The organism is Myxococcus sp. AS-1-15 (genome assembly GCF_020037055.1).
Classification (GTDB): Bacteria; Myxococcota; Myxococcia; order Myxococcales; family Myxococcaceae; genus Myxococcus; species Myxococcus fulvus.
In genome coordinates this window covers 345043-402713 of the sequence record NZ_JAIQDF010000005.1, presented here as the reverse complement: position 1 = coordinate 402713, position 57671 = coordinate 345043, and the positions used below count along the sequence as shown (strand labels likewise).

Genomic DNA, 57671 nt, shown 5'->3' with positions numbered 1-57671 from the left:
GCTTCGCGTTCCGCACGTTCCGTCGCGCGCCCGGCTTCGCCGCGGCAGCCATCCTCTGCCTCGCCCTGGGCATTGGCGCGAACGCCGTCATCTTCAGTGCCGTCCACGGCGTCCTCCTCCGCCCGCTGCCGTACGCCGAACCCGAGCGAATCGTCTCGCTCGTCGAGTTCCGTGCCCAAGGCAGCGGCGGCCCGGTGTCCTGGCTCACATTCTGGGACTGGCGCGATCAAGCCAAGGCCTTCGAGCACATCACCGCCTTCACCGTCGGCGGCTCCATCCTCCGCACCGATGACGACTCCGAGCGCCTCGAGGCCACCCGTGGCACCTCCGGCTACTTCGCCGTCCACGGCGTGCCCCCGTTGCTCGGCCGCACCTTCGTCCCCGGCGACGACCAGCCCGGCCATGAGCCCGTCGCCGTCCTCAACGAGGCCCTGTGGCGTCGCCGGTTCGGCGCCAATCCCGCCGTCCTCGGCCGCACGGTGCTCCTCGATGACATTCCCCACACCGTGATTGGCGTCGTCCCCGAGTCCTTCGACCCGAAGACGGACGTCTGGCTCCCGTTGGTCGCTCCCGCCGATGCCCGTGGCCGCTTCTCCACGCTGCTCTCGGTCCGCGGCCGGCTGGCCCCGGGCTTCACCGTCGAGTCCGCCCACCAGGAACTCGCGGCCGTCACCGCCGCCATCGCCGCCGCGAGCCCGGACGCCCTCAAGGAGCGCACCTCCCGCGTCGAATCGCTCGCCGACGCCCGGACCCGCCTCTGGAGCGGCCCCTTGAAGCTCCTGCTCGGCGCCGTGGCCCTGGTCCTCCTCATCGCCTGCGCCAACGTCGCGAACATCCTGCTCGCGCGAGCCGGCGCCCGGCATCAGGAGCTCGCCGTTCGCGTGGCCCTCGGGGCCAGCCGCGCCCGCGTCATCCAGCAGCTCCTCGTCGAGAGCCTCCTGCTCGCGCTCATGGGCGGCGCGCTCGGCGGATTGCTCGCGCGCTGGGGGCTGGACGGCCTGCTCGCCGTGGCCCCCGAGTCGATGCCTCACCGGGCGGCCATCGCCCTCGACGGGGCCTCATTCCTGTTCCTCGCCGCCATCTCCATCACCAGTGGCTTGGTCTTCGGTCTGCTTCCCGCGCTCCATCTGTCCCGGCTCGACCTCCGAGGCGCCGTGCCGTCCTCGGGCCGCCGGCTCCGCTCCACGCTGGTCGTCCTGGAGCTGGCCCTCTGTCTGGTCCTGCTCGTCGGCGCGGGCCTGCTGGGCCGAGGCTTCCTCCAGCTCCTGGGGACCTCGCCCGGGCTGGCCTCCGAGCAGCTCCTCACGCTGCACATCGCCATCCCCGACAGCCGGTTCTTCAACGACCAGGGCCTGGATACCCACGTCCCACAGACTCTCCTGGAGCCCATCCTCGAAGAGGTCCGAGCCCTCCCGGGCGTGAGCGCCGCGGCGATGACCTCGCTCCTGCCCATCCAGCGCGCCTGGAACAACGCCCGCTACGTCATCGAGGGCGAGCCCCCGCCGGAGCCCGGCACCGAGCCCCGCGCCGAGCGACGCTCCACCAGCCCCGGGTTCTTCGCCACCGTCGGAATCCCGCTGCGCCAGGGCCGGGACTTCACCGCCTCCGACGCCGCCCCCGGCCAGCCCGCCACCGTCATCATCAACGAGACGCTTGTGCGCCGGCACTTCCCGGACGGCCAGGCACTGGGGCGCCAGCTCCGCCTGGGTACCGGGCCGCACACCATCATCGGCGTGGTCGGCGACGTGCGGCAGGCCGGGCTCGACAAGACGCCGCTCGCGGAGCTCCACGTCCCATACGGACGCCCCTGGGGCGATGACAGCCTGGTCCTCGTCGCCCGGACGTCGGTGCCCCCCGAAACCCTCCTGCCTTCTGTCCGCGAGGCCGTGCGCCGAGTCGACTCGGGACTGCCCGTCTTCCGCGCCCTCACCATGGACCAGGTCATCACCGAATCGCTCGGCTTCCGCCGGCTCGTGCTCGGCCTGCTCGGAGGCTTCGCGGCGCTGGCCCTGGTGCTCTCCACCTACGGGCTCTACGGCGTCATCTCGCTGCTCGTCTCCCAGCGCACCCGTGAGCTGGGCATCCGCATGGCCCTGGGCGCCCGGCCGAGCGATGTCCTGAGGCTGGTCCTGGGCCAGGGCGCGAGGCTCGCGGGCGTAGGCATCGCCCTGGGGCTCGTGGGCGCCCTGGCGCTGACCCGCATGCTCGAAAGCCAGCTCTACGGCGTCACGGCGACAGATCCGCTGACCTTCATCGCCGTGGCCACCCTCTTCGCGCTCGTCGCCCTGCTGGCCTGCTGGCTCCCCGCGCGACGGGCCACCCGCGTGGACCCGCTCGTCGCCATGCGGACCTGAGTCGCCCCGAGGCCGCCCTCGACGCACCGCGACGGGCGGCCCGGGGAGCGACCTCATCCCAGGAACGGGCGCGAACACCCTGGAAATCACAGCCCAAGCCCCCACGTATGGCCCCAGCGCGAGGAATCCTCCGGCCGCTCGGATGTTCAGGGTGGTTGGGAATTCTTCCCGGCTTTTTTCCCGGTTGACCCACGCAATGGGTTACCGCAGAACCGCGACACCCCCGGCCCTGGAAAGGACCTGTCCATGAAACGGTTGTTCCTGATTGCCACCCTCGTCGGCGCCGCTCCGGCCCTGGCCGACGAAGGCATGTGGACGTACAACAACTTCCCGTCCGCGAAGGTGAAGGAGAAGTACGGCTTCGAGCCCACCCAGCAGTGGCTCGACAAGGCCCGGCTGTCGTCCGCGCGGCTCGCGGGCGGCTGTTCGGCCAGCTTCGTGTCCCCCAACGGCCTGGTGATGACCAATCACCACTGTGCCCGCGGCTGTATCGAGCAGCTCTCCGGCGCGAAGAAGGACTACATCGCCAACGGCTTCTACGCGAAGACCGAAGCCGAGGAGACGCAGTGCCCGGCGATGGAGATCAACCAGCTCGAGCAGATCACCGACATCACCGAGACGCTGAACAAGGCGACGCAGGGCCTGTCCGGCAAGCAGTACGCCGACACCCTGAAGGCGAAGATGTCCGAGCTGGAGCAGGCGTGCTCCGCGGGCGACGCCAAGGTGCGCTGTGACGCCGTCACCCTGTACCAGGGCGGCAAGTACAACCTGTACAAGTACCGCCGCTTCCAGGACGTGCGCCTGGTCATGGCGCCCGAGCACGCCATCGCCTTCTTCGGCGGCGACCCGGACAACTTCGAGTTCCCCCGGTGGGATCTGGACGTGACGTTCCTGCGCGTCTACCAGGACGGCAAGCCGGCCAAGACGGACAACTACTTCAAGTGGTCCGAGAAGAGCGCCAAGGAGGGTGACATCACCTTCGTGTCCGGCCACCCCGGCCGCACCTCGCGCGGGCTGACCATCGCGGAGCTGGAGTACCAGCGCGACGTGGCCATGCCGAAGATGCTGTTCATGATGTCCGAGCTGCGCGGCATGGTGTCCGAGTTCCAGAAGCGCGGCCCCGAGCAGAAGCGCATCTCCAACAACCTGCTGTTCGGCGTGGAGAACGGCCTGAAGGCGACCAAGGGCCGCCTGGAGGCGCTGCAGGACAAGAAGTTCTTCGGCCAGAAGGTCGCCGCCGAGCAGGACCTGCGCAAGAAGGTCGAAGCCAACCCGGAGATGAAGAAGAAGTACGGCGCCGCGTGGGATGAGATCGCCAAGGCCCAGGCGCAGATGGTCAACATCCGCAAGGACCTGTCCTTCGTCGAGCAGGGCGCGGGCCTGTCCTCCAGCCTGTACAGCATCGCCAAGACGCTGGTGCGCGCCTCCGAGGAGCTCCCCAAGGAGAACGGTCAGCGCCTGCGCGAGTTCAACCAGGCCAACCTGCCCGCGCTCCAGGCTCAGCTGTTGAGCCCCGCTCCCATCTACCCGGAGCTGGAGATCCTCCGCCTGAGCTTCGGCCTGACGAAGATGCGCGAGGAGCTGGGCTCCAACCACCCGTTCGTCAAGAAGGTCCTGGGCAACGAGTCCCCCGACAAGCTGGCGGCCCGCCTGGTGAAGGGCTCCAAGCTGTGCGTCCTCAAGGACGTCAAGGGCTCCAAGGTGTGTGACGTGTCCGCCCGCAAGAGCCTGTTCGACGGCGGCAAGGCGGCCATCGCGGCCTCCAAGGATCCGATGATCCAGCTGGCGCTGGCGCTCGACGCGGATGGCCGCGCGGTCCGCAAGAACTACGAGGAGAACGTCGACGCCGTCATCAAGAAGAACGCGGAGCTGGTGGCCAAGGCGAAGTTCGAGGTCTACGGCACCAACCAGTACCCGGACGCCACCTTCACGCTGCGCCTGTCGTACGGCTCGGTGAAGGGCTACATGGAGGACGGCAAGAAGGTGGAGCCCATCACCCAGATGGCGGGCACCTTCGAGCACGCCACGGGCGAGGAGCCCTTCGCGCTGCCGCCGTCCTGGCTGAAGAACCAGAAGAACCTCGATGGCGCCACGGCGATGAACTTCGTCACCACCAACGACATCATCGGCGGCAACTCCGGCTCCCCCGTCATCAACAAGGACGCGGAGATCATCGGCCTGGTGTTCGACGGCAACATCCAGTCGCTGGGCGGTGAGTACGGCTTCGACGAGAGCGTCAACCGCACGGTGGCCGTGCACAGCGACGCCATCATCGAGTCGCTGAAGAAGATCTACGGCGCCACCCGCGTCCTCGAGGAGCTGCGTCCGGGCAGCACCCAGGTGCCCACCGTCCCCACCAAGCCGGCGGGGTGATGCACCCTCCAGCGGACCGGGTCTTCAGACGGAGACCCGGTCCCTGAAGCACGAAGAGGCTGCCTGGGCATCCCCGCCAGGCAGCCTCTTTCGTTTTCCTCAGCCGGTGACGGGGACCGCGGCTCTCACGCCCCGCCCTGCCCCGCTCACTCCCACTCGATGGTGGCGGGGGGCTTGGAGGACACGTCGTAGGCGACGCGGTTGATGCCGCGCACCTCGTTGGTGATGCGCGTGGAGATGCGCTCGATGACCGGGTACGGCAGCCGCGCCCAGTCCGCCGTCATGCCGTCCACGCTGGTGACGGCGCGCAGCACGCAGGTGGACTCGTAGGTGCGCTCGTCGCCCATGACGCCCACGCTCTGCACCGGCAGCAGCACGGCGAAGGCCTGCCACACCTCCTTGTAGAGCCCCGCGGCGCGAATCTCCTCCTGGACGATGGCGTCCGCGCGGCGCACCAGCTCCAGGCGGGCCTCCGTCACTTCGCCCAGCACGCGGATGGCCAGGCCCGGACCGGGGAACGGCTGACGGGACACCATCTCCTCGGGCAGCCCCAGCTCGCGACCCAGCGCGCGGACCTCGTCCTTGAACAGCTCGCGCAGCGGCTCCACCAGCTTGAGCTTCATCGTCTCCGGCAGGCCGCCCACGTTGTGGTGGCTCTTGATGGTGACGGACGGGCCCTTGTACGAGACGGACTCGATGACGTCCGGGTACAGCGTGCCCTGGGCCAGGAACTCCGCGTCCTGGATGTCGCGCGAGGCCTCCTCGAACACGGCGATGAACTCGCGGCCGATGATCTTCCGCTTCTTCTCCGGGTCCGTCACCCCGGCCAGCGCGTCCAGGAACCGGGCCCGCGCGTCCACCGTCTTCAGCGGGACGTGGAAGCGGTCCACGAAGAGCGCCTCCACCTGGGCCCGCTCGCCCTGCCGGAGCACCCCGTTGTCCACGAAGATGCACTGCAGCCGGGGGCCGATGGCGCGGTGCAGGAGCAGCGCCGCCACGGAGCTGTCCACGCCACCCGACAGGGCGCAGATGACCCGGCCGTGCTCACCCACCTGCTTGCGGATGGTGGCCACCGCCTCGTCGATGAAGCCCTTCATCGTCCACGAGCCGGACACCTTGCAGTCGTTGAAGAGGAAGGCGCGCAGCATGGCCTTGCCCTGCGGGGTGTGCACCACCTCGGGGTGGAACTGGAGGCCGTAGAAGGGCTTGCTCTGGTGGGCCGCCGCCGCGAAGGGCGAGTTGCCGCTGCGACCGATCGCCTCGAAGCCCGGGGGCAGATCCTCCACCCGGTCTCCGTGGCTCATCCACACCTGGACGCGGTCTCCCGGACGGAACTCCGAGAAGGGGCCGCGGGGGGCCAGCACCTCCACCTCCGCGTTGCCGAACTCGCGGTGGGCGCCCCGGTCCACGCGGCCGCCCAGCAGCTTGGCCGTGAGCTGCAGGCCGTAGCAGATGCCGAGCACGGGCACGCCCGCCTCGAAGACGAACGGATCGCACCGCGGGGAGCCGGGCGCCTCCACGGACGCCGGGCCTCCCGAGAGGATGATGCCCCGGGGGGCGAAGCGGCGGATGTCCTCGGCCGGCAGGTCCGGGCGGTGGATTTCACAATAAACGCCCAGCTCACGGACCCGGCGGGCGATGAGCTGGGTGTACTGACTCCCGAAATCGAGGATCAGGATCTTCTCGGCGTGCAGGTCCACCGGAGTTTCTCCAAGGGGGCGTCGTTGACGGCTGGGGGCCCTTATCGCTACAAACTTCCGGAAAGCAACGCCCAAGTCCCCTCAAGTGTTCGAGGTCCGGATGCTCCGCCGCCTGTCCGCTTCCACTGCTGCGACCCTCTTGTTCCTCTCCGCCACTGGATGCGTGAAGGAAATCTCCTCTGACGAGCGGCTCGACCGCGAGACCCAGAACATGGCGGTGAAGGACACGCCAGGGGTCGCCGAGCTCCAGAAGCTCACCTGTGACGACACCAACGACGCGCTGGTCAAGGCCCGCAACGTCAACCGGCCCGAGACGGACCGGCTGGTGGACTACATCGAGCTGTACGGCTCGCTGCGCAAGCGCACCGCCACCTTCGAGGAGGCGATGAACCGCAACCCGGACCTGAGCTACCGCGAGGGCAGCCAGCAGTTCGTCAACGCCAAGGACAACTGCATCCAGCAGACGGCCGACATCCGCATCGAGTTCGAGACCTACGTGCGGGAGCTGGTCGAGGTGCCCACCGTGCAGGAGATCAAGGGCGGCAACGCCGTCACCATCGCCCGCCTGGACTTCGGCACCCTGCGCCAGGCCATCGAGGCGCTGGAGCCGGATGACAAGGACTCGCTGCTGGGCCGGGTGGCCAACGCGGAGAAGAAGATCTCCGCCGCGTCGCCCGCCGAGGAGCCCAGCGGCGGTGGCCGCAAGGGCCGCAAGTAGCCAGGCCGTCCGAGCCGGCCCCTGAGGGGCTGGCTCCCTTCGAGGGTCCGTGCCTCCTGGCGCGGGCCCTCTTTTCGTTTCCCCGCGGGGAGGCCTACTCCACGCGGTAGTTGGGCGCTTCCTCGGTGATGATGACGTCGTGCACGTGGCTCTCCTTGAGCCCGGCCGAGGTGATCCGCACGAAGGTGGCGTTCTTGCGCAGCTCCTCGATGGTGCCGCAGCCCACGTAGCCCATGCCGCTGCGGATGCCGCCCAGCATCTGGTGCACGTTCATGGCGAGCGTGCCCTTGTACGGCACGCGGCCCTCGATGCCCTCGGGGACCAGCTTCACCGCGTCCACGTCCGACTGGAAGTAGCGGTCCTTGGCGCCCTGCTTCATCGCGCCCAGGCTGCCCATGCCGCGGTAGCTCTTGTAGCTGCGGCCCTGGTACAGGATGACGTCGCCCGGGGCCTCCTCGGTGCCCGCGAAGAGCGAGCCGATCATCACCGTGCTCGCTCCGGCCGCCAGCGCCTTCACGATGTCGCCCGAGTACTTGATGCCGCCATCGGAGATGATGGGGATGTCGTGCTTGTCCGCCTCGCGGCAGCAGTCATCCACCGCCGTCACCTGCGGCACGCCCACGCCGGCCACCACGCGCGTGGTGCAGATGGAGCCGGGGCCGATGCCCACCTTCACCGCGTCCACGCCCGCCTGGATGAGCGCGCGCGTGGCCTCGGCCGTCGCGACGTTGCCGGCGATGAGCTCGAAGCCCTTGAAGTTCTTGCGCGTGTCGCGCACGCCATCCACCACGCCCTTGGAGTGCCCGTGCGCGGTGTCCACCACGATGACGTCCACGCCCGCCTTCACCAGCGCGTCGATGCGCGCCTCGCGGTCCGGGGACACGCCCACGGCGGCGGCGCAGAGCAGCCGGCCCTTGGCGTCCTTGGCCGCGTTGGGGTGCGTGCGGCGCTTCTCGATGTCCTTGATGGTGATGAGGCCGCGCAGCTCGAAGTCGTCGTTGACGACGAGCAGCTTCTCGATGCGGTGCTCGTGCAGGAGCTTCTGAGCGTCACCCTGGCTGATGCCCTCGCGGCCGGTGACGAGCTTGCGCGTCATCATGGCCTCGACCTTCTGGGTGAGGTTGGTCTCGAAGCGCACGTCGCGGCTGGTGACGATGCCCACCAGGCGCTTGCCCTTCACCACGGGGATGCCGGACACGCCGTGCTGGCGCATCAGCTCCAGGGCGCGGCCCAGCGGGGCCTCTGGGTCGATGGTGACGGGGTCCACCACCATGCCGCTCTCGAACTTCTTGACCTTGAGCACCTCGAGCGCCTGCTGCTCGGGCGTCATGTTCTTGTGGATGACCCCGATGCCGCCCTCCTGCGCCATCGCGATGGCGGTCCGGGCCTCCGTCACGGTGTCCATCGCCGCCGACAACAGCGGGATGTTCAGCCGGAGGTTGCGGGTGAGGCGGGTCGTCAGGTCCGTGTCCTTGGGGACAACCGAACTTTCGGCGGGCACCAGGAGGACATCATCGAAGGTGAGTGCGAGCCGGATCTCGGGGTTCAACATGGGCGGCGCTCCCGGGGCATGGGGCCCGCGAGGCACCAGCGCCCTGCGGGTGCGGTTCCATACGAGGTACGTTGCCGCCACGCAACCTGGAAGGGCGGACTTTTTGACGCCCGTTCACTCGCACTTCAAGCGATAATCCGACCGGACTTTCCACTCACGTCTCAGGAACCGGGCTTTGACGGAATCGAATCAGGCGGCGGTCGGGTTGGTCGTGAAGCTGCCATTCGCGACGCCAGAGGAGTTCCTGGCGAAGTACGGCGGCAACGTCACGCGCGGTGGCATCTATCTGCGCGCCCGCGCGGTGAAGCCGCCCGGCACGGCCGTCACCCTGGACCTGCGGTTGGCCAGCGGCGAGCGGTTGATCCACGCCCAGGCCGTGGTCCACTTCGTCACCGGACAGGGAGGCCAGGGCGTGGCCGGCATGGGCCTGCGCTTCCTGTCGCTGGACCCGCAGACGCGCCGCTTCCTCGACTCCGCGGTCGCCGCCCTGCCCCACGCCCAGTCGGACGTCCCCCCCGTCCCCTCGGGTGTCGGGGCCCCGGACTACACCGTCCCACCTCCCGCGGAGCAGGCCAACCCGCAGGTGGTGACCCAGCAGCAGGCCGCCAGCGCTCCGGTGGCCTCCGCGCCCGTGACGATGATGTCGGACGAGGCGCTGGACCTGAGCACGCAGGAGCCCAAGCGCGCGGGCGTGGTCATCGGCATCGACCTGGGGACGACGAACTCCTGCGCCGCGTATGTGCGCAACGGCAAGCCGGGCGTGCTCAACAGTCGTGAGGGGCACAACACGGTGCCCTCCATCATCGCCGTCAACACGCGCGGCAAGCTGGTGGTGGGCCACCCCGCGAAGGGGCAGATGCTCACCAACCCTCGACAGACGGTGTACGGCGCCAAGCGACTGGTGGGCCGCGCGTACGACTCGGCCATCGTCGAGAACATCAAGGACAAGTTCCACTACGAGATCACCGCCGGCGCCAACGGCGATGCGGGCGTGAAGCTGTCCGACAAGGTCTACTCGCTGCAGCAGATCTCCGCGCTCATCCTGCGCGAGGTGCGCGAGGTGGCGCAGAACCAGTTGGGCCAGCCCGTCTCGCGCGCCGTCGTCACGGTGCCCGCGTACTACAACGACAACCAGCGCCACGCGGTGCGGGAGGCCGGCAAGCTCGCGGGCCTCTACGTCGAGCGCATCCTGAACGAGCCCACCGCGGCGGCGCTCGCGTACGGGTACGGGCGCAAGCTCAACCAGCGCGTGCTGGTCTACGACCTGGGCGGCGGCACCTTCGACGCGTCCGTGCTGGAGCTGGCCGACAACGTCTACGAGGTCATCTCCACCGGCGGCGACACGTTCCTGGGCGGCATCGACTTCGACAACGCCATCGTCACGTACCTGCTGGAGGAGTTCCAGAAGAAGACGGGCCGCACGTTCCAGGGAGACCGCGTGGCGCTCCAGCGCATCAACGACGCGGCGGAGCGGGCCAAGTGCGCGCTGTCCGAGCGTTCGGAGATGCGGGTTCATGTGGCCTTCGTCACGATGATCGACGACAAGCCCTACGACCTGGACGTCACGCTCACCCGGCAGAAGCTGGTGGAGCTGACGGAGGGGCTCGTCGACCGGACGGTGAAGGTCTGCGACGAGGTGCTCAAGGCGAAGAACCTGGGGCCCAAGGACATCGACGAGGTCATCCTCGTGGGAGGCCAGAGCCGCTTCCCGCTGGTGCACGAGAAGATCACCCGCTTCTTCGGCAAGGCTCCGAGCAAGGGCGTCCACCCGGACGAGGCCGTGGCGCTGGGCGCGGCGCTCCTGGCGCACAGCCTGGGACAGCTCGAGGGCGTGGTGCTCATCGACGTGCTGCCCATGGCCATCGGCGTGGGGCTGCCCGGCGGGCGCTTCAAGCCCGTGCTGGAGCGCAACACGTCGCTGCCCTCCACCAAGAGCTACACGCTGTCCACGCACCGTGACGGCCAGACGGAGCTGGAGCTCACCGTGTTCCAGGGCGACTCTGAACGAGCGTCCGACAATGAGTACCTGGGCACGCTCAAGCTCGCCGGCCTGCCCAAGCTGCCTCGCGGCGCGGTGCAGGTGACGGTGACCTTCGAGGTCAACAACGAGTCGCTCCTCAAGGTGACCGCGCGCGAGTCCTCGAGTGGGCGCGAGGTCACGAGCACGTTCTCCACGAAGGACACACCGGAGGCGGTGAAGGCCCGCCTCGCACAGCTCGACACGGAGAGTGCGGCGGCGAATGTACCGCCTCAACCCACCGCACCCTCCGCGCGCACCACGAGCACGTCCGGTGCGCGCGTCGTCAATCCGGTGCCGATGAAACCCGCGGCATCCACGCCTCCGGTGAATCGCACGCCTGCGGCGCGTCCGACAGCCGCGCAGCAAACCGCCGCTCCAGCGGTACCTGCGCTCGTCAGCCCGCCGCGGCAGCGTGGCTTCATGAAGTGGCTGAAGGGCTTGTTCGGTCGCGCCTGAAGCGCGATTTCATGCTGAGAGTGGATCAGCCCGTGCTCCACTTTCACACCGCTAATGAAGCTGCATGTGGGTAGTCGTTGTGGGCCGCGATTGTCGGGCTCGCCTGTTATTAAGCCGCCGGCCGAAAACAGCCCCGACGAGCCCCACACCCCATGCACGCTCCTTATCGAATCCTGAATGACGCTCTCCGTGTGCGCGCAGTTGGAGAGTCGTCGCGCCAGCCGCTCTACACGTTCCTGGGAGAGTCGGACGGCGACGAAGCCGCGCTGACGGCGTACGAGCTGGATCGCCAGGCGCGGCGGATTGCCGCGGTGTTGCAGTCCCGTGGCGCGGTGGGGCAGCGCGTGCTGCTGCTCTATCCGCCAGGGCTCGACTACCTCGCGGGTTTCTTCGGGTGTCTGTACGCGGGGGCGGTGGCGGTGCCCGCCTATCCCCCGGACCCGACGCGCCTGGAGCGCACCCTCCCCCGCCTGCGCGCCATCATCGACGACGCGCAGGCCACGGTGGTGCTCACGACCTCGGGCATCCTGGGGCTCGCGGACTTCGTGTTCGAGCAGGCGCCGGACTTCCGGGCGCTCCAGTGGTTGTCCACCGACGACCTGCCCGAGGGCCCGGAGGACACGTGGAAGGAGCCCGACGTGGGCCCCGACGCGCTGGCGTTCCTCCAGTACACGTCCGGCTCCACGGGGACGCCCAAGGGCGTGATGTTGTCCCACGCGAACCTGCTTCACAACCTGGGGCTCATCTCCGGGGCGTTCCAGGTGCGCCGCGACAGCGTGGGCGTCATCTGGCTGCCGCCGTACCACGACATGGGGTTGATCGGCGGCATCCTCCAGCCGCTGTACGGCGGCTTCACCGTGACGCTGATGTCACCGATGTCGTTCCTCCAGCGCCCCATGCGGTGGCTGGAGGCGGTGTCCCGGTTCCGCGGGACGGTGAGCGGCGGACCGAACTTCGCGTTCGAGTTGTGCGCGCGACGGGCGACGCCGGATGAGGTGAAGGCGCTCGACCTGAGCGCGTGGGAGGTGGCCTTCTGTGGCGCGGAGCCGATTCGCGCCGCCACGCTGGAGCGCTTCGCGGAGGTGTTCGCGCCCGCGGGCTTCCGTCGCGAGGCGTTCTATCCCTGCTACGGCCTGGCGGAAGGCACGCTCATCGTCACCGGTGAGGAGAAGGGCCGCGTGCCGCGCGTGCATCATCTGGAGGATGCGGCGCTGTCGCGTGGGAGCGCGGTGCGGGTGGCCCCGGATGCGGCGGGGGTGCGTGCGCACGTGAGCTGCGGCGCGACGCTGGCCGAGCAGCGCCTGCTCATCGTGGACCCGGAGACGCGGGTGCCGCGGGCTCGGGGCGAGGTGGGTGAGATCTGGGTGTCCGGTGGGAGTGTCGCGCAGGGGTACTGGCGCAAGCCGGAGCAGTCCCGGGAGACGTTCCAGGCGCGGCCCGTGGGTGCCGAGGATGGGCCCGCGTTCCTGCGGACGGGGGACCTGGGGTTGCTGCTCGAGGACGAGCAGCTCGTCGTCACGGGGCGCCGCAAGGACCTCATCATCCTGAGGGGGCGCAACCTGTACCCGCAGGACGTGGAGGCGGTCATCGAGCGCGCGCATCGACGCGTGCGGCCCGGGGGCGTGGCGGCGTTCGGGGTGGAGACGTCGGAGGGCGAGGCGCTCGCGGTGGTGGCCGAGGTGGCGCGCGAGCTGGCCGAGTCGAAGGACGCCGAGGCGCTGACGGCCGTGGCGGATGCCGTTCGCCAGGCGATCGCGCGGGAGCTGGAGGTCCAGCCGAGGACCGTGGCGCTGCTGCCGCCGGGGGCTGTTCCGAAGACGTCGAGCGGGAAGATCCAGCGTTACGCGTGCCGCGCGGGGCTCGCCTCGGGCGAGCTGACTGTGTTGTGGCGCTCGGACCTGGGGGCTCCGTCGACTCCGGCACGCGATGCGCCCTCTGCGCCGACGCGCGACGACGTGCCTTCCGCGTCCGGTGTGCCCTCGACTGGAGACGCCGCGTCGTCCGCTATCGTGGCTTCGGGCTCCGTGGAGTCCTCCGCGTCCGGTGTGCCCTCGGCCGGAGGCGCCGCTTCGTCCACCATCGCAGCGTCGGGCGCCACGGGGAGAGCGGATGCGAGCGCCTCGACCGTGCCTTCGCACGGCGGACCCTCCCTCAATGAATCGGGTTCTGTCAGCCGCACGGACGCGGGCTCTTCGCTGGCGCGGGCAGGTGCGGTCGCCGCGTCGTCCTCGGTGTCAGCAGCGGAGCTGGAGCGTGCGCTGCGCGAGGAGATCTCCGCCGTGCTGGGTGGGGCATCGTCGGCACTCGACGCGGATGCGCCGCTGACGCGATTGGGCATGGATTCGCTCGGTGCGGCGGACCTGCAGTCCCGCATCGAGAAGCGCCTGGGCGTACGGGTCTCCGCGGCCACGCTGCTCCAGGACGTGAGCCTCCAGGGCCTCATCTCGGAGGTCCTCAAGGCCGGCCAGGGCGGCACGGACTCGCGTCCGGGGCCCGTGGCCCGGGGCGGACCCGGCACGGGAGACCACCCCGCGTCCTTCGCGCAGCAGCGCCTGTGGTTCATCCAGCAGCTCGATCCGGCGTCGACCGCCTACCACATCCCCCTCGCCTTCTCGCTGCGCGGTCCGCTCGACACGCAGGCCCTGGAGCGCGCGCTGAACGAGCTGGTCCGCCGCCATGATGTCCTGAGGACCACGCTCATGGCGAAGGACGGCGCGCTCACCCAGCACGTCCACGCCCCTGCTTCCGTCACCCTCGAAAGGGTCATCGCGGATGCGGACGATGTCGCGGACCGGGCCTCCGTGATCGACGCGGTGGCCGTGCGTGATGGTCAGCGCCCCATGGACCCCGCGACGGGTCCGTTGCTCCGCTTCACCCTGGTCCGCTTCGCCGCCGAGGACCACGCCCTCGTGGTCTCCGTGCACCACCTGGTCGCGGATGGCTGGTCCATCGGCTTGATGGCCCGGGAGCTCGCGACCCTGCTCGTCGCGTTCACCCAGGGGCACCCGTCCCCGCTGCCCACGCCCACGCTCCAGTACGCGGACTTCGCGGTGTGGCAGCACGAGCACCTCACCCCCAAGGCCCTGCGCAAGGAGCTGACGTGGTGGAAGCAGGCGCTCGCGGAGGCGCCGTCCCTGCTCGCGCTTCCCACGGACCGTCCTCGCCCCCAGCGCCTGTCGTTCCACGGTGCCCGCCGCTCACGGCTGCTGCCCGCCGCGCTGATGACGAAGCTCCACGCGCTGGGCCGCCGTGAAGGCGTCACCCCGTTCATGAGCGTGGTCACCGCGCTGTCCACCGTGCTCCACCGCTGGAGCGGACAGTCCGACTTCGTGCTCGGCTCCGCGGTCTCCGGCCGCGAGGTCCCGGGCATCCGCGCGCTGATGGGCGACTGCACCAACTTCATCCCCCTGCGCGTCCGCCTGCCGGCCGAGGCCACCGTGAAGGGGCTGCTCTCCGCCGTGAAGCAGAGCACCCTGGGCGCGCTCGCGCACTCGCATTGCCCGTTCGACCACGTGCTCGCGGCCGTGCAGCCCGGCTCACAGCGGCGCGAGCTGTACAACGTGGCCTTCGTCCTCGACGACTACGACATCCCCCGTGACCTGTCCGTGGGCCAGGGGCTCACGCTGGACGTGTCGCTGCTGGACAACCGCACCACCGAGCTGGACCTCACCTTCGAGGCCGTCCACCGTCCCGAGGGCCTGCTCATCGGCTGCAAGTACGCGGCGGACCTCTTCGACGCGGAGACCATCGACCGTCTGCTGGGCCACCTCGAGGTCGTGGTCGGCGCGATGACCGAGGCCCCCGAGCAGCGCATCGCCGAGCTGCCCCTGATGACGGAGGCCGAGCGTCAGCACGTCCTCCACGCGTGGAACCCCCGCGCCGACGCGCCGAGCGACGGCACGCTGGTGGAGCGCTTCGAGGCGCAGGTGGACCGCTCACCCGACGCCATCGCCGTCACCTTCGAGTCCACGCGCCTCACGTACCGTGAGCTGGACGGACGCGCGAACCGTCTGGCCCAGGTGCTGCTGCGCCACGGCGTGGGCCCGGATGTCCTGGTGGGCGTGTGCCTGGAGCGCGGGCTGGAGCTGGTGGTGGCCCTGCTCGGCATCCTCAAGGCCGGCGGTGCCTACCTCCCGCTGGACCCGTCCTACCCCCGCGAGAACCTCGCGTTCATGCTGGAGGACGCGCAGGCCCCGGTCCTCATCACGCAGTCGTCGCTGGAGGACCGCATCCCCGCGCAGGGCAGCGCGGCCGTGATTCGCATGGACACGGACGCGGACGTCTCGGGCTCCGCCCCGCGTCCGCCGCGCTGCAATGCGCCGAGCGACCTGGCCTACGTCATCTACACCTCCGGCTCCACGGGTCGTCCCAAGGGCGTGATGGTGCGCCACGACAACGTCGTGCGCCTCTTCACCGCCACGGATGCGTGGTTCCACTTCGGGCCCGAGGACGTGTGGACGCTGTTCCACTCGTACGCGTTCGACTTCTCCGTGTGGGAGCTCTGGGGCGCGCTCCTGTACGGCGGCCGACTGGTGGTGGTGCCGTACTGGGTGAGCCGCTCGCCCGAGGCGTTCCACCGACTGCTCGCCGACGAGCAGGTCACCGTCCTCAACCAGACGCCCACCGCGTTCCGTCAGCTCATCCACGCCGAGCAGCAGGCCGCGGCGCGAGGACCGGTCGCGACGCTGTCCCTGCGCTACGTCATCTTCGGCGGTGAAGCGCTGGACATGGCCGCGCTGCGTCCCTGGTTCGAGCGGCACGGCGATGAGCAGCCGACGCTCGTCAACATGTACGGCATCACCGAGACCACGGTGCACGTCACCTACCGTCCCGTCCGGATGGCGGACGTGGACCGACCGTGGTCCAGCGTCATCGGCTGCCCGATTCCGGACCTCCAAATCTACCTGCTGGATTCCTCCGGACAGCCGGTGCCCGTGGGTGTCCCAGGCGAGATTCACGTGGGGGGCGCGGGCGTGGCGCGCGGCTACCTGCGGCGCCCCGAGCTCACCGCCGCCCGCTTCGTGGAGGACCGCTTCGGCGCCGTGCGTGGGCGCAAGCTGTACCGCGCGGGCGACCTGGCGCGGCGCCTGGCCAACGGGGACCTCGAGTACCTGGGCCGCATCGACAACCAGGTGAAGATCCGCGGCTTCCGCATCGAGCTGGGGGAGATCGAGTCCGCGCTGAGCACCCACCCCTCGGTCCGCGAGGCGGTGGTGATGGCCCGCGAGGACTCGCCCGGGGACAAGCGGCTGGCCGCGTACGTCGTCCTGGGCGACCTGGACACCTCGGCGAGCGTGGAGCAGACGGCGCAGTGGAAGGCCGTCTACGACGAGACGTACACGCAAGGTGAGCGCAGCGAGGATGCCACCTTCGACATCTCCGGCTGGAACGACAGCTACACCGGAGGCCCGCTCCCGGCGCCGCAGATGCGCGAGTGGGTGGACACCACCGTCCGACAGATCCTGTCCCTGCGTCCCCGACGCGTGCTCGAGCTGGGCTGCGGAACGGGGCTGCTCCTGTACCGGCTAGCCCCCCGCTGCGAGGCGTACTGGGGCGTGGACTTCGCGCGCCCCGCGCTGGACCGCATCGAGCGTCAGAAGGAGCGGCTCGGGGAGTCGCTGCGCTCGGTCCACCTGCTGCACCGCACGGCGGACGACCTGTCGGGCATCGAGCCTCGCTCGTTCGACACCGTCATCCTGAACTCCGTCATCCAGTACTTCCCGAGCGGGGACTACCTGCTCCATGTGCTCAAGGGCGCGGTGGCGGTGCTCAAGCCCGGGGGCCGCATCTTCCTGGGCGACGTGCGCAACCTGGAGGTGCTGGAGGCCTTCCGCGCCTCGGTGCGGCTGCACCGCGCGCCTCCGAACCTGTCCACCGCGCAGCTCCAGTACCGCGTGCAGCGCGACGTGATGGCCGAGGAGGAGCTGGTCCTCTCGCCCGCGTTCTTCACGTCGTTGACCACGCGCCTGCCCGGCATCTCCCGCGTGGAGGTCCTGCCCAAGCATGGCCGCTACGACAACGAGCTGAGCCGCTTCCGCTACGAGGTCATCCTCCACGTCGGCGAGGCCACCTCGCTCCCGCGCCCCGATTGGACGGACGGGAGCCAGCTGTCGCTGGAGTCGCTGCGCCAGAAGCTGGAGGCCCAGCCGACGATGCTCGCGGTGCGCGGCCTGCCGAACGCGCGCATCCTCGATGACACCCGGCTGGTCGACCTGCTGTCCGGCTCGGGTCGCCCGCCCCATGTGGCCGCGCTGCGCGAGGTGCTCCGCGACTGGCCCGGCTCGCGCGGCGTGGAGCCGGAGGACCTCTACGCGCTGGGCGGAGTGCTCGGCTACGACGTCAAGGTGAGCTGGGCGGGCGCGCACTCGAACGGTGCGCTGGACGTGGTCTTCACCCGCACGGGCGAGCCCGCGCTCTTCGACCTCTCGTCCGAGGAGGACCCGCGTCCCGTCTCCGCGCTGGCGAACGACCCGATGCGCGGGGCCCGGAGCGCGCGTGAGCTCGCGCGCATCCGTCAGGCCCTCACGGAGCGCCTGCCGCCGCACATGGTGCCGTCGGCGTTCGTCGTGCTGCCGTCCCTGCCGCTGACGCCCAGCGGGAAGGTCAACCGTGGCGCGCTGCCCGCGCCGGAAGCGGACCGCTCGGTCATCGAGGACGAGTACCTGGCGCCGCGGACTCCGATGGAGGAGACCGTCGCCCGCATCTTCTCGGAGGTGCTCGGCCACTCCCGCGTGGGCGCGCGCGATGACTTCTTCGCGCTCGGCGGGCACTCGCTGCTCGCCACCCAGGTGGTGACCCGACTGCGCGCGCAGCTCGGCGTCTCCCTGTCCCTCCGAGCCCTCTTCGAGGCCCCCACCGTCGAGCGCCTCGCCGAGCGTCTCGCGCCCCTGCAGGGTGCGCCCGCGGAGGCACGGCCGGAGCCGCTGGAGCGCATCCCGCGCACGGAGGATGCCCTGGCGGTGTCGTTCGCGCAGCAGCGCCTGTGGTTCCTGGAGCAGCTCCAGCCGGGACAGGCCGCGTACAACATCCCCGTGGCCCTGCGGCTGTCGGGACGTCTCGATGTCGAGGTCCTCCGCCGCACCTTCGCGGAGGTGGTCCGTCGGCACGAGCCGCTGCGCACCACCTTCGCCACCCAGGACGCCCAGCCGGTGCAGCGGGTCCACCCCGCGCCGGACGCCTGGGCGCTGGCCGTCGAGGACTTGAGCGCGCTCGAGCCCTCCGCGCGAGAGGCCGCGGTGAAGCAGCGGCTCTCCGAGGAGGCGCATCACCCGTTCGACCTGGAGCACGGCCCGCTGCTGCGCACGGCCCTGCTGCGGCTCGGCGCCGAGGAGCATCTGCTGTCGCTGTGCATGCACCACATCGTCTCGGACGGCTGGTCCATGGGCGTGCTGGTGCGCGAGGTGGCGCTGCTCTACGCGGCCTTCTCGCAGGGGCGTGAGTCGTCGCTCCCGACGCTCCCGGTCCAGTACGCCGACTACGCGGCCTGGCAGCGGCGCGTCCTGGAGGGCGACGCCGCGAGGACCCAGCTCGAAGGGTGGCGCACCCATGTCCAGGGCACTCCCATGTTGGAGCTGCCCACGGACCACTCGCGTCCCGCGGTGCGGACCTCGCGCGGCGCGACGCGGTTCTTCTCGTTGCCGCAGGCCCTGGTCTCCCGCCTGGAGAAGCTGGCCCAGGCCGAGGGCTCCACGCTGTTCATGGTGCTGCTCGCGGGCTGGCAGACGCTGCTGTCGCGCTACTCGGGCCAGACGGACTTCAGCGTGGGCACGCCGGTGGCGCACCGCTCGCGTCCGGAGCTCGAGGGCCTCATCGGCTTCTTCGTGAACACGCTGGCCCTGCGCGCGCGACTGGAGGGTGACCCGACCTTCCTGGAGCTGCTGGGCCGGGTCCGCGAGGAGTCACTCGCGGCCTTCGCGCACCAGGACGTGCCCTTCGACAGCCTCGTCGAGGCGCTGGGCGGCGCGAGGGACTTGTCCCGCACGCCCGTGTTCCAGACGGTGTTCGTGCTCCAGAACGCGCCGCTCCAGCCTCCGTCCCTCCCGGGCCTGGGCGTGGAGCTGCTGCCCACGGCGACGGACACGTCCAGGTTCGACGTCACCGTCTCGCTGATGGAGCGCCAGGGAACGCTGGAAGGACAGCTCGAATACAGCCTGGACCTCTTCACCCCGGCCACGGCCGCGCGACTGGTGGAGCACTTCCAGCGCTTGCTCCAGGGAATCGTCGAGGACTCGCGCAGCCGGCTCTCGGCGCTTCCGCTGATGTCCGAGGCCGAGCGTCGCCAGGTGCTCGTCGACTGGAACGACACCCGCGTGGCCGAGGCCGCGCCCGAGACCACGCTGCACGCGCTCGTCGCCGCGCGGGCCCGGGCAAACCCTGACGCCGTGGCCGTGGAGGCCGGGGCGCAGGTGCTCACCTACGGACAGCTCGACGCTCGCTCGAACCAGCTGGCCCGGCACCTCTTGTCCCTGGGGTTGGGCACGGAGCCTCGCGTGGGCCTGTGCCTGACGCGAGGGCTGGAGCTCATCGTGGGCATGCTCGGCGTCCTGAAGGCCGGGGGCAGCTACGTGCCCATGGACCCGACGTGGCCCGAGCAGCGACGGGCCCATGTCCTCGCGGACGCGGGGCTCTCCTCGGTCCTCACCGTGGACGCCTTCTCCGAGGTGCTCCCGGCCCGCTCGCGTGTCCGGCTGGACTCGGACTGGAGCGTCATCGCGCGCCAGTCGGCGGACCCGGTATCGCTCCCGGAGAGCGCGGACCAGCTCGCATACGTCACGTACACCTCCGGCTCCACCGGCCTGCCCAAGGGCGTGGCCGTCTCGCATCGCGCGGTGCTCCGGCTGGCCCAGGGGCTGCGCATGGCGACGGGGCCGGAGGACATCGTCCTCCAGGTCTGCGCGCCCACGTTCGATCCGCACGTCTTGGAGGTGTGGACCACGCTGACCTTCGGCGCGCGGCTCGTCGTCTACCCGGCACATACGCCCGAGGTGGCGGAGCTGGCGAGCCTCATCATCGAGCGCAAGGTGAACGCGGCCGTCCTGGCCACGGCGCTGTTCGACGTCATGCAGCAGCACCAGCCGGAGGCCCTGGCCCAGGTGCGGCGACTCGTGGTCGGTGGCGATGTGCTGCCCGCGCCTCGCGTCCAGGAGCGACTGGCGCAGGGGCGCTCCATCACCAACGGCTACGGTCCCACCGAGGCCACCGTCGCGGCCACGCAGCACACGCTGAACCCCGGTGACGTGCCGGGTGACTCCATCCCCATCGGACGCCCGCTGGCGAACACGCAGGTCTACGTGCTGGATGCACACCTGCGTCCGGTGCCCGTGGGTGTCCCGGGTGAGCTGTTCATCGGCGGCCCGGGGCTCGCCCGGGGTTACCAGCATCAGCCCGCGCTCACCGCGGAGCGCTTCGTGCCGCATCCCTTCGCCACCACCCCCGGCGAGCGCCTCTACCGCTCGGGCGACCGGGTGCGCTGGCGTCAGGACGGGACGCTCGAGTTCCTGGGGCGCATCGACTTCCAGGTGAAGGTGCGCGGCTTCCGCATCGAGCTGGGCGAGGTCGAGTCCCTCCTGCGTGCCCACGCCGGAGTCGCCGAGGTCGCGGTGGTGGTGCGAGAGGACGCGCCCGGCGACAAGCGCCTGGTGGCCTATGTCGCGCCCGCCACCGTGGACGTGGAGGCACTGCGTGTCCACCTGCGGAGCCACGTGCCCGAGTACATGGTGCCGAGCGCGTTCGTCACGCTCGCCACCCTGCCCCAGACGTCCCACGGCAAGGTCGACCGCAAGGCCCTGCCCGCGCCGCACTTCACGTCGGGCGCGGCGGACTTCGAGGAGCCCCGGACTGACTTGGAACGACAGCTCGCGGACCTCTTCCGCGAGGTGCTGCGCGTGGAGCGCGTGGGCCGACAGGACGACTTCTTCCTGCTCGGTGGCCACTCGCTGCTTGCCACCCAGGTGGTGACGCGCCTGCGCGCCCGGCTGGGGACGTCGCTGTCCCTGCGCGCGTTCTTCGAGGCGCCCACCGTGGCGCGGCTCGCCGAGCACCTGTCCGCCGCGTCGCCCGTGACCGAGCTGCCGCCCCTGGTGCCCGTATCCCGTGACTCGGCCGCGCTGGAGCTGTCGTTCGCCCAGCAGCGGCTGTGGTTCATGGACCAGCTCCAGCCGGGCCTCGTGGCGTTCAACATGCCCGCGGCGCTGAGGCTGCGCGGACCGCTCCAGGTGGACGTGCTCCGCCGGGCCTTCCGCGAGGTGGCTCGACGACACGAGTCGCTGCGCACCACCTTCACGTCTCGCGACGGAAGCCCCGTGCAGCGCATCCACGCCGCGCCCGAGCACTGGGCGTTGGAGGTCGAGGACCTGAGCGCGCTGGAGTCCCCCGCGCGTGAGGCCGCCTCCGAGCGTCGCATCGTCGAAGAGGCCCACCGACCCTTCGACCTGGAGCACGGTCCGCTGCTGCGCACCGCCCTGCTGAAGCTGGGCGCGCGGGAACACATCCTGCTGCTGTGCATGCATCACATCGTCTCGGACGGCTGGTCCGTGGACGTGCTGATCCGGGAGATCGCCGAGCTGTACACCGCGCTCCTGGAGGACAAGGTGCCCGTGCTGCCGGAGCTGCCCGTGCAGTACGCGGACTTCGCGGCGTGGCAGCGTCGGGTGCTGGATGGAGCGACGGTGGGCGCGCAGGTCGAGTGGTGGCGCTCGCGACTCGAAGGGGCTCCCGTGCTGGAGCTGCCCACGGACCACTCGCGGCCCGCGTCGCGCAGCTACCAGGGCGCGATGCACGCCTTCCGTCTGCCCGCGGACCTCGTGACGGGGCTGGAGTCCCTGGGGCGCGCGCGGGGCGCGACGCTCTTCATGGTGTTGATGACGGGCTGGCAGGCGCTGCTGGCGCGGTACTCGGGACAGCGGGACTTCACCACCGGGACGACGGTGGGCCACCGCGAGCGGCCCGAGCTGGAGGGGTTGATCGGCTTCTTCGTCAACACCGTCCCGCTGCGCTTCCAGTGGCACGAGGACCCCACCGTCGCGACCATGGTCCAGCAGGTCAAGGATGTGGCCCTGGCCGCCTTCGCGCACCAGGACGTGCCCTTCGAGCGGGTCGTCGAGGCCCTCGGCGGTGAGCGAGACCTGTCCCGCACGCCGCTGTTCCAGACGCTGTTCGTGCTCCAGAACACGCCCATGCGCGCTCCGTCGCTGTCGGGTGTGCAGGTCGACCTGCTGCCGAGCGCGACCCGGACGGCGCGCTACGACCTCACGCTCTCGCTGATGGAGCGCGACGGCGCGCTGGAGGGACAGCTCGAGTACAGCACCGACCTCTTCACCGAGGCGACCATCCGCCGGATGGCCGAGCACCTGGGCGTGGTGCTCGGGGCCCTGGCCCGGGGCGGCGTGGAGCAGCGGCTCAGCCAGCTCCCGCTGATGCGCGACGAGGAGCGCGAGACGCTCCTTCGCACGTGGAACGACACCCACGTGGACCTGCCGGCCGTGGCGACGATTCCCGCGCTGTTCGCCGCGCAGGTGGCGCGGACTCCGTCGGCCGTGGCGGTGGAGGTCGAAGGTCAGACGCTCACGTACGCGCAGCTCGATGAGCGGTCCAACCAGCTCGCGCACCACCTGCGCGCCCTGGGCCTGGGCGTCGAGTCCCGCGTGGGCGTGTGCCTGCATCGGGGGCTGGAGATGGTCGTGGGGGTGCTGGGCATCCTCAAGGTCGGCGGCTGCTACGTGCCGCTGGACCCGTCGTATCCGGCGCAGCGCCTGGCGTTCCTCTTCGAGGACTCGGGCGTGGTGGCGGTGCTCACGCAGTCCTCGCTGGAGGACGAGCTGCCCGCGGGCTCGCAGTTCCTGGTGAGCCTGGACTCCGAATGGAACGCCATCGCGCGCCGGCCCACGCACGCGGTGAGCGCGGACCTCGGTCCGGACCACCTGGCGTACGTCTCGTACACGTCGGGCTCCACGGGGACGCCCAAGGGCGTGGCCATCCCGCACCGAGGCGTCATCCGCCTGCTCACCGGTGCGCGCTTCGTGGACCTGGGGCCCAAGGAGGTGGTCCTCCAGCTCGCGCCGCTGGCCTTCGATGCGTCCACGCTGGAGCTGTGGGGCGCGCTGCTGTTCGGCGGCCGGCTGGTCATCTACCCGCAGGCGACGCCGGACCTGAAGGAGCTGGGCGAGGCCCTGGTCCGTCACCAGGTCTCACTGCTCTGGCTGACGGCGGCGCTGTTCGACCAGATGCAGCAGCATCAGCCGGAGGCGCTCGCTGGCGTGCGTCAGTTGCTCGCGGGTGGCGACGTGCTGCCCGCGACGCGAGTGCGCGAGCGACTGGCGAGTGGCCAGGGGCTGGTGAACGGCTACGGCCCCACGGAGGGCACGACGTTCACGGCCTGCCACCGGATGTCCCCGGGTGACGACGTGGGCCTGTCCGTGCCCATCGGTCGCCCCATCGGGAACACCCAGGTCTTCGTCCTGGACGAGTCGATGCAGCCCGTGCCCGTGGGGGTCCCGGGCGAGCTGTTCATCGGTGGCGATGGCCTCGCGCGCGGATACCTGGGCCAGCCCGCCCTCACCGCCGAGCGCTTCGTCCCCCACCCCTTCTCGTCGACGCCGGGAGCGCGGCTGTACCGCTCCGGAGACCGCGTGCGCTGGGCGGAGGACGGCACGCTGCGCTTCCTGGGCCGCACGGACTTCCAGGTGAAGGTGCGTGGCTTCCGCATCGAGCTGGGCGAAATCGAGGCCGTGCTCCGCGCCCACGCGGGCGTGGTCGAGGCCACGGTGGTGGTGCGCGAGGACTCGCCCGGTGACAAGCGCCTGGTGGCCTATGTGGTCCCGGAGTCGCTGGAGACGGGCGCGCTGCGCGAGCACCTGCGGCGTCAGCTGCCGGAGTACCTGGTGCCCACCGCGTTCGTCGCGCTCCAGGCACTGCCCCTGTCGCCCAACGGCAAGGTGGACCGCAAGGCGCTGCCCGCGCCGGAACTCGGCTCGACGACGACCGTCTCCGAGGACTCCCTGCCCCTCCTCCAGCAGCAGCTCGCGGCGCTGTTCCGCGAGGTGTTGAAGGTGGACCGGGTGGGCCCGGACGACGACTTCTTCGAGCTGGGAGGCCACTCGCTCCTGGCCACGCAGCTGGTGACCCGGGTGCGCGCGCTGCTGGGCGTGGACCTGCCGCTGCGCGTGTTGTTCGAGGCCCCGACGCTGGCCGGCCTCGCGCGACACCTCGAGGAGCTGATGCTGAAGGCGTCCCGGACGCAGATGCCGCCGCTGGTATCGGTGGCTCGCGACGAGGCGTTGCCCCTGTCGTTCGCGCAGCAGCGCCTGTGGCTCCTGGAGCAGCTCCAGCCGGGACAGGCCGTCTACAACGTCCCCGTGGCACTGCGGATGACGGGCGCGCTCGACGTCGAGGTGCTGACGCAGACGTTCGCGACGCTCGTGCGCCGTCACGAGGTGCTGCGGACGACCTTCGGTGCAAGGGAGGGTGTGCCGTTCCAGCGCATCCAGCCCGCGCCGAAGCAGTGGCTGTTGCCCGTGGTGGACCTGAGCACGCTGCCGGACTCCGCGCGTGAATCGGCGCTGCGTGCCCGGATGTCCGAGGAGGCGCATCACCGGTTCGATCTCCAGACCGGGCCGTTGCTGCGCACGGTGCTGGTGCGTACGTCCGCCTCCGAGCATGTCCTGCTGCTGTGCATGCACCACATCGTCTCGGACGGTTGGTCCATGGGCGTGCTGGTCCACGAGGTGGCGTCCATCTACGAGGCGCTCGCGGAGGGCCGGTCCGTGCCCCTGCCCGAGCTGCCCGTGCAGTACGCGGACTTCGCGGCATGGCAGCGCGAGTGGGTGAAGTCGGAGGGCATCCAAACGCAGCTCGAGGGCCTGCGTGCCCGCTTCACCGGCGCACCCGCGCTGGAGCTCCCCGCGGACACCGTCCGTCCGGCGACCCGTACGATTCGGGGAGGCAGCCACTTCTTCACGCTGCCGCCGGAGCTGGTGGCGGAGCTGGAGACGCTGGCGCGGAAGGAAGGGGCCACGCTGTTCATGGTCCTGCTCGCGGCGTTCGAGGTGCTGTTGTCCCGCTACTCGGGGCAGCAGGACTTCTGCGTCGGCAGCCCCGTGGCGCAGCGCACCCGGTCCGAGCTGGAGCCGCTCATCGGCTTCTTCGTCAACACGCTGGTGCTGCGCGCCCGCGTGGATGGCAACCCGACGTTCAGCGAGCTCGTGTCTCGCGTCCGAGAGGAGTCCCTGGCGGCGTACGTCCATCAGGACGTGCCGTTCGACCAGCTCGTGGAGGCGCTCGGTGGCGAGCGCGAGGGCCGCAGGTCCCCGCTCATCCAGGTCATGTTCGCGCTCCAGAACGCGCCCATGCAGCCTCCCGCGCTTCCGGGTGTCCGCGTGGACGTGCTCAAGACCACGACGAACACGGCGCGACTCGACCTCACGATGTCGATGATGGAGCAGCCGGATGGCGGGCTCGATGGCGCGCTGGAGTACAGCCTCGACCTGTTCTCGGCCGCGTCCGCCGAGCGACTGGGACAGCACTTCCGCGTCCTGCTGGAGGCAGTGGTTCGTGATGCCCGGAGCCCCATCGCCGACCTCCCGCTGATGGGCGAGGAGGAGCGGCAGCAGGTGCTGGTGGGGTTCCAGGGACGCACGGAGGCGTACCCGAAGGAGGCGACGCTGCACGCGCTCATCGAGGCGCAGGTGCGACGCACACCGGAGGCGGAGGCGGTCCGCTTCGAGGGAAGCACCCTCACCTACGCGCAGCTGGATGCACGGGCCAATCAGCTGGCGCACCACCTGCGGACGTTGGGAGTGAAGCCGGGGGTGCTGGTGGGGGTGTGCCTGGAGCGCTCGCTGGAGTTGGTGGTGGCGCTGCTGGGGGTGCTCAAGTCGGGAGCGGCCTACGTGCCGTTGGACCCGGCGTACCCGAGGGAGCGGTTGGCGGGGATGCTGGAGGACGCGGACGCGCCTGTCCTCGTCACGCAGGAGAAGCTGAAGTCGGTGCTGCCGACGACGGGCGCGCGAGTGGTGAGCCTGGACGGCGGGTGGGCCGAGGAAACCCGAGAACCGGTGGGGTACCCCGGTTGGGAGGCGGAAGCGGGCTCGCTGGCGTACGTCATCTTCACGTCCGGCTCGACGGGCCGTCCGAAGGGGGCGATGAACGCGCACGCGGGCATCGTCAACCGACTCTTGTGGATGCAGCAGGAGTACGGGCTGACGGCGGCGGACACGGTGGTGCAGAAGACACCGTTCAGCTTCGACGTGTCGGTGTGGGAGTTCTTCTGGCCGCTGCTGACGGGGGCGAGGCTGGTGGTGGCGAAGCCGGGAGGGCACCAGGACCCGGCGTACCTGGCGAAGCTGCTGCGGGACGAGCGAGTGACGACGGTGCACTTCGTGCCGTCGATGCTGCGAGCCTTCCTGGAGGAGCCAGGCCTCGAAGGGCTGAGCCACCTGCGGCGGGTGGTGTGCAGCGGCGAGGCGCTGACGGCGGACCTGGTGGCGAAGGCGCACGCACGGCTGCCGTCTGGAGCGGAGGTGCACAACCTCTACGGCCCGACGGAGGCGGCGGTGGACGTCTCGTACTTCCACTGCGCGAGAGGCACGCAGCGCACGAGCATTCCGATTGGGCGGCCTGTGGCGAACACGCGGCTGTACGTGCTGGACGCGCAGGGCCAGCCGACGCCGGTGGGAGTGCCCGGAGAGCTCTTCATCGGCGGTGTGCAGGTGGGGCTGGGGTACTGGAGGCGGCCTCAGCTGACGGCGGAGCGCTTCGTGCCGGACGTGTACTCGCAGGTGCCCGAGGCGCGGCTGTACCGCACCGGAGACGTGGCGAGGTGGCTGGCGGATGGGACGCTGGAGTACCTGGGCCGCTCGGACTTCCAGGTGAAGCTCAGGGGCTTCCGGATTGAACTGGGAGACATCGAGGCGGCGCTGCTGTCACACGCCTCGGTGCGAGAAGCCGTGGTCCTCGTGCGCGAGGACTCCCCGGGCGACCAGCGCCTCGTCGCCTACGTCACCCAGTCCACTCCGTCCGCCGACACGAGTGGATTGAAGGACTTCCTGTCGACGCGCTTGCCCACCTTCATGGTGCCCTCGGCCTTCGTCGTCCTCCCGGCCTTCCCGCTGTCCCCGAGTGGGAAGCTGGACCGGAAGGCGCTCCCGGCCCCCGTGGCACCCCCGACCCCGGGAGGCCCCGCCGTGCCCTCCGCACCCGAACGTCTCACCCCCTTCCAGCAGCGCGTCGCCACCGCCTTCCGTGAGCTGCTCCGCGTCGAGCGTGTGGGCCTGCACGATGACTTCTTCGCGCTGGGCGGACACTCGCTGCTCGCCACCCAGCTCGTCTCGCGCCTGCGCACCACGTTCGGCGTCGAGCTGCCCGTGCATGCCCTGTTCGACGCGCCCACCGTGGCCCGAGTCACGGAGTTGGTCGAGGAAGGGATGCTGTTCCGCGACGCACCGTCACAGGTGCCCCCGCTGCGGCCCATCCCGCGCGATGGCGAGCTGCCGCTGTCGTTCGCGCAGCAGCGCCTGTGGTTGCTCGACCAGGTCCAGCCCGGAGGCACGCAGTACAACATCTCCGGCGCCATCCGGCTGGAGGGCGCGTTGAACCCGGAGGCGCTGCGACAGGCGCTCGACCTGCTCGTGTCCCGCCACGAGCCTCTCCGCGCGACCTTCGGACTGAAGGACGGTCAGCCCGTCCAGACGCTCCATCCGCACAGGCCCTGGTCGCTGCCGCTCACGGACCTGTCGGACGTCGCGCCGCCGGAGCGCGAGGCCGCCGCGCGCAAGTACGCCGCCGAGGAGGCCAGTCAGCCCTTCGACCTGTCCACGGGCCCGCTCCTGCGCACCGCGCTGCTCAAGCTGGACGATGAGCTGCACGTCCTGGTGCTGGTCATGCACCACATCGTCTCGGATGGTTGGTCCCTGGCGGTGATGGTGCGCGAGGTGGCGCTGGCCTACGAGGCCTTCGCCGCGAGGAAGGCCCCTGCCCTCTCCCCGCTGCCCGTGCAGTACGTCGACTTCGCGGCGTGGCAGCGCCAGTGGCTCCAGGGCGACACGCTGGCCAAGGAGGTCGACTGGTGGAAGCAGCGGCTCGCCGGGGCGCCCCTCGTCCTCGACCTGCCCACGGACCTGCCGCGTCCCGCGATGCGCACACCTCAAGGCGCGTCGCATCCCATCCAGCTCCCGCGTGAGCTGGTGGACCGCGTGGTCGCGCTCGGTCGACAGGCCGGGGCCACCCCGTTCATGACGCTGCTCGCGGCCTGGCAGACGCTGCTCTCCCGCTACAGCCGCCAGGAGGACCTGCTCGTCGGCTCGCCCATCGCGGGGCGTCGTCATGGCGAGCTGGAGGGACTCGTTGGCTTCTTCGTCAACACGCTGGTGCTGCGCGCCCGCGTGCGTCCCGAGGAGTCCTTCCGCGCGCTGCTCGCCCAGGTGCGCGAGACGACGCTCGCGGCCTACGAGCACCAGGACCTGCCCTTCGAGCGCCTCGTCGAAGAGCTCCAACCCCAGCGTGACCTGGGCCGCGGCCCCGTGGTCCAGGTGGTGTTCGCGCTCCAGAACACGCCCACGCCGACGATGCGCGTGCCGGGCCTCACCCTGCGTCAGCTCGACGTGGACAACGACACGGCGCGCTTCGACCTTGGCCTCGTCCTGGTCGAGGAGGCCGATGGCCTGCGCGGCGTCATCGAGTACAGCACCGAGCTGTTCACCGCGCCCACCGTGGCGCGCCTCGCCCGCCACCTGCGCAACCTGCTCGAAGCGCTGGTCGCCGCTCCGGACCGGCCGCTCTGGACCCTGGACCTGCTGTCCGCCGACGAGCGCCACCAGCTGGTCACCGAGTGGAACGACACCACGCGGCCCTACCCCGCGGACACCACCTTCGTGGAGGGCTTCTCCCGACAGGCGAGCCAGCGTCCCCAGGCCATCGCCCTGGAGTCGGGCGACCAGCGGATGACCTACGGCGCGCTGGAGGCCCGGGCCAACCAGCTCGCGCACCTGCTCCGCTCGAAGGGCGTGGGGCCCGATGTGCTCGTGGCCGTGTGCCTGGAGCGCGGCTTCGATGTCGTGGTCTCCATCCTCGCCGTCATGAAGGCCGGAGGTGCCTACGTCCCGCTCGACGCGGCGTACCCGGTGCAGCGGCTCGCCTTCATGGTGGAGGACGCGCGGCCCTCGCTGCTGCTCACCTCGCGGGTGCTGGGCGACAAGCTGACCCTGCCGGACGCGGGGCCCGAGCGCCTGCTCGTCGAGGGACTGGAGCTGGAGTCGTGGCCGACCACGGCGCCGGTGTCCCACGCGGGCCCTCGCAACCTGGCCTACGTCATCTTCACCTCCGGCAGCACGGGGCGCCCCAAGGGCGTGGCCATCGAGAACCGGGGCTTGATGCGCCTGTGCTACTCGGAGCCCTACGCCCGCTTCGGCGCGAAGGAGACCAGCATCCTGCTGGCGCCCATCTCGTTCGACGGCTCCGTGCTCGAGGTCTGCCCGTCACTGCTCCACGGTGGCCGCGTGGTCCTCTTCCCGGCCGACGCGGTGCCGAGTGACCTGGACCGCCTGGGCGAGGTCATGGCGCGGCACGAGGTCTCCTTCTCGCACCTGCCCTCCGGCCTCTTCGCGCAGCTCGTGGAGCATCGCCCGGACATCCTGGCCCGGATGGGACAGCTCCACGTCGGCGGCGAGGTGCTCTCCGTGCCACACGCGCACCGGGCGCTGGCCTCGCTGCGCGTGCCCATCATCAACGCGTACGGGCCCACGGAGTGCTCGGTCATCGCGACCAATTACGCGCTGACGGGGCCCATGCCGTCGGGTCTCTCGTTCCCCATCGGCACGCCCATCGACAACACCACGGCCTACGTCCTGGATGCCCGCATGCAGCTGGCACCGGTGGGCGTCCCGGGCGAGCTGTATCTGGGAGGCGTGGGGCTCGCGCGCGGCTACGTGTCGCGCCCGGACCTCACGGCCGAGCGCTTCGTCCCGCATCCGTTCAGCACCCAGCCCGGAGAGCGGCTCTACCGCACGGGCGACGTGGCGCGCTGGCGGCCCGAGGGCGTGCTGGAGTTCATCGGCCGCACCGACCATCAGGTGAAGATTCGCGGGTTCCGCATCGAGCTGTCCGAGGTGGAGGCCGCGCTGGCCGCCCAGCCCGCGGTGCACGAGTCCGTGGCCGTCGTCCGCGAGGACGTTCCGGGAGATCGTCGGCTCGTGGCCTACGTGTCGCCGCGAGAGGGTCAGTCGCTGGACACGACGGACCTGCGCGCGGGCCTGCGGCAGCGGCTGCCCGAGTACATGGTGCCGTCCATCATCGTCACCCTGCCCTCGCTGCCGCTGAGCACCACGGGCAAGGTGGACCGCAAGGCGCTGCCCAAGCCGGACGCCGCCTCCACGGGACGTCAGGGGCGCTTCGTCGAGCCGGCCAATCCGCTGGAGGAGCGCATCTCCGCCGTCTGGGCGCGGGAGCTGGGCACCGAGCGCGTCGGCGTGCATGACCACCTGTTCGAGGAGCTGGGTGGTACGTCGCTCTCCGTGGTGCGCATCGCGGCGCGCTTGCGCGAAGAGCTGGGTCAGTCGGTTCCCGTCGTGTGGCTGTTCGAGCACCCCACGGTCCAGGGGCTGGCGCGAGCCCTGGAGAAGCAGCGCGCGGAGGTGGCCGCGGCGACCGCGCCCCAGTCGGTGCCGGCGCCGGAGCGGCCGGTGTCACGTCCGTCGACGACGGGGGCCGTGGCCATCATCGGCATGGCGGGTCGGTTCCCCGGCGCGGGCTCGGTGGACGCGTTCTGGTGCAACCTGCGCGAGGGCGTCGAGTCCATCTCCCGGTTCAAGCCCGAGGAGCTGGAGCGCATGCCTGGCCTGCCCGAGGGCATCGAGCTGAGCCAGCACCCGGCGTTCGTCCCGGCCGGTGGTGTGCTCGAGGGCGCGGACCGGTTCGACCACGCGTTCTTCGACATGTCCCTGCGCGAGGCGCAGTGGTTGGATCCGCAGCAGCGCGTGTTCCTGCAGTCCGCGTGGACGGCGCTGGAGGACGCGGGCATCGACCCCGAGCGCTTCCCGGGCGCCATCTCGCTGTACGCGGGGGCCATCGACTCCGGCTACACGGAGGCGGTGCGGGCCACGGTGCCGTTGGACGGCGCCGCGCTGTTCGAGCTCTACGGCACCGCGACGCACGAGAGCCTGGCGACGAAGACGTCCTTCAAGCTGGGGCTCACGGGTGAGAGCGTCCTCATCCACACCGCGTGCTCCACGGGCCTCGTCGCCGTGCACCTGGCCTGCCAGAACCTGCTGGCGGGCATGTCCGACGTGGCGATGGCCGGCGCGACGCGCCTGTCGGTGCCGCAGCGCACCGGCTACGTGTACCAGGAAGGGATGATCCTCTCGCCGGACGGGCACTGCCGCTCGTTCGACGCGGCGGCTCAGGGCACCGTCTCCGGCAACGGCGTGGCCTGCATCGTCCTCAAGCGACTGGAGGACGCGGAGCGGGATGGGGACTCCATCCACGCGGTGATTCGCGCGACGGCGACCAACAACGACGGGCGCGACAAGTCGGGCTTCACCGCGCCCAGCGTGCAGGGCCAGACGGCCGTCATCCGGCAGGCGCTCGCGCGCTCGGGCGTGAAGCCGGAGGAGATCGGCTACGTGGAGGCGCACGGCACGGCGACTCCGTTGGGCGACCCCATCGAGGTGACGGCGCTCCAGCGCGCCTACGGCCTGGGGCCCGAGCACAAGGGCACCATCGCCCTGGCTTCGCTCAAGTCCAACGTCGGCCACCTGGACACGGTGGCGGGCCTCGCGGGCCTCATCAAGGTGGCGCTGTCGCTGCGGCACGGAGAGGTCCCGCCGAGCCTGCACTTCGAGCGCCCCAACCCCCAGATTGATTTCGACGCCACCCCGTTCTTCGTCAACACCACCCTTCGGCCGTGGCCGAGGAGCGAGTCGCCGCGGCGTGCCGCGGTCAGCTCCTTCGGCATTGGTGGCACCAACGCCCACGCCGTGCTCGAGGAAGCTCCGATGTCTCCGAGTGGCTCCAGCTCACGCAAGCACCACCTGTTCGTCCTGTCGGCGCGCACGCCCGAGGCGCTGGACGCGGCCTCGAAGAACCTGGCCTCCCATGCGGAGGCCCAGGGTGACGCGCTGGCCGTGGCCGATGCGGCCTTCACGCTCGCCGTGGGCCGCAAGGGCTTCGAGCACCGGCGCGTCGTCGTGGCCCGCGACGCGGCCGAGCTGACCCGTCAGCTCCTCAAGCCCTTCACGCCCACGAAGCTCAAGGACCTGGAGGCCGCGCGCCGTCGCCGCGTGGCCTTCATCTTCCCGGGTCAGGGGACGCAGCAGCTCGGCATGGGGCGCGAGCTGCTCGACACGGAGCCGACGTTCCGCCGGCATCTGGAGTCGTGCCTGGCGCTGCTGGACGGGGAGCTGCGGGAGCGCGTGCGCACGCTCCTGACGTCGGGTCCTGGGGAGGAGTCGCGGCACGCGTCGCTGCTCGCGGACACGCGGGTGGCGTTGCCGGCGCTGTTCTCCGTCGAAGTGTCCCTCGCGCGGATGTGGATGGACTGGGGCCTGAAGCCGTATGCGGTCCTGGGGCACAGCTTCGGTGAGTACGCCGCGGCCTGTGTGGCGGGGGCGCTGTCGCTGGAGGACGCGCTGAAGCTCGCGGTGGCGCGGGGTGAGCTGATGCACCGCATGCCTCCGGGGGCGATGCTCGCGGTGGCGATGCCGGAGTCGCAGGTTCAGCCGCTCTTGTCCGGGAGGCTGTCACTGGCCGCCGTCAATGCGGCGGACCGCTGCGTCGTCGCGGGTCCGGTGGCGGAGGTGGAGGCGCTCCAGGAGACGTTGAAGGCGCGGGACGTGGGCGTGGTGCGGATGCCCGCGCCGCATGCGTTCCATTCGGCGGACGTGGAGCCGCTGATGCCGGAGCTGTCGCGCGTGGTGGCGTCGCTGACGCGCTCGGAGCCGACGCTGCGCTACGCGTCCAGCGTGACGGGCACGTGGGCGAAGCGCGGTGCACTGGCCGAGCCGCAGTACTGGGCGGACCAGATGCGTCAGCCCGTGTACTTCTCGGATGCGGTGGGGGCGCTGCTCGAGGATGGGTGCAGCGTGCTGCTGGAGGTAGGCCCCGGTCAGGACCTGACGCCGCTGGTGCGCGCGTCGCTGGGCCAGGACAAGGACCGCGTGAAGGCGCTGGCGACGCTGCGTCGGAGCGCCTCCACGACGGAGGACGCGAGCTTGCTGGCGTCCGTGGGTGAGCTGTGGACGCAGGGCGTGGAGGTGGACTGGTCCGCCTTCTTCGCCCACGAGCAGAGACGCCGGCTGCACCTGCCCACGTACCCGTTCCAGGAGAAGCGAGTCTGGGTGGATGCGAAGCCGGGCGCGCAGACAGTGCCCGCGATGGTGGCCCAGCAGCCCGTGCAGCTCCGTGCCGCCTCGGGGGCGCCGCTCCCCGTCGCGGAGACGCAGGCCGTGACGACCCTGTCGCCCGGGATGGAGCCGCAACGTCCTACGTCGCCGAGCCTCGTACCATCGGCTGCCGCGTCGCCAGGCTTCGCGTCGCCTGCTGCGTCGACGGGTTTCGGGCCGCCGGCTTCGTCGACCGGCTTCGGGGCGCCTGCCTCGACCAGTCTCGGGTCGCCTTCTGCGACGGGCGTCACGCCGTCTTCTGCGTCGACGGGCCTCGGGTTGGCCGCGTCGACGGGTTTCGGGTTGGCTGCGCCGACGGATCTCGGGTCGCCAGCGTCTACGGGCTTCGCGCCGCCTGTCGCGACCGGCGTCACGCCGCCTGCTGCGGCGACGGGTTTCGGATCGCCTGCGTCGACGGGCATCGCGCCGCAGTTGCCTCCGGTGGTTGCGCCAGCGATGACGTCGCTGCGCGCGGTTCCGGTGGCCCCCGCCGAGCCTCCCCCTTCGATTCAGGAGCCCGAGCCCGTCGCCCCGGTGCGTGAAGACGCGCCTCGGGGGCCCATCGAGGAGCGGCTCGCGGGTCTGTGGCGCGAGCGCCTGGGCCTGGAGTTCGTCGGCCGTGAGGACGACTTCCTGGAGATCGGCGGCAACTCGCTGATGGCGGCGCAGCTGCTCAACCAGGTCCGTGAAGCCTTCGGCGTCCAGCTCCCCCTGGCCGCGTTGTTCGAGGCCCCCACGGTGGCGGGCATCGCCCAGCGCATCGAGCCGCTGTTGCGACAGGCCCCCGCCGCGGCGCCGACGCGCGAACTCCCGCTGGTTCCGCTGCCTCGCACGGGCGAGCTGCCGCTCTCCTACGTGCAGGAGCGCGTGTGGCGTCTGGAGCAGCACCTGCCCGGCCTGTCCGCGTACAACATCCCCTTCGTGCTGCGGCTCGAGGGAGACCTGGACCCGGCCACGCTGGAGCGCGCCGTCCAGGAGATCGTCCGTCGGCACGAGGCCTTGCGCACCACGTACGACGTGGTGGATGGCCGTCCCGTGCAGCGCTTCCACGAGAACGTGCGCATCCCCCTGCCCATCGTCGACGTCGCCGGGGACACGCCTGCCCGTCGCGAGGACGAGGCGATGCGGCTGGCCCGCGAGGAGGCGATGCTGCCGTTCGACCTGGTGACGGGCCCCGTCATCCGGACCGTCCTGCTGCGCTTGGAGCCGAAGCACCACCTGCTCCTGGGCAGCATCCACCACGTCGTCTGCGACACGCTGTCCACCGCGCTCTTCATCAACGAGCTGATGCAGCTCTACGGCGCCTTCAAGCAGGGCCGCCCGTCGCCCCTCCCTCCCCTCCCCATCCAGTACGCGGACTTCGGCGCCTGGCAGCGCACCGGCATCCTCGAAGGCCGCTTCCCCGAGCAGGAGTCCTGGTGGCGTCAGCGACTCGCGGGCATGCCCAAGCAGCTCGACGTCCCCACGGACCGCAAGCGTCCGGCGAGCTGCCCGCTCACCTCCGTGCGTCTTCCCGTGGAGTTCCCACGCGCCCTGGCCCGCGAGCTGGGCGCGTTCGGCAAGCGCGAAGGCTACACGTCGTACATGCTGGTGCTCGCCGCGTGGCAGACGCTGCTGCACCGCTACAGCGGGCAGACGGACATCATCGTCGGCACGCCCATCGGCAACCGCACCCGGCCGGAGCTGCTGCCGCTCATCGGCTACGTGGCGCACTCGGCGGCGTTCCGCACGAGCTTCGCGGATGACCCGACGTTCCGGGACCTGCTCAACCGCGTGAAGCAGGAGCTCAACGAGGTCCAGTCCCGTCCGGACGTTCCCTACGAGTACCTGGTCGAAGCGCTCATCCCGGGCAAGGACATCGGCCGGGGCCGCATGGCCGACACCGTCTTCGTCTTCCACAGCGGCATCAGCGGCGGCGCCGCGGCCCTGGAGATGACGGGCGTGCGCGGCTCCATCGTCGAGGTCCCGGACGGTCCGGTGCAGTGGGGCACCACCCTGTCGGACCTGACGCTCGTGCTGGGTGACGAGTCCGGCCGGGTCCACGGCGCGCTCGAGTACGCGACGGAGCTGTTCGACGCGAGCACCGCGCAGGGCCTGGTCGACCATCTGCACGTGCTGCTCGCGTCCGCGATGGCCCGGCCCGACGAGCGGGTCTCCCGACTGCCGCTCGTCACCGAGGCCGAGCGCTCCGCGTGGCCCGCACCACGCCCCACGCAGGTCATCACCTCCATCCCGGCACAGCTCGCCGAGCGGGCGAAGCGGGCTTCCAACGCCGTGGCCGCGCTCGTCGGTGAGAAGTCCTGGACCTGGGCGGAGCTGTCCCGTCGCGCGGCGAGCGTCTCCGCGAGACTGCGCGCCAGCGGCTTGAAGAACGGTGCGACCGTCGCGGTCTGCCTGCCCCCCTCCCCTGACAAGCTGGCGGTCCTCTGGGGTGTGCTCGACGCGGGTGGCGCGGCCGTGGCCCTGGGCGCGACGGACCTGGGGCGACTGTCGACCTATGCGTCCCAGGATGCCGCGACGCCCCTGCTCATCACGTGGCGCGGTGTCGTCACGTCCTCCAAGCTGGACGCCTCGCGCGTGCTGTACGTGGAGGAACTGGAGACCACCGCATCGGTGAACCCGAGCGTGACTCGCGCGAACGCACCCGCGTGGCTGCTGCCCTCGGGGACGAACCAGCCCGCGTGGACGCTGGACCACCACGCGCTGGCGGACCTGTTCATCGCGATGGATGCGCGGTTGCGTCCGTCGGAGGGCGGCACCTGGCTGGCGGCGCTCGACACGTCGACCGAGCGGCCGGAGCTGGAGATGCTGTGGGCGCTCTCGCGCGGCCTGCGCGTGGCCTTCCCCTCCGAGGCCGTCACGGCCCGGCTGGTGCGGCTCCAGGGCGGTGGTCCGCGCACCCAGGCGATGGACATGAGCCTCATCTACTTCGCCAACGATGAGGACTCGCTCACGGGGCCAAAGTACGAGCTGCTCATCGAGGGCTCGAAGTTCGCGGACGCGCATGACTTCTCCGCGGTGTGGACGCCGGAGCGGCACTTCCACTCGTTCGGCGGTCTGTACCCGCAGCCGGCCGTGGTGGCCGCGGCCATCGCCACCGTCACCAAGAACCTGAAGCTGCGCTCCGGCAGCGTCGTGCTCCCGCTGCACGACCCGATGCAGGTCGCCGAGCAGTGGTCCGTGGTGGACAACCTCTCCGGCGGCCGCGTGGGCCTGTCGGTGGCCACGGGCTGGCACGTGGCGGACTTCTCCTTCGCCCCGGCGAACTTCGAGGACCGCCGCAACGTCCTGATGAAGCACCTGGAGACGCTGCGCTCGCTCTGGCGGGGCGAGAAGCAGAAGCGCGTGGGCGGCGGCGGCGTGACGGTGGAGGTGGCCCTGCGTCCGAAGCCCGTGCAGCGCGAGCTGCCCGTGTGGCTCACGGCCGTGGGCAACCCGGAGACCTTCCGTCTGGCCGGCGAGGTGGGCGCGGGCGTGCTCACGGGCCTGCTCGCGCAGTCCATCGACGAGCTGAAGTGGAAGGTCGCGATGTACCGCGAGGCGTGGCGCCGCAACGGTCATCCGGGCCGTGGCCACATCACGGTGATGCTGCACGCGTTCATCGGTGACGACGAGCAGGAGGTGCTGCGCACGGTGCGAAAGCCGCTGCTCGGCTACTTCCGCAGCTCGGCCGAAATCACCGCGTCGCTGCTGGCGGCCCAGGGCCACCAGGGGGAGATCGACAAGGTCTCCGAGGAGGACATCAACACGCTCCTGGAGCACACCTTCGAGCACCACGCGAAGGGCACGGGCCTCATCGGCACCGTGGAGAGCGGGTTCAAGCGCCTGCTCGATGTCCGCGAGGCGGACGTGGACGAGGTGGCCGCGCTCATCGACTTCGGTCTGGACACGCCCATCGTCCTGAAGGGCCTGGAGAAGCTGGCCGTGCTCCGCCAGAAGCTGGTGCAGGAGGCCGCGTCCCGCCAGGAGCAGGTCGTGGTCGAAGGCGACCAGGGCGTGAGCGAGGTGCTGGAGCTGGCGCGTCGCTCCGGCCAGGTGTTGCTGCACACGTCGGCGCGACTGGCCCGCACGCTGACCGAGCTGCCTGGTGCCCGTGAGGCGCTGAGCCCCGTGGGCGCGCTGGTGCTCGATGGGGCCTCGGCCGAGCTGGCCACGGCGCTCGCGAAGAGCTCCGGGCTCCAGGTCCTGCTCGCGGGTGCGCCACGTGAGGGCGCGCTGTTGCCGCGTGCTCCCGATGAGCGCGTGCCAGCGGGGCTGCGCCCATGGATCCTCGACACCGCGGGGTTGCCTGTGCCCGTGGGCGTCGTCGGGGAGCTGGCGCTGGAGGGCGCGGGTCTTCCCTCCGGATTGTGGCGCTCCGAGGAAGAGGAGCGTCGTCGACTGGTGGCGCATCCGAAGGGCGCGTCGTCCCAGCTGTTCCGCACGGGACGCCACGCGCGACTGCGCGCGGATGGTCGTCTGGAGCCGGTCAACGTCCCGGTTCCCAAGGCCCCTGCCCCGGCCGCCAAGGCCCCGCCGCCCGTGCGGACCGAGGCTCGCCCTGTCGCCGCGCCCGCCGTGCCCACGGGGATTCCACGCGCGCGCAGGGACAAGCCGCTGCCGCTGTCGTTCGCGCAGCAGCGCCTCTGGTACCTCCAGCAGTTGGACCCCACGAGCACGGCGTACAACAACAGCTCCAGCTTCCGGCTGGTGGGCCCGTTGGACACCGCCGCGCTCCAGCGTGCGCTCGACGAGCTGATGCGTCGTCACGAGGTGATGCGGACCACGTACCAGCTCACCGAGACGGGGGCGACGCAGGTGGTCCAGCCCGCGACCGGGCTGCCGATGCCGCTGGAGGACGTGCCCGGCGAGACGCCCGAGGCCCGTGAATCCGCGATGCTTCGCCGCTGCGAGGAACAAGGCGCCTGGGTGTTCGACCTGGCGCGCGGCCCGGTCATCCGCGCCGTGCTGCTGCGCATGGGGCCACAGGACCATGTGCTCAACCTGGTCATGCACCACGTCATCTCCGACGCGTGGTGCTCGCTGGTGCTCGCGCGCGAGATGTCCGTGCTCTACGCCTGCTACAACGCGGGCATCGAGTCGCCGTTGCCCGAGCTGCCCGTGCAGTACGCGGACTACGCGGTCTGGCAGCGTGAGTACCTGGAAGGCGTGGTGCTGGACGGGCAGCTCCGCTGGTGGAAGGAGCAGCTCCTCGGAGTCCCCGCGCTGGAGCTGCCCACGGACCGGCCGCGTCCGGCGGTGCAGTCCTACGACGGTGGGAGCCTGCGCTTCGTGGTGGGCCGCGAGGTGGCGGAGCCGCTGCTCGCCCTGGGCCGCAAGGAAGGCGCGACATCCTTCATGGTGATGCTGGCGCTCTACCAGGCGCTCCTGGGTCGTCACGCGGGCCAGGACGACTTCGCCATCGGCATCCCCATCGCGGGTCGTACGCAGCCCGAGACGGAGGGGTTGATCGGCTGCTTCGTCAACACGTTGGCGATGCGCACCCAGCTCACCGAGGCCCCGACGTTCCGTGAGCTGTTGGGCCGGGTGAAGAAGCAGTCCCTGGGCGCGTTCTCCCGGCAGGATGCGCCGTTCGAGCGGCTCATCGAGCTGCTCCAGACGCCGAGGGACCAGAGCCGCACGCCCGTCTTCCAGGTCGTCCTCAACGTCATCAACACGCCGCCCGCGGAGACGTCGCACCAGACGCTCAAGCTGAGCCAGCTGGATGTCGCCACCGGGACGTCGAAGTTCGACCTGAGCTTCGAGGTCGTCGAAGGCCAGGGCGAGCTCCACTGCCGCTTCGAGTACGCGGCGAAGCTGTTCGATGAGTCCACGATGAAGCGACTGGTCGAGCACCTCTCCGTGCTCGCTCGCGCCGTCGTCGCATCTCCGGACCTGCCGGTGCAGCGCCTGCCGCTGATGGGTGAGGCGGAGCGGCAGCAGGTGCTGGTGGGTTTCCAGGGGAGGACGGAGGCGTACCCGAAGGAGGCGACGCTGCACGCGCTCATCGAGGCGCAGGTGCGACGCACACCGGAGGCGGAGGCGGTCCGCTTCGAGGGAAGCACCCTCACCTACGCGCAGCTGGATGCACGGGCCAATCAGCTGGCGCACCACCTGCGGACGTTGGGAGTGAAGCCGGGGGTGCTGGTGGGGGTGTGCCTGGAGCGCTCGCTGGAGTTGGTGGTGGCGCTGCTGGGGGTGCTCAAGTCGGGAGCGGCCTACGTGCCGTTGGACCCGGCATACCCGAGGGAGCGCCTGGCGGGGATGTTGGAGGACGCGGACGCGCCTGTCCTCGTCACGCAGGAGAAGCTGAAGTCGGTGCTGCCCGCGCACGGCTCGCGAGTGGTGAGCCTGGACACGGAGTGGGCCACGGTGGCCCGTCAGCCTGCGACTGCACCCACTCCGGTGGGAGGCGCGGACTCACTGGCGTACGTCATCTTCACGTCCGGCTCGACGGGCCGTCCGAAGGGGGCGATGAACGCGCACGCGGGCATCGTCAACCGACTCTTGTGGATGCAGCAGGAGTACGGGCTGACGGCGGCGGACACGGTGGTGCAGAAGACACCGTTCAGCTTCGACGTGTCGGTGTGGGAGTTCTTCTGGCCGCTGCTGACGGGGGCGAGGCTGGTGGTGGCGAAGCCGGGAGGGCACCAGGACCCGGCGTACCTGGCGAAGCTGCTGCGAGAGGAGCGAGTGACGACGGTGCACTTCGTGCCGTCGATGCTGAGAGCCTTCCTGGAGGAGCCGGGCCTGGAGGGGCTGAGCCACCTGCGGCGGGTGGTGTGCAGTGGTGAGGCGCTGACGGCGGAGCTGGTGGCGAAGGCGCACGCGCGACTGCCGGCGGGCGCGGAGGTGCACAACCTCTACGGCCCGACGGAGGCGGCGGTGGACGTCTCGTACTTCCACTGCGCGCGAGGCACGCAGCGCACGAGCATTCCGATTGGGCGTCCGGTGGCGAACACGCGGCTGTACGTGCTGGACGCGCAGGGCCAGCCGACGCCGGTGGGAGTGCCCGGAGAGCTCTTCATCGGCGGTGTGCAGGTAGGCCTGGGGTATTGGCGCCGGCCGCAGCTGACGGCGGAGCGCTTCGTGCCGGACTTGTACTCGCAGGTGCCCGAGGCGCGGCTGTACCGCACCGGAGACGTGGCGAGGTGGCTGGCGGACGGGACGCTGGAGTACCTGGGCCGCTCGGACTTCCAGGTGAAGCTCAGAGGCTTCCGGATTGAATTGGGAGACATCGAGGCGGCGCTGCTGTCACACGCCTCGGTGCGAGAGGCCGTGGTCCTCGTGCGCGAGGACTCCCCGGGCGACCAGCGCCTCGTCGCCTATGTCACGGGTGACGCCGAGCCGCTGACCGCGTCGCTGCTCAAGACGCACCTCCAGTCTCGGCTGCCCGAGTACATGGTGCCCTCGACCTTCACGCACCTGGGCGTGCTCCCGCTGACGCCCAGCGGCAAGGTGGACCGCAAGGCCCTGCCCGCGCCGGAGGCCCCTGTTGTCCAGCCCGGCCGCTACGTCGCACCTCGGACGCCCGTGGAGGAGACGCTCGCCACGCTCTTCGCGCAGGTCCTCGGCGTGGAGCGCATCGGGATTCACGATGGGTTCTTCGAGATGGGCGGTCACTCGCTGCTCGCGACCCAGGTCGTGGTCCGCGTCCGGGGCGCGCTCGGGCTGGAGCTGCCGCTGCGCACCCTGTTCGAGGCACCCACCGTCGCCGCGCTCGCGGAGCGGCTGGATGCCCGTCGTCCGGGTGCGGAGCTGCCGCCGATGGTCCGCGTGGACCGGACGAAGCCCATCCCGCTCTCGTTCGCGCAGCAGCGCCTCTGGCTCATCAGCCAGTTCGCCGGCGCGGTCAGCGCCTACAACATCCCGCTGGCCCTGAAGCTCGAGGGCGTGCTGGACCTCTCCGCGCTCCAGCGTGGCTTCGACGCGCTGATGGAGCGCCACGAGGCGATGCGCACCACCTTCCGCGCGGACGGTGACACGCCCGTCCAGGTCATCCACCCGGCCTTCCCCCTGCCCTTCCAGTTCGTGGACCTCACGTCGCTCACGAACGCGAAGGAGCGCGAGGCGGAGACCGTCCGACTCGCACTCGAAGAGGCACGGCGCCCGTTCGACCTGCTGAGCGGCCCGCTGGCCCGCGCGCTCCTGTTGAAGCTGGGCGAACAGGAGCACGCGCTGGTGCTCAACATGCACCACATCGTCTCGGACGGCTGGTCCACGGGAGTGCTGGTCCGCGAGATGGCCGCGCTGTACGCGGCGTTCCATGACGAGCGTCCCTCGCCGCTGCCGGCGCTCCCCGTGCAGTACGCGGACTTCGCCGTCTGGCAGCGCGACTGGCTCCAGGGGCCGGTCCTGGAGGAGCAGGTCGGCTACTGGCGCAAGAAGCTCGAGGGCGCGCCGTCGCACCTCGACCTCCCGACGGACAAGCCGCGCCCCGCGCAGCAGTCCTTCCATGGGGCCGCGGCGCTGATGCACCTGCCGCTGCCGCTCACCGAGGCGCTGGAGACCTTCGCCCGTCGCGAGGGCGCCACGCCGTTCATGGTGCTGCTCGCGGCCTTCCAGGTCCTCCTGCAGCGGCACTCCGGACAGGACGACATCCTGGTGGGCTCGCCCATCGCCGGACGTCGACTGGCCGAGTCCGAGGCCCTCATCGGCTACTTCGCGAACACGCTCGTCCTGCGCTCCCTCATCCGGGGGCAGGACTCGTTCCGCGCGCTGCTCGCCCAGGTGCGGGACACCACGCTGGAGGCGTTCGAGCACCAGGACGTGCCCTTCGAGAAGCTGGTGGAGGAGCTGCACCCGGCCCGTGACGCCAGCCGCACGCCGCTGTTCCAGGTCTCCTTCACGCTGCACAACGCCCCGCTGCCGGCGCTGTCCCTGCCCGGCCTGACGCTGCGGCCGATGGACCACCACCACGGGGTCATCCGCTTCGACATGGAGCTGTCCTTCCATCGCGAGGAGACGGGCTTCCGTGGCGGCATCAACTACGCAACGTCCCTCTTCGACCACGACACCGTGGCCGCCATGGCGAGCCACCTGCGCGTGCTGCTCGAAGAGGTCATCGCCTCGCCGGACGTCCCGCTCGCCCAGGTCTCCATGCTCACCCGCGAGGAGCGCAACCGGGTGCTGGTGGAGTGGAACGACACCGCGACGAAGACGCCGCGTCCCCCGTCGATTCACGACGCCTTCGCGAAGCAGGCGGAGCGCACGCCCCAGGCCATCGCCCTCACGCACGCGGAGGGCCAGCTCACCTACGCCGAGCTGCGCGCCCGCGCCAACCAAGTCGCGCACCACCTGCACGTGATGGGCGTGCGCCCCGGTGGCCGCGTGGGTCTGTGCGTGGAGCGCTCCCCGGAGCTCATCGTCGGAATGCTGGGCATCCTCCAGGCGGGCGCGGCCTACGTGCCCCTGGAGCCGAGCTACCCCACGGAGCGCCTCACGTGGATCATCCGTGAGTCCGGAGTCAGCATCCTCCTGACCCAGGAGCACCTCGCGGACGAGCTGCCCGAGCTGGGCTGCCTGCCCGTCCTGCTGGACGCGGAGTGGCGCGCCATCTCGAGGCAGCCGACGAGCGCTCCCGTCGTCTCCGTGGGTGAGGAGGACCTGGCCTACGTGATGTTCACGTCGGGCAGCACGGGCCAGCCCAAGGGCGTCTGCGTTCCCCACCGTGGTGTGCTGCGACTGGTGCGCGACAACACGTTCATGCGCTTCGGGCCGGACGAGGTCTTCCTCCAGCTCGCGCCCGTGGCGTTCGATGCCTCCACGCTGGAGGTCTGGGGCGCGCTGCTCAACGGCGGACGGTTGGTCCTCGCGCCTCCGAAGGCGCAGTCCATCGAGTCGCTGGGCGCGCTGCTGAAGAGCTCGGGAGTCACCGCGCTGTGGCTGACGGCGGCCCTCTTCGACCAGGTCGTCCAGCACCAGGGCCAGGCGCTGGCGGGAGTGCGCCAGGTGCTCGCGGGTGGCGACGTGCTGCCCGTGCAGCGCGTGACGGAGCACCTGTCGCGAATCGGGCCGGACGCGGTGTTCATCAACGGCTACGGCCCCACGGAGAACACCACGTTCTCCGCCACGCACACGCTGCGGGCCGGGGACACGGTGGGCCGCTCGGTGCCCATCGGCCGTCCGCTGTCGAGCTCCACGGCCTACGTGCTGGACGCCGCGCTCCAGCCCGTGCCGCCGGGAGTCTCCGGTGAGCTGTTCGTCGGAGGCGACGGCCTGGCCTGGGGCTACCTGAACCGCCCGGACCTGACGGCCGAGCGCTTCGTGCCGCACCCGTACGCCTCGACGCCGGGCGCCCGCCTGTACCGCACGGGCGACAAGGCGCGCTGGCGCGCGGACGGCACGCTCGAGTTCATGGGCCGCGTCGACTTCCAGGTGAAGATCCGCGGCTTCCGCATCGAGCCCGGCGAGGTCGAGGAGACGCTGCGCCGCTTCGCCGGCCTGCGGGACGTCGTCGTGGTGGCCCGCGAGGACATCCCGGGCGACAAGCGACTGGTGGCCTACGTCGTCCCGGAGACCGCGGGAGTGGACGTGGGCGCGGTGAAGACCTTCGTCCAGCGTCAGCTCCCCGAGTACATGGTGCCGTCGGCCATCGTGGAGCTGGCCGCCCTGCCCCTGTCGTCCAACGGCAAGGTGGACCGCAAGGCCCTGCCGGCCCCGGAGGCCCCTGTCTCCAAGGACCCGGCCGAGAACGCCCCGCGCACGCCCCTGGAGACGCAGCTGGCGGCCATCTGGGCGGAGGTGCTGCACCACGACTCGGTGGGCATCCACGATGACTTCTTCGAGCTGGGCGGCCACTCGCTCCTGGCCACGCAGGTGGTGTCTCGCATCCGGGCCACGCTCGGCGTCGAGCTGCCCCTGGGTGAGCTGTTCGGCGCGTCCACGGTGGCAAAGCTCGCGGAGCGCCTGGCCAACGCCACGGTGGCGAAGGCCCCGGCCCTGACGCGCGTGCCGCGCACGACGGACCTGCCGTTGTCCTTCGCGCAGCAGCGGCTCTGGTTCATCGACCAGCTGGAGCCCGGGTCCACGCTCTACAACAACCCGTTCCCGCTGCGGCTGGAGGGCACGCTGGATGAGCGGGCCCTGCGGCGCACCTTCGACGAGCTGGTGCGGCGTCACGAGTCGCTGCGCACCACGTTCCGCGCGGAGGGAGGCCAGGCGGTCCAGAAGATCCACCCGGCCACCTTCGTGCCCGTGCAGAAGGTGGACCTGTCGCGCATCGACGAGGAGGACCTCCGGATGGCGGAGGCCCTGCGGCTGTCGAACGAGGAGGCGCGTCGCCCGTTCGACCTCTCGCGCGGGCCGCTGCTGCGCACGCTGCTCATCAAGCTGCGTCCGCAGGACCACATCCTGCTGCTCCACGTGCACCACATCGTGTCGGACGGCTGGTCGCTCGGCGTGTTCGTGCGGGAGCTGACGTCGCTCTACGAGGCGTTCCGCAAGGGGCTGCCCTCGCCGCTGCCGGAGCTGGCCGTGCAGTACGCCGACTACGCCGTGTGGCAGCGCTCGTGGCTGCGCGGCGCGACGCTCGAGGCGCAGGTCGGCTGGTGGAAGCAGCAGCTGGAGGGCGCGCCGTACGCGCTGGACGTGCCCACGGACAAGCCGCGCCCGGCGGTGTTCACCCACAAGGGCGCCGTGCTGGACCTGGTCATCCCGCTGAAGCTCAGCCAGGCGCTGGAGTCGCTGGCCCAGAAGGAAGGCGCCACGCCGTTCATGGTGCTGATGGCCGCGTTCCAGACGCTGCTGCACCGGTACTCGGGCCAGGACGACATCCTGGTGGGCTCGCCCATCGCGAACCGCAACGTGGCGGACACGGAGGTGCTCATCGGCTTCTTCGTGAACACGCTGGTGCTGCGCGCGCGCTTCACGCCGAAGATGTGCTTCCGCGAGCTGCTGGCCCAGGTGCGCGAGCGGACGCTCGGCGCCTACGAGCACCAGGGCGTCCCGTTCGAGAAGATCGTCGAGGAGCTCCAGCCCACGCGCGACGCGAGCCGCACGCCGCTGTTCCAGGCGATGTTCACGCTGCAGAACGCGCCGCTGCCGGAGATCGTCCTGCCGGAGCTGTCCGTGGGGCCCCACCCCATCGACTCCACCAACCTGGCCATGTTCGAGCTGGGGCTGGACCTGACGCGCGCGCCGGAGGGCTTCTCCGGGGGCTTCACGTACAGCACGGACCTGTTCGAGCGCGCGACGATGGAGCGCTTCGCCGAGCACCTGCTCGTGCTGCTGCGAGGCATCGTCGCGAACCCGGGCACCCCGCTGGAGGAGCTGCCGCTGCTGCCTCCCGAGGAGCGCAAGCAGCTCCTGCTGGAGTGGACGGGTGAGCGCGAGCCCCTGCCCGCGGACGCGCGCATCCACGCGCTCCTCGAGGAGCAGGTGCTGCGCACGCCGGACGTCATCGCGGTGGTGTCCGGTGAGGACTCGGTCACCTACCGTGAGCTGGACACGCGGGCCACGCGGCTGGCGTGGCGCCTGCGCGAGCTGGGCGTCGGGCTGGAGACGCGGGTGGCGGTGTGCGTGGAGCGCTCGGTGGAGCAGCTGGTGGCGCTCCTCGGCGTGCTGAAGGCCGGTGGTGCCTACGTGCCGCTGGACCCGGAGTACCCGGCGGAGCGGCTGAGCTTCATGCTGGAGGACAGCGGCGCGCGCGTGGTGGTGGCACGCGGGCAGGTCCGCGAGAAGCTGAGCGACACCACGGACCGCGTCTACCTGGACGTGGACGCCGTGCCCGAGACGGGGGACGTCGCTCCGCTCTCCGTGGTGGTGCCTCCGGAGGCGGCGGCCTACGTGCTCTATACGTCGGGTTCGACGGGTCGGCCCAAGGGCGTCGTGGTGCAGCACCGCTCGCTGGTGAACTTCACCCGCGCGGCCTGGAAGACGTACCCCGTGGAGCTGGGGGACCGCGTGCTCCAGTTCGCCTCCATCAGCTGGGACACCAGCGCGGAGGAGATCTACCCGTGCCTCACGCGAGGCGGGACGCTGGTGCTGCGCACGCCGGACATGCTCGACGTGCCGGAGGTCTTCCTGGCGCGGTGCGAGGCCGCGGGGGTGACGCAGCTCAACCTGCCCACGGCCTTCTGGCACGAGGTGACGGCGAGCCTGGAGGAAGGCCGCGCGAAGCTGCCCTCGAAGCTCAAGTGGGTGGTGATTGGCGGAGAGCGCGCCGCGCCGGAGCGGGTCGCCGCGTGGCGTCGCACGGTGGGCTCCACCCTGCCCCTGCGCAACACCTACGGACTCACAGAGGTGACGGCGGTGGCCACGGCGGTGGACCTGATGGCGTCCCCGGCCGCGTCGTTCGAGAGCGCCCAGGAGGTGCCCATCGGTCGGCCGCTGACCAACGTGACGACGTACGTGCTGGACAGCGCGTTCATGCCGACGCCCACGGGCGTGGTGGGCGAGCTGTTCATCGGCGGTGAGGGCGTCGCGCGTGGCTACCTCGGCCGGCCGGACCTGACGGCGGAGCGCTTCATCCCGAGCCCCTTCGGCGAGGGTGAGCGGCTCTACCGCACGGGAGACAAAGCGCGCTGGCGACGTGACGGCGGCCTGGAGTACCTGGGGCGCGGCGACACGCAGGTGAAGGTGCGCGGCATCCGCATCGAGCTGGGGGAAGTCGAGGCCGCGCTGCGCGCTCGCTCGGAGGTCCGTGACGCGGTGGTGCTGGCGCGCGAGGACCCGCCGGGCGACAAGCGCCTGGTGGCGTACGTGGTGCCGACGGAAGTGAAGGAGGGGCTGGAGCCGACCCTGGACATCCTGGGCCTCCATGACCACCTGAGGCAGCACCTGCCCGCGTACATGGTGCCCGCGGCCTTCGTGCCGCTGGCCGCCCTGCCCCTCACGCCCAACGGCAAGGTGGACCGCAAGGCGCTGACCGCGCCGGATGCGAACCTGCACCGGGTCAGCCGCCAGCATGAGCCTCCCGCGACGCCGCTGGAGGGGCGACTGGCCGAGCTGTGGCGGGAGCTGTTGAACGTCCCCACCGTGGGTCGTCGCGACAACTTCTTCGAGCTGGGGGGCCACTCGTTGATGGCCACGCGGCTGGTGGCTCGAGTCCGCGAGGACTTCAAGGTGGACCTGGGCCTGCGGGCCTTCTTCGAGACCCCCACGTTGGCGGGGCTCGCCGAGCGCATCTCCGGCGCCACCTGGGGGGCCACGCTCCCGGACCTCGGTGTGGATCGCGGTGACGGGCCGATTCCGCTGTCCTTCGCGCAGCAGCGCCTGTGGTTCCTGGACCAGCTCCAGCCAGGGATGGCGATCTACAACATGCCCGTGGCGCTGCGCCTGTCGGGGCGCGTGGAGCGCGCCGCGTTCCATCGCGCCGTCGACGAGCTGGTGCGTCGTCACGAGTCCCTGCGCACCACGTTCGAGACCGTGGGCGGTGAGCCGCGACAGGTCATCCACCCCGCGCAGCCCGGCAACCTCCGGGTGGTGGACCTGTCCCGCGTCTCTGCCGACGAGCGGATGGAGGAGGCCTACCGGCTGGCGCGCGAGGACTCGCTCACCCCTTTCGACCTGCGTACGGGTCCCCTGCTGCGAATCACGCTGCTCGTGCTGGACACCAAGGAGCACGCGCTGCTCGTGTGCATGCATCACAGCATCTCGGACGGCTGGTCGCAGGCCGTGCTGGTGCGAGAGCTCGTCCAGCTCTACGAGGCGTTCAGGAGCGGTCGTCCGTCGCCGTTGCCGGAGCTGCCGGTGCAGTACGCGGACTACGCCTTGTGGCAGCGGCAGTGGCTCCAGGGAGAGACGCTCCGGAAGCAGCTCGATTGGTGGAGCCAGCAGCTCGCCGGAGCCCCGGGAGCGCTGGATCTGCACACCGACAAGCCGCGTCCCGCGGTGCTCTCGCACCAGGGCACCACGGTGCCCGTGAGCGTGGCCCCTTCGCTCAGTCAGGCGCTGGAGGCGCTGGCGCGCCGTGAAGGCGTCACGCCCTTCATGGTGTGGATGGCGGCGTACCAGGCGCTGCTGCACCGGTACTCGGGGCAGGATGACTTGCTGGTGGGCACGCCCATTGCGGGTCGGCGTCACGCCAAGACGGAGGGCCTCATCGGCTTCTTCGTCAACACGCTGGTGATGCGCGCGAGCTTCACGCCGACGCTCACGTTCCGGCGCCTGTTGGCGCAGGTGCGCGACTCCACGCTCGGGGCCTACGAGCACCAGGACGTCCCCTTCGAGCGGCTGGTCGAGGAGCTGCATCCCACGCGCGACCTGAGTCGCACGCCGTTGTTCCAGGCGCTCTTCGCCCTCCAGAACATGCCGAGCGCGGAGCTGACGTTGCCGGAGCTCTCGCTCAAGGGCGTGGAGGTCGAGTCCACCGTCAGTCGCTTCGAGCTGGAGCTGGCCCTGGTCCGCACGCCAGCGGGTTACCAAGGGGCCCTCAGCTTCAGCACGGACCTGTTCGAGCGCTCCACCGCCGAGCGGATGGTGACGCACCTGCTGCGCCTCGTGGAGGCGGCTGTCGCCAAGGCGGACGCGCCGTTGTCCTCCCTGTCCCTGATGGACGAGGCGGAGCGCCAGCGCATCCTCGTGGACTGGAACGACACGACGGCCGAATTCCCGTCGGAGTCCACCCTGCCCGCCCTGTTTTCCGAGCAGGCCCGTCGCACGCCCGAGGCGATTGCCCTCCAGTTCGAGGGCCAGCGCCTCACCTACGCGGAGTTGGAGGCCCGGTCGGGTCAGCTCGCCCGACATCTGTTGTCGCTGGGCCTGGGCCGTGAGCCGCGCATCGCGGTGCTGATTCCTCGTGGGCTGGAGCTGTACGTGGCGCTGCTCGGCATCCTCAAGGCCGGTGGCTGCTACGTCCCGCTCGACGCCGCGCATCCCCAGGCGCGCATCGCGTTCATGCTCGAGGACTCGGGTGTGGCGGGTGTGCTCACGGTGAGCGCGCTGGGAGCCTTGCTGCCCTCGGGCTCGTGGCCCGTGGTGACGCTCGACACCGAGTGGGAGCGAATCTCCCGCCAGTCGACGGAGGCTCCGTTCGTGCCGATGAGCTCGGACAACCTCGCGTACGTCACGTACACGTCCGGCTCCACGGGGACGCCCAAGGGCGTGGCCATCACCCACCGCGGGGTGCTGCGGCTGGTCTCGGGCGTGGGCTTCGCGTCCCGCGAGCCGGGCGAGGTCATCCTCCAGGTGGCGCCGCTGACGTTCGACCCGACGGCGCTCGAGGTCTGGAGCGCGCTGCTCACGGGCGCTCGGCTCGCGGTGTACCCGCCGAGGACCCCGGAGGTCTCCGAGCTCGCGCGCGTCATCGACGAGCACCGCGTGACCACGGCGCTCCTGGCCACCGCGCTCTTCGATGTCATGCAGCAGCACGAGCCCGCCGCGCTGTCCCGGCTGCCCCGCCTGTGGGTCGGCGGAGACGTGCTGCCCCTGCCCACGGCGCGGGAGCGACTGGCCAAGGGGGGCTCGCTCATCAACGCGTATGGCCCGACGGAGGTCACCGTCGTCACCACGCAGCACGTGCTACCCGCGGGCACGTCCATCGACACGGCCGTCCCGATCGGACGCCCGATTCCGAATACACGGGTGTACGTGCTGGATGCGTCGCTGCATCCCGTGCCCGTGGGCATCCCCGGTGAGCTGTTCATCGGCGGCCCGGGCCTCGCGCGTGGCTACCAGGGCCGACCCGCGCTCACCGCCGAGCGCTTCGTTCCGGACCCCTTCTCCACCACGCCCGGCGAGCGCCTCTACCGTACCGGGGACAAGGTCTGCTGGACCGAGGACGGCGCGCTGCGCTTCCTCGGGCGCATCGATCTCCAGGTGAAGGTGCGCGGCTTCCGCATCGAGCTGGGAGAGATTGAAGCCTCCCTCCGTGCGCACCCCGAGGTCCGCGAGGCGGCGGTCGTCGTCCGCGAGGACGTGCCCGGAGACAAGCGCCTGGTGGCCTACGTCGCCACGGCCGACGGCCACGCGCCGAAGGGAGAGGACCCGAAGGCGTGGCTGCGGCAGCGGCTGCCCGAGTACATGGTGCCCGCGCACGTCGTGTTCCTGCCCGCGCTGCCCCAGTCGACGCACGGCAAGGTGGACCGCAAGGCGCTGCCGAAGCCGGACGCCTCGGGGCTCGACACCGGCAAGGCCCACGAAGCCCCGGCGACCCCGGCCGAGCAGCGCCTGGCCGAGCTGTGGAAGGAGCTGCTTCAGGTGTCCCGCGTGGGACGTCACGACAGCTTCTTCGAGCTGGGTGGCCACTCCCTGCTGGCCACGCGTCTGGTGGCCCGCATCCGCGACGAGCTGGGACAGGAGCTGGGCGTCCGCGCCCTGTTCGAGTCGCCCACGCTGTCCTCGCTCGCGGCGCGCCTCCAGCAGGGCCTGCCCGAGGAGCAAGGGGTGACGGTGCTGCCGCCGCTCGTCGCCGCGCCGAGGAACGGGCCGCTCCCGCTGTCCTTCGCGCAGCAGCGCCTGTGGTTCCTGGACCAGCTCCAGCCGGGCAGCGCGCTCTACAACATCCCCTATGCACTCAAGCTGACGGGCGAGGTGGACCTGTCGTCGCTCCAACGCGCCTTCGATGCGCTGGTTCAGCGTCACGAGTCCTTGCGCACGACGTTCCGCATGGAGGGGGGTGAGCCGCGACAGGTCATCCACGCGCCGGCGCCCCGTCCGTTCGCGACGGTGGACCTGCGCGCGTCGTCGCCGGAGCAGCGCGAGGCCGAAGCGCGACGCGTCATCAGCGAGGACGCGGTGCGCCCGTTCGACCTGTCCACCGGTCCCCTGCTCCGCGTCACGGTGATGCGGCTGTCGTCGACGGAGCAGGTGCTGCTGGTGTGCATGCACCACATCATCTCGGACGGCTGGTCCATCGGTGTGCTGGTGCGTGAGCTGACGATGCTCTACACGGCCTTCCATCAAGGTGGGGCCGTGGAGCTGCCTGTGCTGCCAGTGCAGTACGCCGACTACGCCGTGTGGCAGCGAGGCTGGCTCCAGGGCGGCGCCCTGCGTGCACAGCTCGACTGGTGGAAGCAGCACCTCGACGGCGCCGCGCCCGCGCTGGAGATGCCCAACGACAAGCCTCGTCCGGCCGTGCCTTCGTCCAACGGCGCGCTGGTGCCGGTGTGGCTGCCGGCCGCGCTGAGCGACGCGGTGGACGTGGCGACGCAGCGCGAGCGCGTCACCCCGTTCATGTTGTTCCTCGCCGTCTACCAGGCCCTGCTGCAGCGCTACTCGGGCCAGGAGGACGTCGTCGTGGGCTCGCCCATCGCGGGCCGACGTCACGCGCAGACGGAGGGACTGCTGGGCGTCTTCATCAACACGCTGGCGCTGAGGGCCCGCTTCACGCCGGAGCTGACGTTCAGGGGCCTTTTGTCCCAGGTCCGTGACGCGACGCTCGGGGCCTTCGAGCACCAGGACCTCCCCTTCGAGCGACTGGTGGAAGAGCTCCAGCCCGCGAGAGACCTGGGCCGGACGCCCTTGTTCCAGGCGATGTTCGTGCTGCAGAACGCGCCGTCGCCCGGGGTGTCGCTGTCGGGCCTGACGCTCGAGGCGATGGACGTGGAGCTGGCTTCGACGAAGTTCGAGCTCAACCTCCACCTGTTCCGGGCACCTGACGGCTACCGGGGCGGGCTCTTCGTCAGCACGGACCTGTTCGAGCCCGCCACCGGCGAGCGACTGGTGCGTCACTTCCAGCAGCTCCTGGAGCGCGCGCTGGCGAACCCGGATGCGCCGCTCGCGACGCTCCCGCTCCTCACGGACGCGGAGCGACAGCGTGTCCTCGTGACGGAGTCCGCGCCCGTGTCGCCGGGGCTCCCGTTCCATCGGCTCTTCGAGCAGCAGGCGGCGCGCACCCCTGACGCGCCGGCGCTCCGCTGCGAGGAGCAGGAGTGGACGTACCGTCGGCTCGATGAACGGGCGAACCAGCTCGCGCACCACCTGCGCTCGTTGGGCGTGGGCCCGGATGTCCCCGTGGCCCTGTGCCTGGAGCGCGGCGTGGAGCTCATCGCCGCGTTGCTGGCGGTCCTCAAGGCGGGCGGAGCCTACGTCCCGCTGGAGCCGTCACAGCCGGCCGCGCGGCTTCGCGCGCTCGTGGAGGAGGTCTCCGCGCCCGTCGTGGTGACGGGGTCCGCCCATGAGTCGGCCTTCGAGGGACTGTCCCTCCACCGCGTGCGCGTGGACACGGACGCGGTTGTGCTCGCGAAGCAGTCCACCGAGGCGCCGAAGGTCGAGGTCCGCACCGAGCACCTGGCCTACGTGCTCTTCACGTCGGGCAGCACGGGTCGACCGAAGGGCGTGGCGGTGTCGCACGGCGCGCTCATGAGCTACGTGAACGCGGTCATCGACCGGATCGCGCTGACGGAGTGCAAGAGCTTCGCGCTGGTCTCGACGTTCGCCGCGGACCTGGGCAACACGGTGCTGTTCCCCGCGCTCGTCACGGGTGGACTGCTGCACGTGCTGACACAGGAGCGAGCGCGCAGTCCCGAAGGCATGGCCGAGTACTTCCAGCGCCACGCCGTGGACTGCATGAAGATCGTCCCGTCCCACCTCGCGGCGCTGCTCACGGGGGGCGAGACGGGAACCATCGTGCCGCGAAAGCGACTGGTCCTCGGCGGCGAGTCCTCGTCGTGGGCCTTGCTGGAGCGGGTGCATGCCCTCGCGCCCGAGTGCCAGGTCTTCAATCACTACGGGCCCACGGAGACCACGGTGGGAGTCCTCGCGGGGCGGGTGGAGCTGCCGCCCGGTGACAAGGCTCCGGCGCAGGTGCCGCTCGGTCATCCGCTGGGACAGACGCGCCTCTACATCCTCGACGCGAGCCTCCAGCCCGTGCCCGTGGGTGTGCCGGGTGAGCTGTACGTCGGAGGCCCGCAGGTGGCGCGGGGCTACCTCGGTCGCCCGGAGCTGACGGCGGAGCGCTTCCTGGCGGACCCGTTCAGCAAGGCCCCCGAGGCGCGCATGTACCGCACGGGAGACCGCGTCCGGTGGCTCGAGGATGGCCGCGTGGAGTTCATCGGCCGCACGGACTTCCAGGTGAAGGTGCGTGGCTTCCGCGTGGAGCCGGGCGAGGTCGCCACGGTGCTGCGCGGCCATGACTCCCTGCGAGACGCCATCGTCGTGGCGCGGGGAGATGGCGCGGGCCGGAAGCTCGTGGCCTACGTCGTGGCCTCGTCGTCCGTCGCTCCGGAGGTCCTCTCGCTGAGGACGTGGCTCCAGCAGCGCCTGCCCGAGTACATGGTGCCCTCCGCGTTCGTCACCCTCCCCGCCCTGCCGCTGACGCTCAACGGCAAGGTGGACACCAGGGCCTTGCCGGAGCCGACGCTCGAGGTCTCCAGCACCCAGGAGGTGCTCCCGCCCAGGACGCCGCTCGAGCTCCAGCTGGTGCGCGTCTGGGAGGACGTGCTCGGGGTTCGTCCCATCGGTGTCCGCTCCAGCTTCTTCGAGCTGGGCGGCCACTCGCTGCTCGCCGTGCGCATGATGTCCGCGGTGAGCGAGGCAGTGGGCCGACCGGTGCCGCTGGCCGCGCTGTTCCAGGCGCCCACGGTGGAGCAGCTCGCCGCGTTGCTGCGCGACGGGGCCACGATGACAGGCACCTCGCCGGTGGTCCCCTTCGGCGCCCTGCGTCCGGGCGGGAAGACGCCGTTCTTCTGCGTGCACCCCGTGGGCGGCAACGTCCTCTGCTACGCGGAGCTGGCGCGTCGGCTGGGGACGGAGCGCCCGTTCGTGGGGCTCCAGGCCCAGGGCGTCAATGGTGAGGCCACGCCGCGAGGCACCGTCGAGGAGATGGCGACGGCCTACGTGGACGCGATGCGGAAGGTCCAACCGTCCGGCCCGTATCTGTTGGGCGGCTGGTCGCTCGGAGGCGTCATCGCCTACGAGATGGCGCGGCAGCTCCGTGAGCAGGGCCAGCGGGTGGAGCTGCTCGCGCTCATCGACACGTACGCCCCGGGCGCGGTGAAGGCCCCGGAGCCCTCGGAGATGGACCGGCTCCAGGTCATCGGCATGTTCATCCAGGACCTGCTCGGCGCCTCGTTGGCCCACGTCGAGCTGGACCTGGAGGCGCTCGCGGCGATGTCTCCGGACGCGGTGCTCGAACACCTGCGTGTCGAGGGCGAGCGCGCCGGAGTCCTGCCCCTCGGGACGGCCCCCCGGCAGCTCCAGTCCCTGCTCCAGGTCTTCGAGTCGAACCTGAAGGCCGCGCGGCGCTACGTCCCCCGGCCGACCCAGGAGCGCGTGGTGCTGCTCAAGGCCACCGAGCATGACGCCGAGCTGCCCGCGGATGGCGGCTGGTCCACGCTCGTCGGCGCCGGATTGGAGCGGCACCCCGTGGTCGGAAGCCACTACGGCGTGCTCCGTGAGCCGGGCGTCCAGGCGCTGTCCGAGCGCCTGCGTGAGGCGATGAAGCACCTGCCCTGAGCGGCGGCTTCACCCAGGTGGCTGCTGTCCTCGAACCTCGAAGGTCCGAGGCGGCAGCCACCCGAGGAACAAGGCCTACGCCGCCACGACGACGGGGGCTTCCGCCACCGGGGCCAGGGGCTCGACCAGGGACTTCTGCTCCCAGATGCGAGACCGCCAGCGGACCCACATGGAGATGCCTCGGACCCACTCATCCGCGGCGACCGCCAGCCACACGCCCGCGAGCCCCAGGTGGAGCTTGAAGACGAGCACGTAGCCCAGCGGCAGGCTCATGCAGACCATCGACAGGAAGCCCATGTACACGGTGAACGGCGCGTCCCCCGCCGAGCGCAGCGCGTTCACCAGCACCAGGTTGAACGAGCGCCCCGTCTCCAGGAGCAAGCCGATCACGATGACCTGCGTGGTGAGCCGGACGATGTCGCCATCATGGGTGAACATGCCCACCAGCGGCACGCGGACCAGGATGACGGCCACGTCCACGAGGAAGGTGATGGCCACCGCCCACTTCAGGCTCTGGAGCACCCGCCGGTATGCGTCGTCCGCGCGGCGCGCGCCCACCAGCCGTCCCACGATGATGGCCGTGCCCATGCCGACGGCCAGGCTGAACAGGAACACGTACTGGGAGATGGCGTTCGCGTACTGCCGGGAGGCCAGCGCCGTCGAGCCCAGGAACGTCACGTAGTACAGGAACACCGCCTGGCAGCACTGGTACGTGCCCTGCTCGACGGCGGAGGGCACGCCCACGCGGAGGATCTTCCGCACCATGTCCGAGGTGAACCGGACGAAGTCGCGCGCCTTCATCCGCACGTCCATCACCCGGTACAAGAGCCACACGAACACCACGAGCGCCAGCGCGCGGCTCACCACCGTGGAGATGGCCGCGCCCGCGACCTCGAGCCGGGGCAGCCCCAGCAGTCCGAAGATGAGCAGCGCGTTGCCGCCCACGTGCAGCGCGTTCATCCCCATCGCGATGAACATGGACTCACGCGTGAAGCCGTACGTGCGGATGAGCGCGGAGCACACGTTGATGAGCGCCTGGAGGAAGATGAACCCTCCGGCGATGCCCATGTACGTGCGGGCCTGCGCCAGCACCACGCCCTCCAGGTTCATCCGCGCCAGCAGCGCGTCTCCGCCCAGCAGCAGCCCCGCGCTCACCGTCACGCCGAGCAGCAGGTTCAACGTGATTCCCACCGCGGCGATGCGCGCCGCCTCCTCGGAGCGCCGCGCGCCCAGGTACTGGGACACGACGACGGAGGCGCCGTTGCTCATCACCTCCATGATGAGCAGACAGATGAACAGGAACTGATTGACGACCCCCACCGCGGAGACGGCGTCGTCGGACACACCGCTGAGCATCAGCGTGTCCGCCGTTCCCATCATCATGAAGAGGAGGAGCTCCAGGAGTATCGGCCACGTGAGCCGGAACAACCCCATCCTGGCGGGGTCCTGCGCAGTCGAGAGTGACATGGTTCGCCGCGATGAACGCGGGCTGGGACTAACAGGCGCCGCAATGCGTCGCCAGCCACATCGTGCTCGCCTGCCGCGCGTCACAAGAGCCTCGCGGCTCCTGTGAGCTCAAACCACCTCGCCTCGCTCGCGATGGTCGCGCGAGCGGCGCGGGCCTCAGTGCTTCATCAACTCGCGCGACGGGTCCACCGAGACGGTCACCTTCTCCGGCGACGACGTGGAGGCGACCTTGAAGAGCGGGTCGGAGCCGCTGCCCTTCACGGTGTTGCGGGGCCCGGACGTGGGCGCCGCGGGCTCGTCGTTGGACACGGGCGACGACGTCACCGCGGTGTTGCCCTGCGCCTGCGCGGCGGCCAGCCGCTTGTTCCGGCTGCGGCGCCACAGGAAGAAGCCCACCGCGGCGACGGCGAGCACACCCATGACGGTGTACTGGCCCTCCTTGAACTTGCTGATGAGCATGTCCAGCTCGCCACCGAAGTGGAACCCGAGCCAGATGAACACCGGCGCGGACAGCAGCGCGGCCAGGCCGTCCCAGAAGATGAAGCGCCAGTAGGACATGCCCACCGAGCCCGCGGTGAAGTACGTCACCGCGCGCACGCCCGGCATGAAGCGGGCGATGCAGACGATCTTCTGCCCGTGGCGCTCGAAGAGCCCCTCCACGCGCGCGCGCTTCTCCGGCGTGACGATGCGCGCGAAGAACCCTCCGCCGCCCTTCGGCGCCTCCTGGGTGGCCCCGGTGCCCCGCCCCAGCCTCCCGCCCAGCCTGCGGCCGGCGAAGAAGATGAGGCTGTCGCCCACCAGGATGCCCATGAAGCCGACCACCATCATCACCGGCAGGCTCGCCGCGCCCTTGTGGGCCAGGAAGCCGCCCAGGATGAGCGAGATGTCTTCAGGCAGCGGCACGCCCAGGCCACAGGCCACGAGGATGCCGAAGACCATGGCGTAGGCAATGAAGCCCTGGGAGTCGCCAAGCAGGGTGGTGAGGAAATCAAGCACGCGTTGTCCCGTCCGTTCACTTCCGAGGGGCCTGCTGGGGCACCGCCCGAGCCAGCCCATCCAGCGCCCACGCATCAACCGGGCGCGCCTCCTCAAAACTCCGCGACAGGGTCTTCAACCCGAAATACCCGTCGCGCCCGGCCGCTTCGTAGGCCCCGGCCGGAGCCCCCGTGGCCGTCAGGGCCAGCGCCCGACTCAGGAGCGCGACCCCGTACTCGTCGACCGTCCCCTCACCCGCCCCCCTCGCCCGGGCATCCTTCAGCGCCGCCGCCCCACCCGCCCAGCGAGCACCCAGGCGGCCGGACAGCCGTGAGCTCAGTACCCCACGCGCCAGCTCCCGCACCACCGGCTCG

At 70.8% G+C, this 57671-nt stretch carries 10 protein-coding genes (2 of these 10 only partly in view); 5 read left to right on the top strand and 5 right to left on the bottom strand.

From position 1 onward, the window contains the following. Positions 1–2354, top strand: the 3' portion of a protein-coding gene (locus tag K8625_RS17250; RefSeq protein WP_223783316.1) for an ABC transporter permease. Its footprint begins 34 nt before the window's first position; the window shows 2354 of its 2388 coding nt (coding positions 35–2388); its start codon lies off the left edge, out of view; its stop codon occupies positions 2352–2354. Positions 2355–2600: 246 nt separating this feature from the next. Beyond that, positions 2601–4727 (top strand): S46 family peptidase, encoded by a 2127-nt coding sequence (locus tag K8625_RS17245; RefSeq protein ID WP_223748986.1) that lies wholly within the window; start codon positions 2601–2603, stop codon positions 4725–4727. Between the two features lie 146 nt (positions 4728–4873). On the opposite strand, the gene guaA is transcribed toward K8625_RS17245, so the two are convergent. Beyond that, the gene (gene guaA, locus K8625_RS17240; protein ID WP_223783315.1) at positions 4874–6427 is read right to left on the bottom strand and encodes a glutamine-hydrolyzing GMP synthase; all 1554 of its coding nucleotides are present in this window, start codon (positions 6425–6427) and stop codon (positions 4874–4876) included. A gap of 85 nt (positions 6428–6512) precedes the next feature. Between guaA and K8625_RS17235 the strand changes: the two genes are divergently transcribed. After that, complete coding sequence (locus K8625_RS17235; RefSeq protein ID WP_223748984.1) at positions 6513–7145, top strand: hypothetical protein; 633 nt, start codon at positions 6513–6515, stop codon at positions 7143–7145. A 94-nt stretch (positions 7146–7239) separates the two neighbouring features. On the opposite strand, the gene guaB is transcribed toward K8625_RS17235, so the two are convergent. Next, the gene (guaB, locus tag K8625_RS17230) at positions 7240–8697 is read right to left on the bottom strand and encodes an IMP dehydrogenase (protein ID WP_141324073.1); all 1458 of its coding nucleotides are present in this window, start codon (positions 8695–8697) and stop codon (positions 7240–7242) included. Between the two features lie 175 nt (positions 8698–8872). Here guaB and K8625_RS17225 point away from each other — a divergent pair, with 175 nt between their 5' ends. Then, on the top strand, positions 8873–11173 hold the full coding sequence (locus K8625_RS17225; RefSeq protein ID WP_223783314.1) for a TIGR02266 family protein: 2301 nt from the start codon (positions 8873–8875) through the stop codon (positions 11171–11173). 152 nt (positions 11174–11325) lie between these two features. Next, complete coding sequence (locus K8625_RS17220) at positions 11326–54855, top strand: non-ribosomal peptide synthase/polyketide synthase (RefSeq protein WP_223783313.1); 43530 nt, start codon at positions 11326–11328, stop codon at positions 54853–54855. A gap of 75 nt (positions 54856–54930) precedes the next feature. Here the strand turns inward: K8625_RS17220 and K8625_RS17215 are convergent, their stop codons facing one another. From K8625_RS17215 to K8625_RS17205, 3 genes are all read right to left on the bottom strand, one after another. Further along, positions 54931–56322 carry an MATE family efflux transporter gene (locus K8625_RS17215; RefSeq protein ID WP_223748560.1) on the bottom strand — a complete coding sequence of 464 codons (1392 nt, stop codon included), beginning with the start codon at positions 56320–56322 and terminating at the stop codon, positions 54931–54933. A 156-nt stretch (positions 56323–56478) separates the two neighbouring features. Further along, the gene (locus K8625_RS17210) at positions 56479–57318 is read right to left on the bottom strand and encodes a DedA family protein (protein ID WP_223783312.1); all 840 of its coding nucleotides are present in this window, start codon (positions 57316–57318) and stop codon (positions 56479–56481) included. A gap of 16 nt (positions 57319–57334) precedes the next feature. Further along, on the bottom strand, positions 57335–57671 hold the end of the coding sequence (locus K8625_RS17205; protein ID WP_223783311.1) for a hypothetical protein. 683 nt of this gene lie beyond the right edge of the window; 337 of the gene's 1020 nt are visible here — the last part of the coding sequence; its start codon lies beyond the right edge, outside the window; the stop codon is at positions 57335–57337.

Bases quoted from the DNA above. Each gene is read 5' to 3' on its own strand.
- K8625_RS17215 (WP_223748560.1), bottom strand. From the start codon at position 56,322: ATGTCACTCTCGACTGCGCAGGACCCCGCCAGGATGGGGTTGTTCCGG.
- K8625_RS17220 (WP_223783313.1), top strand. From the start codon at position 11,326: ATGCACGCTCCTTATCGAATCCTGAATGACGCTCTCCGTGTGCGCGCA.
- K8625_RS17245 (WP_223748986.1), top strand. From the start codon at position 2,601: ATGAAACGGTTGTTCCTGATTGCCACCCTCGTCGGCGCCGCTCCGGCC.
- guaB (WP_141324073.1), bottom strand. From the start codon at position 8,697: ATGTTGAACCCCGAGATCCGGCTCGCACTCACCTTCGATGATGTCCTC.